This window comes from Streptomyces sp. SAI-127, assembly GCF_029894425.1.
Classification (GTDB): Bacteria; Actinomycetota; Actinomycetes; order Streptomycetales; family Streptomycetaceae; genus Streptomyces.
Window position 1 is genome coordinate 1 of record NZ_JARXYJ010000002.1, and the last position, 57,045, is coordinate 57,045.

Annotated in this window: 49 protein-coding genes and 5 pseudogenes (1 of these 54 only partly in view); 32 read left to right on the forward strand and 22 right to left on the reverse strand. The window is 70.5% G+C overall.

Annotation, left to right across the window (positions count from 1 at the left end):
- Nucleotides 1-521 precede the first annotated feature (521 nt).
- Nucleotides 522-788 (forward strand): hypothetical protein, encoded by a 267-nt coding sequence (locus tag M2157_RS45655; RefSeq protein WP_280855240.1) that lies wholly within the window; start codon nt 522-524, stop codon nt 786-788.
- A gap of 213 nt (nt 789-1,001) precedes the next feature.
- Here M2157_RS45655 and M2157_RS45660 read toward each other — a convergent pair whose 3' ends face one another.
- The 3 genes and pseudogenes from M2157_RS45660 to M2157_RS45670 form a co-directional block, all read right to left on the reverse strand.
- Nucleotides 1,002-1,853 (reverse strand): arylamine N-acetyltransferase, encoded by an 852-nt coding sequence (locus M2157_RS45660; RefSeq protein ID WP_280868387.1) that lies wholly within the window; start codon nt 1,851-1,853, stop codon nt 1,002-1,004.
- 147 nt (nt 1,854-2,000) lie between these two features.
- Nucleotides 2,001-2,183 (reverse strand): annotated as a pseudogene (locus tag M2157_RS45665) (SDR family oxidoreductase); the annotation flags it as partial.
- 19 nt (nt 2,184-2,202) lie between these two features.
- Nucleotides 2,203-2,622: a MarR family winged helix-turn-helix transcriptional regulator gene (locus tag M2157_RS45670; RefSeq protein WP_280855238.1), complete on the reverse strand. Its 420-nt coding sequence runs from the start codon at nt 2,620-2,622 to the stop codon at nt 2,203-2,205.
- 62 nt (nt 2,623-2,684) lie between these two features.
- Between M2157_RS45670 and M2157_RS45675 the strand changes: the two genes are divergently transcribed.
- From M2157_RS45675 to M2157_RS45685, 3 genes are all read left to right on the forward strand, one after another.
- Nucleotides 2,685-3,479, forward strand: coding sequence for an alpha/beta hydrolase (locus M2157_RS45675; RefSeq protein ID WP_280855237.1), 795 nt, complete (start codon nt 2,685-2,687; stop codon nt 3,477-3,479).
- 127 nt (nt 3,480-3,606) lie between these two features.
- Nucleotides 3,607-7,155, forward strand: a complete 3,549-nt coding sequence (locus M2157_RS45680; protein ID WP_280868388.1) for an AAA family ATPase — start codon at nt 3,607-3,609, stop codon at nt 7,153-7,155.
- Nucleotides 7,156-7,258: 103 nt separating this feature from the next.
- Nucleotides 7,259-8,089: a tetratricopeptide repeat protein gene (locus M2157_RS45685; protein ID WP_280868389.1), complete on the forward strand. Its 831-nt coding sequence runs from the start codon at nt 7,259-7,261 to the stop codon at nt 8,087-8,089.
- A gap of 6 nt (nt 8,090-8,095) precedes the next feature.
- Here the strand turns inward: M2157_RS45685 and M2157_RS45690 are convergent, their stop codons facing one another.
- Both M2157_RS45690 and M2157_RS45695 read right to left on the reverse strand, forming a co-directional pair.
- The gene (locus tag M2157_RS45690; protein ID WP_280859624.1) at nt 8,096-8,614 is read right to left on the reverse strand and encodes a GIY-YIG nuclease family protein; all 519 of its coding nucleotides are present in this window, start codon (nt 8,612-8,614) and stop codon (nt 8,096-8,098) included.
- 399 nt (nt 8,615-9,013) lie between these two features.
- Nucleotides 9,014-10,073 (reverse strand): annotated as a pseudogene (locus tag M2157_RS45695) (helix-turn-helix domain-containing protein).
- Nucleotides 10,074-10,316: 243 nt separating this feature from the next.
- On the opposite strand from M2157_RS45695, the gene M2157_RS45700 reads away from it, so the two are divergent.
- The 5 genes from M2157_RS45700 to M2157_RS45720 all read left to right on the forward strand — a co-directional run bounded on the left by M2157_RS45700 (nt 10,317) and on the right by M2157_RS45720 (nt 13,734).
- Nucleotides 10,317-10,748: a hypothetical protein gene (locus M2157_RS45700; RefSeq protein ID WP_280859622.1), complete on the forward strand. Its 432-nt coding sequence runs from the start codon at nt 10,317-10,319 to the stop codon at nt 10,746-10,748.
- A 95-nt stretch (nt 10,749-10,843) separates the two neighbouring features.
- A complete protein-coding gene (locus tag M2157_RS45705) occupies nt 10,844-11,140 on the forward strand; it encodes a hypothetical protein (RefSeq protein ID WP_280868390.1) in 297 nt (98 codons plus the stop codon).
- Between the two features lies 1 nt (nt 11,141).
- A complete protein-coding gene (locus M2157_RS45710) occupies nt 11,142-11,726 on the forward strand; it encodes a hypothetical protein (protein WP_280868391.1) in 585 nt (194 codons plus the stop codon).
- Nucleotides 11,727-12,274: 548 nt separating this feature from the next.
- Nucleotides 12,275-13,009, forward strand: a complete 735-nt coding sequence (locus M2157_RS45715; protein WP_280859619.1) for a flavodoxin family protein — start codon at nt 12,275-12,277, stop codon at nt 13,007-13,009.
- A 155-nt stretch (nt 13,010-13,164) separates the two neighbouring features.
- Complete coding sequence (locus tag M2157_RS45720; RefSeq protein WP_280868392.1) at nt 13,165-13,734, forward strand: DM13 domain-containing protein; 570 nt, start codon at nt 13,165-13,167, stop codon at nt 13,732-13,734.
- A 186-nt stretch (nt 13,735-13,920) separates the two neighbouring features.
- Here M2157_RS45720 and M2157_RS45725 read toward each other — a convergent pair.
- Nucleotides 13,921-14,271: pseudogene (locus M2157_RS45725) on the reverse strand (CBS domain-containing protein); the annotation flags it as partial.
- Nucleotides 14,272-14,312: 41 nt separating this feature from the next.
- Entirely contained in the window at nt 14,313-14,777 is a 465-nt protein-coding gene (locus M2157_RS45730; RefSeq protein ID WP_280859617.1) for a cyclic nucleotide-binding domain-containing protein, read from the reverse strand.
- Between the two features lie 261 nt (nt 14,778-15,038).
- Here M2157_RS45730 and M2157_RS45735 point away from each other — a divergent pair.
- The 4 genes and pseudogenes from M2157_RS45735 to M2157_RS45750 all read left to right on the forward strand — a co-directional run.
- Nucleotides 15,039-15,260 (forward strand): annotated as a pseudogene (locus M2157_RS45735) (hypothetical protein); the annotation flags it as partial.
- Between the two features lie 122 nt (nt 15,261-15,382).
- A complete protein-coding gene (locus tag M2157_RS45740) occupies nt 15,383-16,288 on the forward strand; it encodes a universal stress protein (RefSeq protein ID WP_280868393.1) in 906 nt (301 codons plus the stop codon).
- Nucleotides 16,289-16,313: 25 nt separating this feature from the next.
- Nucleotides 16,314-17,336 (forward strand): zinc-dependent alcohol dehydrogenase, encoded by a 1,023-nt coding sequence (locus M2157_RS45745; protein ID WP_280868394.1) that lies wholly within the window; start codon nt 16,314-16,316, stop codon nt 17,334-17,336.
- Nucleotides 17,337-17,341: 5 nt separating this feature from the next.
- Nucleotides 17,342-18,220 carry a universal stress protein gene (locus M2157_RS45750; RefSeq protein WP_280868395.1) on the forward strand — a complete coding sequence of 293 codons (879 nt, stop codon included), beginning with the start codon at nt 17,342-17,344 and terminating at the stop codon, nt 18,218-18,220.
- 41 nt (nt 18,221-18,261) lie between these two features.
- Here M2157_RS45750 and ppk2 read toward each other — a convergent pair whose 3' ends face one another.
- Nucleotides 18,262-19,065 (reverse strand): polyphosphate kinase 2, encoded by an 804-nt coding sequence (gene ppk2, locus M2157_RS45755; RefSeq protein ID WP_280859612.1) that lies wholly within the window; start codon nt 19,063-19,065, stop codon nt 18,262-18,264.
- 41 nt (nt 19,066-19,106) lie between these two features.
- Here ppk2 and M2157_RS45760 point away from each other — a divergent pair, with 41 nt between their 5' ends.
- Complete coding sequence (locus M2157_RS45760; protein ID WP_280868396.1) at nt 19,107-21,500, forward strand: phosphoketolase family protein; 2,394 nt, start codon at nt 19,107-19,109, stop codon at nt 21,498-21,500.
- Nucleotides 21,501-21,526: 26 nt separating this feature from the next.
- On the opposite strand, the gene eno is transcribed toward M2157_RS45760, so the two are convergent.
- Entirely contained in the window at nt 21,527-22,810 is a 1,284-nt protein-coding gene (gene eno / locus M2157_RS45765; protein WP_280868397.1) for a phosphopyruvate hydratase, read from the reverse strand.
- Between the two features lie 92 nt (nt 22,811-22,902).
- On the opposite strand from eno, the gene M2157_RS45770 reads away from it, so the two are divergent.
- Complete coding sequence (locus tag M2157_RS45770) at nt 22,903-23,763, forward strand: winged helix-turn-helix transcriptional regulator (RefSeq protein ID WP_280868398.1); 861 nt, start codon at nt 22,903-22,905, stop codon at nt 23,761-23,763.
- On the opposite strand, the gene M2157_RS45775 is transcribed toward M2157_RS45770, so the two are convergent.
- From M2157_RS45775 to M2157_RS45800, 6 genes are all read right to left on the reverse strand, one after another.
- Nucleotides 23,731-26,550 (reverse strand): LuxR family transcriptional regulator, encoded by a 2,820-nt coding sequence (locus tag M2157_RS45775; RefSeq protein WP_280868399.1) that lies wholly within the window; start codon nt 26,548-26,550, stop codon nt 23,731-23,733. The two genes, M2157_RS45770 and M2157_RS45775, sit on opposite strands and share 33 nt — an antisense overlap.
- An 87-nt stretch (nt 26,551-26,637) precedes the next feature.
- Nucleotides 26,638-29,352: a LuxR family transcriptional regulator gene (locus tag M2157_RS45780; RefSeq protein ID WP_280868400.1), complete on the reverse strand. Its 2,715-nt coding sequence runs from the start codon at nt 29,350-29,352 to the stop codon at nt 26,638-26,640.
- 191 nt (nt 29,353-29,543) lie between these two features.
- Nucleotides 29,544-30,365, reverse strand: a complete 822-nt coding sequence (locus M2157_RS45785) for an SDR family oxidoreductase (RefSeq protein WP_280868401.1) — start codon at nt 30,363-30,365, stop codon at nt 29,544-29,546.
- The gene (locus M2157_RS45790; RefSeq protein WP_280859604.1) at nt 30,362-31,171 is read right to left on the reverse strand and encodes an alpha/beta fold hydrolase; all 810 of its coding nucleotides are present in this window, start codon (nt 31,169-31,171) and stop codon (nt 30,362-30,364) included. The genes M2157_RS45785 and M2157_RS45790 overlap by 4 nt, the downstream gene beginning before the upstream one ends.
- A 634-nt stretch (nt 31,172-31,805) precedes the next feature.
- Complete coding sequence (locus M2157_RS45795; RefSeq protein ID WP_280868402.1) at nt 31,806-32,012, reverse strand: ANTAR domain-containing protein; 207 nt, start codon at nt 32,010-32,012, stop codon at nt 31,806-31,808.
- 182 nt (nt 32,013-32,194) lie between these two features.
- Nucleotides 32,195-32,647, reverse strand: a complete 453-nt coding sequence (locus M2157_RS45800; RefSeq protein ID WP_280859599.1) for a pyridoxamine 5'-phosphate oxidase family protein — start codon at nt 32,645-32,647, stop codon at nt 32,195-32,197.
- 760 nt (nt 32,648-33,407) lie between these two features.
- On the opposite strand from M2157_RS45800, the gene M2157_RS45805 reads away from it, so the two are divergent.
- From M2157_RS45805 to M2157_RS45815, 3 genes are all read left to right on the forward strand, one after another.
- Complete coding sequence (locus tag M2157_RS45805) at nt 33,408-35,135, forward strand: GAF domain-containing sensor histidine kinase (RefSeq protein ID WP_280868403.1); 1,728 nt, start codon at nt 33,408-33,410, stop codon at nt 35,133-35,135.
- Nucleotides 35,136-35,630: 495 nt separating this feature from the next.
- Nucleotides 35,631-36,119: a GNAT family N-acetyltransferase gene (locus M2157_RS45810; protein ID WP_280868404.1), complete on the forward strand. Its 489-nt coding sequence runs from the start codon at nt 35,631-35,633 to the stop codon at nt 36,117-36,119.
- Nucleotides 36,120-36,572: 453 nt separating this feature from the next.
- A complete protein-coding gene (locus M2157_RS45815) occupies nt 36,573-37,343 on the forward strand; it encodes a polysaccharide deacetylase family protein (protein WP_280859596.1) in 771 nt (256 codons plus the stop codon).
- Nucleotides 37,344-37,479: 136 nt separating this feature from the next.
- On the opposite strand, the gene M2157_RS45820 is transcribed toward M2157_RS45815, so the two are convergent.
- On the reverse strand, nt 37,480-38,058 hold the full coding sequence (locus M2157_RS45820) for a hypothetical protein (RefSeq protein ID WP_280859595.1): 579 nt from the start codon (nt 38,056-38,058) through the stop codon (nt 37,480-37,482).
- A 546-nt stretch (nt 38,059-38,604) separates the two neighbouring features.
- Here M2157_RS45820 and M2157_RS45825 point away from each other — a divergent pair.
- From M2157_RS45825 to M2157_RS45835, 3 genes are read left to right on the forward strand one after another with little or no spacing between them, the layout of a single operon-like run.
- A complete protein-coding gene (locus tag M2157_RS45825; protein WP_280859594.1) occupies nt 38,605-38,976 on the forward strand; it encodes a DUF4333 domain-containing protein in 372 nt (123 codons plus the stop codon).
- Nucleotides 38,977-38,995: 19 nt separating this feature from the next.
- Nucleotides 38,996-39,679, forward strand: coding sequence for an ABC transporter ATP-binding protein (locus M2157_RS45830; protein WP_280859593.1), 684 nt, complete (start codon nt 38,996-38,998; stop codon nt 39,677-39,679).
- A gap of 20 nt (nt 39,680-39,699) precedes the next feature.
- Entirely contained in the window at nt 39,700-41,715 is a 2,016-nt protein-coding gene (locus tag M2157_RS45835; RefSeq protein ID WP_280868405.1) for an ABC transporter permease, read from the forward strand.
- Here the strand turns inward: M2157_RS45835 and M2157_RS45840 are convergent.
- On the reverse strand, nt 41,684-42,241 hold the full coding sequence (locus M2157_RS45840) for a helix-turn-helix domain-containing protein (RefSeq protein ID WP_280868406.1): 558 nt from the start codon (nt 42,239-42,241) through the stop codon (nt 41,684-41,686). The two genes, M2157_RS45835 and M2157_RS45840, sit on opposite strands and share 32 nt — an antisense overlap.
- Nucleotides 42,242-42,412: 171 nt before the next feature.
- Between M2157_RS45840 and M2157_RS45845 the strand changes: the two genes are divergently transcribed.
- Nucleotides 42,413-43,045 (forward strand): isochorismatase family cysteine hydrolase, encoded by a 633-nt coding sequence (locus M2157_RS45845; RefSeq protein ID WP_280868407.1) that lies wholly within the window; start codon nt 42,413-42,415, stop codon nt 43,043-43,045.
- Nucleotides 43,046-43,375: 330 nt separating this feature from the next.
- Here M2157_RS45845 and M2157_RS45850 read toward each other — a convergent pair whose 3' ends face one another.
- Both M2157_RS45850 and M2157_RS45855 read right to left on the reverse strand, forming a co-directional pair.
- Nucleotides 43,376-44,275, reverse strand: coding sequence for a GNAT family N-acetyltransferase (locus M2157_RS45850; protein WP_280868408.1), 900 nt, complete (start codon nt 44,273-44,275; stop codon nt 43,376-43,378).
- Nucleotides 44,276-44,408: 133 nt separating this feature from the next.
- Nucleotides 44,409-45,351, reverse strand: a pseudogene (locus M2157_RS45855) (LysR family transcriptional regulator).
- A 71-nt stretch (nt 45,352-45,422) separates the two neighbouring features.
- On the opposite strand from M2157_RS45855, the gene M2157_RS45860 reads away from it, so the two are divergent.
- Together M2157_RS45860 and M2157_RS45865 are read left to right on the forward strand one after the other, a co-directional pair.
- Nucleotides 45,423-46,310 carry an SDR family NAD(P)-dependent oxidoreductase gene (locus M2157_RS45860; RefSeq protein ID WP_280859587.1) on the forward strand — a complete coding sequence of 296 codons (888 nt, stop codon included), beginning with the start codon at nt 45,423-45,425 and terminating at the stop codon, nt 46,308-46,310.
- Nucleotides 46,311-46,397: 87 nt separating this feature from the next.
- Nucleotides 46,398-46,994 carry a peptidoglycan-binding domain-containing protein gene (locus M2157_RS45865; protein ID WP_348541841.1) on the forward strand — a complete coding sequence of 199 codons (597 nt, stop codon included), beginning with the start codon at nt 46,398-46,400 and terminating at the stop codon, nt 46,992-46,994.
- A 225-nt stretch (nt 46,995-47,219) separates the two neighbouring features.
- Here M2157_RS45865 and M2157_RS45870 read toward each other — a convergent pair whose 3' ends face one another.
- A complete protein-coding gene (locus tag M2157_RS45870; protein ID WP_280859586.1) occupies nt 47,220-47,834 on the reverse strand; it encodes a hypothetical protein in 615 nt (204 codons plus the stop codon).
- 509 nt (nt 47,835-48,343) lie between these two features.
- Here M2157_RS45870 and M2157_RS45875 point away from each other — a divergent pair.
- From M2157_RS45875 to M2157_RS45905, 7 genes are all read left to right on the forward strand, one after another.
- On the forward strand, nt 48,344-49,147 hold the full coding sequence (locus M2157_RS45875) for a hypothetical protein (RefSeq protein ID WP_280859585.1): 804 nt from the start codon (nt 48,344-48,346) through the stop codon (nt 49,145-49,147).
- Nucleotides 49,148-49,383: 236 nt separating this feature from the next.
- On the forward strand, nt 49,384-50,331 hold the full coding sequence (locus M2157_RS45880; protein WP_280859584.1) for an RNA polymerase sigma-70 factor: 948 nt from the start codon (nt 49,384-49,386) through the stop codon (nt 50,329-50,331).
- A gap of 113 nt (nt 50,332-50,444) precedes the next feature.
- Nucleotides 50,445-51,641, forward strand: a complete 1,197-nt coding sequence (locus tag M2157_RS45885) for an FAD-dependent oxidoreductase (protein WP_280868409.1) — start codon at nt 50,445-50,447, stop codon at nt 51,639-51,641.
- 338 nt (nt 51,642-51,979) lie between these two features.
- Complete coding sequence (locus tag M2157_RS45890; protein ID WP_280868410.1) at nt 51,980-52,342, forward strand: metalloregulator ArsR/SmtB family transcription factor; 363 nt, start codon at nt 51,980-51,982, stop codon at nt 52,340-52,342.
- A complete protein-coding gene (locus M2157_RS45895; protein WP_280868411.1) occupies nt 52,326-52,862 on the forward strand; it encodes an SRPBCC family protein in 537 nt (178 codons plus the stop codon). Before M2157_RS45890 ends, M2157_RS45895 begins: the two co-directional genes overlap by 17 nt.
- Nucleotides 52,862-53,527 carry a dihydrofolate reductase family protein gene (locus tag M2157_RS45900; RefSeq protein WP_280868412.1) on the forward strand — a complete coding sequence of 222 codons (666 nt, stop codon included), beginning with the start codon at nt 52,862-52,864 and terminating at the stop codon, nt 53,525-53,527. The genes M2157_RS45895 and M2157_RS45900 overlap by 1 nt, the downstream gene beginning before the upstream one ends.
- A 154-nt stretch (nt 53,528-53,681) precedes the next feature.
- On the forward strand, nt 53,682-54,434 hold the full coding sequence (locus M2157_RS45905; RefSeq protein ID WP_348541842.1) for an alpha/beta hydrolase: 753 nt from the start codon (nt 53,682-53,684) through the stop codon (nt 54,432-54,434).
- Nucleotides 54,435-54,617: 183 nt separating this feature from the next.
- On the opposite strand, the gene M2157_RS45910 is transcribed toward M2157_RS45905, so the two are convergent.
- Nucleotides 54,618-55,445 carry a MarR family transcriptional regulator gene (locus M2157_RS45910; protein WP_280859580.1) on the reverse strand — a complete coding sequence of 276 codons (828 nt, stop codon included), beginning with the start codon at nt 55,443-55,445 and terminating at the stop codon, nt 54,618-54,620.
- 334 nt (nt 55,446-55,779) lie between these two features.
- On the reverse strand, nt 55,780-56,316 hold the full coding sequence (locus tag M2157_RS45915) for a TetR/AcrR family transcriptional regulator (RefSeq protein WP_280868413.1): 537 nt from the start codon (nt 56,314-56,316) through the stop codon (nt 55,780-55,782).
- Nucleotides 56,317-56,391: 75 nt separating this feature from the next.
- On the opposite strand from M2157_RS45915, the gene M2157_RS45920 reads away from it, so the two are divergent.
- Nucleotides 56,392-57,045 carry the 5' portion of an aldo/keto reductase gene (locus M2157_RS45920; protein WP_280859578.1) on the forward strand. It continues 396 nt past the right edge of the window, so 654 of the gene's 1,050 nt are visible here — the first part of the coding sequence; the start codon lies at nt 56,392-56,394; the stop codon falls past the right edge of the window.

The window sequence follows — 57,045 nt, forward strand, 5'->3', positions numbered from 1 at the left end:
GCCCGTACGGTCCTCCACCGCCTCCCCCCGGACGCACGCCGCCGGGCGAAGAAGCTGGCGCGCAGGGCGGATCCCTGGAGCGGCGGCTGAAAAAGGCGGACGGGCGGTAGAGAGGCAGGCTTCCGGGCTGACCTGCCGCCCGCTGACGATCATCGAGGTGCGGCGGTCGCCGGAGCCGCGTTGGTTTCTGCCGAACGTGTTCGGCCAGCGGTGGCGGTGGCAAACGTCCCCGGGGACGACTTGTGGCGCACCTGCCCGGGGCGGCGGTGGCGGACGGTTCAATGGCAATCATGATGCGTAGAGGAACGTCATCCACCGCCGCCGTTGTTGTCGCTTGCGTGTTCGCAGTTCTGACGTCGTGTTCCTCGGATTCTTCGGACGGGCCCTCCGCCGGGGGCCGGCCCAGCAGGTCCGGAACCGGGTCGGCGTCCGATCCCTCACAGACGGCCACGCCGTCGCCCTCGCCGACGGGACCGTGTGCTGACGGGACCTGTGAAATCAAGGTCGCTGTGGGAGACGCCGTGACGGTTCCGGACGCGTATGGCCTCGGGCCGATCAAAGTGACGGCGATCGCCGGCGGAAGGGTGGACATGGTCGCCCAGCTGACAGGGTCGGGTTACAGCGTCTCGGGCTGTTCCGGTGGTGGCGGCGTGTCGTCGGACGGCGGAGGCGGTGTCGGGTTCAGCTGCGGCGAGGGCCCTGCTGCGACCATCAACGACGCCATGAGCCTGAAGGTCGTCGACATCCGGGATGAGGTCGCCGTCCTCCGCATCCAACCCGCCGGTTGACGCACGGCCCGGCCCTTGTGGCAGGGCAGGAACCGGCAGTCATCCACCGCCGTGTGGGCCCTGCCTCGGGTAGACAGGCGGCGCACTCTTCGAGTCCGTCCCGTTCCGCGCGCCGCGCGGTGATCAGTTCCGGCAACTCGGGATCCGGCATGCGCCGGATCGTAGAAGTCCGCCCGGTCACAGCGGGCAGGAACTGATGAGCCGACCGTCCGATCAGGGCGTTGTTGCGCGCTGCCCCTCGGCATCCCACTCCTGGTGTGCGGTGTGGACGCGGTGCCACAGCGCCGCCCGTGCGGGGGCGTCGACGTCGGTCAGGTTCAGATGGAACACGTCGGCCAGTACGTCGTACCAGTCATCGGCCGAGTCGATGGTCCGCTCGTACGTGCCTTCGGCGTCGATCCGGCGCAGCACACGGCCGCGCAGCATGTCCACGCCCTTGGCGTCGCGGAGCTGGACTTGGAGGACCCGGACGAATCCGGACTCGGCGGAAGTGGACAGCCGTTGGTGCTCCGCGTCGAAGGAGGACAGCTCCACGGGCTCCGGCGCGAAGACCACCGCCGTGAAGGCGCCGCGGGGGTCATGGGCGAACCGCCAGCCGCCGGGCACCACCACCGACGGGGCCATCGCGTAGGTGAACGGCCCCTGGGTGTACGTACCTTCGCGCAGTGGCAGTGGCTCGTACATGCCGCCGGCGAGCCCGGTGTCGACCAGCCACCGCTCGCCGTCGAGCCCCACGGTGAGCGCGAGATGGTCGCCGTCCGGGCCCTCGGGGTCCTCGACCTCGTCCTGCACCCCGGCCCGGTGCAGCGTCACGTCGTAGCCGAGGGCCGTCAGCAGCGCGGCGAAGGCCCCGTTGAGGTGGAAGCAGTAGCCACCGCGCCCGCGCAGGATCCGGGCCACGGATTCCGTGGCGCCGATCCCCGTCGGCCGTCCCAGTTGGTTGTCGAGGGTCTCGTAGGGGACCCGTTCCACCTGCGCCCGGTGCAGTGCCCACAGCGCTTCGGCGGTCGGGGCCGCCGGCCGGGCCACCCCCAGCACGGCCAGATACCCGTCAACGTCGATCATGCTCCCCCTCACGTTCGAACGGATGATCAGTCTAGTGTTCCAGCTGTGGACCCCGGTCTTCATTCTTGAGCGGGTTGCCTGCGGTAGTGGCGAGTTCCCTCGGACGGGAGGTCACCGACGGGTGCTCCCGCCCAAGGCGGAAGGGGGTCACAGGCCGGAGCCGCCGGTCGCGTCGATCGTCCTGCCGGTGACCCAGCGCGCGTCGTCCGAGGCGAGGAAGGCCACGATGTCGGCCACGTCTTCCGGTCGGCCGACCCGGCCCAGTGCGGCCAGGGAGCTCGCGTGGGTTTCGGCCTCCGGGTTGCCGCGCAGCCGGCCCGCATTGACGTCTACCTGGCCGAGTAGCTGACTAGCTGTCTTGTGCTGTGGTGAGGCGCTGGAGCAGATCGAGGAGGGTTGCGCGGTCCGCGTTCGGCAGGGGGGAGAAGCAGTCGGCGAGCACTTCGTCGGCGATTTTGTGGCCTGCTGCCAGGATTTGCCGGCCGGTGGGTGTGAGGTGGTGTTCGATGCGCCGGCCGTGTCCTGGTCGGCGTTCTACGAGGTCCTGGGCGGTAAGACGGCCGGCGAGCGTTCCGAAGGCTTGTTCGGTCTGGAACGTGGCTGCGGCCAGTTCGCGGGCGGACGCTCCGGGGGAACGGCTGATCGCGCGCAGGGCGTCCCACTGGGCCAGTGTCGTGCCGATGGCCTGAAGGGCACTGTCGAGGGCCCGGTGCTGTCGGTACTGGGCCTGTTTGACCGCTCTGCCGAGTTCTTGCAGCTCATCGTGCATGCATCGAGTCTACGCCATGACCAAGCTAGCTTATATAAAGATATTTAGTTACGATGGTCGGCATGCCCACCAACGCATCAGCCATGTACGCCGACCTGTCCCTGACTCTGTCCGAGGCCGGAGCAGGCAGGCCGGTCCTCGTCCTGCACGGCGGCGGAGGCCCCGCCACCGTCGCCGGCCTCGCCCAGCACCTCTCCCGCACCGCCCACACGATCACGCCCGTGCACCCCGGCTGGGACGGCACCCACCGCCCCGACTGGCTCACCGGCATCGACGACCTGGCCCTCGCCTATCTGCACATGCTGCGCGACCGCCGACTGCGCGATGTTCTCGTCGTCGGCTCCTCCCTCGGGGGCTGGACAGCCGCCGAGATGGCCGTACATGACAGCGCGGGAAGCATCACCGGCCTCGTCCTGATCGATGCGGTAGGTGTGCAGGTCGAGACCGAACACATCACCGACTTCTTCGCCCTCGACGCCCGCGGGGTGGCGGAGCACTCCTGGCACGACCCGGACCGTTACCACCTCGACCCGAGCGGCATCCCGGCCGAAGAACTCACGCGCCGACAAGCCAACATGGCCACCATGCGCATCCTCGCCGGCGATCCCTACATGCACGACCCCACGCTGCTGCCCCGGCTCCGGCAGGTCCAGGTGCCCTCCCTTCTGCTCTGGGGCGAGAGCGACCGCATTGTCACGCCCGCCTACGGCGCCGCGTACGCCGACGCGTTCGGCGACGGCCGACTCGAAGTCGTTCCCAAGGCCGGCCATCTTCCGCAGATCGAACAGCCGGATGCCACTTTCGCTCTGATCGACGCGTACCTGCGCCAGTTCGGCAATCCGTCGGATCAGCGGTGAGGAGGTGTCGGCGATCAGTTGCCTCCCCGTCCCATGGGCCCCATTCGGTCGCGCATAGGGTTGGCCAGAGCGCCGTGGAGTGACAGCGGACTCTGATTCTGGTGGGGGATGCGTGGACCGTCGTCCGGTGAAACTTGTCTTGGACGTCCTGCTCATGCTGCTCGGGGCGCTGTTGGGCATTGCGGCCAACTACGCCACCAATCAGACGGATCATGTCCCGTGGCTACTGCGCCTGTTGCGGGACTGGTCGGTGCCTCTGGTCGCGGTCGTGGTACTGCTTCTCGTCGCGGGACAGGTCTGGATGCACTTCCTGGAGCGGCCTGTCGCGATCACGCGGACGTGGAACTCCTCGCAGCCGCCGTACCCCGGGCTGGAGGCATTCACCGAGGACGATGCCGGCGTGTTCTTCGGCCGTGACCGGGAGATAAGGGATCTCGTCGGCAGGCTCAATCCGTCCGCCCCGGCCGGGGCGCACCGGTTCGTCGCGGTGATCGGTCCCTCCGGGAGCGGCAAGTCCTCGCTGGTGCGGGCGGGGCTGCTGCCCGCCCTGGGACGGCGGCGCGGCCTCTGGGTGATCGCGCCACCGTTCGCACCGGGTGCCGCACCGCTGGTGAGCTTCGCGTCGAGTCTTGCCGCCGTGCTGCCGGACACGACCGTCGAGCAGGTTCAGACGGAACTGACCCAGGGGGCCGCGGGCGTACGGCGGTGCCTGGACCGGCTGCGTACGGCGCGGGGCGGACGTGCCGCGCCGGTGCTCCTGGTCGTCGACCAGCTTGAGGAACTCCTCACGTTGACCGGAGCCCGGGACCGGGGCGCGTTCCTCTCGCTGATCGATGAGTCGCTTGCGGCGGATCCGCATCTGTGGGTTGTGGCCACCTTGCGATCGGATTTCCTGACCGACTTCCTGGGAACCGGATACGCCGCGCTGACTCACCAGCCGACGCTGGTCGGCGTGCTCGGCCGCACAGAGCTGTTCGAGGTGATCGAAAAACCCGCGGAACAAGCGGGCTTGAGCTTCGCTCCCGGGGTTGTGGCACGGATGGTGGACGACGCCGGAGGCGGGGACGCACTGCCGTTGCTGGCGTACACCCTTCAGCAACTCTTCTTGCGGGTCGGTTCCGGTGGGACGGTGACGGAGGACGATTACCGTCGCCTGGGCGCAGTTGCCGGGGCACTGTCCGACCAGGCGGACCGCATCACCGCCGACTTGCGGGGGGTCGATGCGGACACGCCTGTGCTCTCCACACTGCTGAAATTCGTGACCCTGGAGCATGGCGAACCGACCCGCCGCCGCGTGCACCGCGAGGACCTCACGCCCGAAGAGCGGACCGTGACCGATGCGTTCGTCACCGGACGTCTGCTCACCAGCGACAATGCCGTGCTGGACGTCGCCCATGAGGCGCTCTTCCGGCAGTGGGCCCCACTGCGTCAAGCTGTCGCGGCCAGTACGGACAAGCTGCGCCGCCGTACGGAGCTGGAAAGGTGGGCACAGGACTGGGAACGCTCAGGCCGGCAGGACGCCTATCTGCTGAGCGGCGAACGGCTGGCCGTCGCACGCGCGTGGGCGGACGAGGCGTCCCAAGCCCTCACCGGCGTCCCGCTCGTCACCGCCTTTCTGGAACACTCCATCAGCCAGGACGAAGTCGCTTTGGAACGTGTCGCCGACGCCGTCGCCCACCGGGCTCTGGAAAGCGCCGAACGCGACCCGGAGCTGGCGATCCTTGCGGCGCTCGCCGCCATCGAGGAGTGTGCCCCCACTTCGGCGGCCCAACAGGCACTGCACACCGCACTGGGCGCCTCCCGGCGGCGTGCAGTCCTCCGGGGCCACGGACAGGACGTCAACGCTGTGGCCTGGTCTCCCGACGGGTCGCGACTGGCGACCGCGTCCGACGACGGCACGGTCCGGATCTGGGACGCCAACGGGGCCGCTGACCCCGTCGTCCTCACCCATGTCGACGGCGACAGGTGGCACACCGTGGCCTGGTCACCGGACGGGAAACGGCTGGCCGGTGGCTCGCGGGACCGTACGGTCACCGTCTGGGACGCCGAGACCTGGGCCGCGCTCGGCGTGCTCACCGGTCATGAGGACAGCGTCGGGGCTCTCGCCTGGTCACCGGACGGCGACCGGCTCGCCACGGGGAGCAGCGACCGCACCGTACGGATCTGGGACGCGGAGACGCATGCCGAAGTGACCGTGCTGACCGGGCACGAACTGCCGGTGTGGGCCCTGGCCTGGTCACCCGGCCGACGGCAGCTCGCCAGCGCCTCGGACGACGGCATGGTGCGCGTCTGGTCCCTGACACCCGGCGGGCGTACGACGGAACTGAGCGGCCACCGGGCCAGTGTCCCGTCCGTCGCCTGGTCCCCTGACGGCCGGCGTCTCGTGTCGGTGTCGGAGGACCGCACGGCCCTGGTCTGGAACATCGCCGATGCAGAGGAGGAGGGTGACGAGCCACAGTCCCGCAAGCTCACCTCGCTGACACCGCTGACCTGCGTGACGTATGCCCCCGACGGCCGCCACATCGCCGTTGGGGACGACGACTGCACCGTTCGCGTCTGGGACGCGGACACAGGTGAGGAATCACTGCTGATCGGCCACACCGACAGCGTCAACGGCATCGCCTGGCACGGCCACCGCATCGCCACCGTCTCCCGCGATCGGACGGTGGCCATATGGGACGCCACTCCGCGCGGCAGCCGGACCGGGACCCTGCTCGGCCACGACGACTCGGTCCAGAACGTCTCCTGGTCGCCCGACGGCACCCGCCTCGCCACCGCGTCCCAGGACGGTACGGCCGTGATCTGGGACATCGCAGAGAACTCCGCGGTGGCCACCCTGAGACACGAAGGTGCCGTGTCCGACCTGGCATGGTCCCCCGACGGCGAGCGGCTGGTCACCGCCTCCCGCGGCGCCGTTGCCCGGATCTGGGACGTACGCGGCCGGACGCAGCTCGCCGTGCTGCGCGGCCACGACGACGAACTCACGACGGTCTCCTGGTCCCCTGACGGCACCCGGATCGCTACCACTTCGCGCGACAGCACCACTCGTGTCTGGGATGCCTCGGACGGCACCGAACTCACGGTGCTCCGCGGGGACAAGTACTGGATAGGCGGGGCAGCTTGGTCTCCCGACAGCCGCTACCTGGCCACCTCATCGACCGACAAGGCGCTCCGTGTCTGGGACACCCGCCGGGGGACGGCCGTGACGACCTTGCACGGGCACGCGGACTACGCGTGGCGCGTCGCCTGGTCTCCTGATGGCCGTCGGCTCGCCAGCGGCTCCCGGGATCGCACCGTTCGCCTCTGGGACCCGTTCAGCGGTACCGAGCTCGTCACCATGACCGGGCACCAGGAACGCGTTCAGGGCGTCGCCTGGTCACCCGACGGGCGGCACTTGGCCACCGTGTCCTGGGACCGCACCGTACGGCTCTGGAACCCGGACGACGGCCGAGAGCTGACCGTCGTGGGGGTCCATGACGATCAGGTCAATGGTCTGGCGTGGCATCCGGACGGCTCACGGCTGGCCACCGTCTCCCGAGACCGCAGCGTAAGGATCTGGGAACCCACCACGGACATGGATACCTTGCTCAGGCACGCCCGATCCCGGGTCTTCCGCCGACTCACCGACAGCGAACGCCGCAGCTTCCTGCTGCCGACCACCCGAGCAGGAATCTGATGGGCCTCACGTCTTTCGGGGAGGGGTGTCGACCGATCTCCTGGTCGGCCGCCTGGAGCCTCCCTTCACCGAACGCGCGCACGAACATCCGTATGCTCCGGGCATGAAGCTCTTCTGGCCGCGCGGCCGAACCGAGGCCAGGCAGATGACGAGATCGCCCTTGGCCCACGCCACGGTCCTGTTCAAGGCCGGGAGTTATGCCGAGGCCGAGGCCGAGGCCCGCGCCGTGGCGGCGGCCCGGTCCCGGCCGCGCGACGACCCGTACGCACCGCTGGCGCTGAGCATGGCCGCGCTCGCCGCAGGTGCTCAGGGCCACCACGACGAGGCCCTCGCCACATACGACGCAGTACTGCCGATCTTCGGCAGGGTCTTCGGCGCCGAACATCCACAGACACTGAAACTGCGCTCTGATCGCGCTCAGACGCTGAGCGCGATCGCCCGGCACGCCGAATGCGAGGCGGAATGCGCGGCGGTGGCCCGCGCCGCGACCCGTGGCAGAGAGCCGGAGATGCCCCTCATCGCGGCGGCCGCCCGCAACGGACAGATTTACGCCCTCAACGCGCAGGCACGTCACCCGGAGGCCGAGGCGCTCGCCCGTGAGGCCCTCGACGCCCATCGCGTACCGGACCGGCTCGGCTTGGTCCTGCGGCTGGGCCTGGCACGCAGCCTCAACGGCCAGGTCCGCCACGAGGAGGCTCTCGCCGAGGCTGAGCGCGCCGACGAACTGCGTCGCAGCCTGCCCGAGGAGGAGCGCCGCACGGAGACCGGCACCGTCGAACTGGCCGTGGCCACCGCCCTCTTGGGACTCCACCGGGGTACCGAGGCCCGCGTCCGGGCCGTAACCGCCCATGACGCCTGCCTGGCCTCCTTCGGCCCGGGTCATCACCGCACCCTCGAGGCTCGGGCGCTGCTCGATCGCATCGACGGCGCTTGACCAAAACTACGGCTTGGCGCGTCTGGTCCGCCGTCCGGGTGAGGGTGGTGCGGCCTCGGCTTCCTCGACTGCGCTGGCGAGTTTCGCGATTTTCGTCTGCGCTGCGGTGATACCGCGGAGGATGAGACGCAGATGGGTGGTGGACTGGGGTACGGCCGCCTCGAGTTCTTCCAGTCGCCGCTGCTGCGCGGCGAGTTCGGACCTCAGTCGTGAGGCCCGGTCGGGTGGTGGGGGAGGGGCCGACCCGTTGAAGACGACGTTGTGCAGGGGCCGTTCGGCTTGTACCGCTTCGCGTTCGGCTGCGTGTGCGTCGTCGGGATAGTCGATCCGGATGGCGATGACGCGGCGGCCCCAGGGCTGTTGTTGCAGGTGGGTGCGGATGCGGGTGAGCGGGCACGTGGAGATGCCGACGTAGAGCAGGCCTTCGGGGCCGTGGAGCCGGTACAGGGCGGTGCGGCCGGCGGTGTGCAGGCTGCCTTCCTCGTCGAACAGGCTGCGCAGGAACTGTGTGTCGATGTCGGACATGACGCGGCCTTTCTCGGCTCGGGGCGCGCGGTGGCTGTCGCGGCCGGCTGGTACCTGGCCCGTAGCCGTGCGGGCGCCTCTGCCTGCCGGGCGGCACGGGCATGCCCCCGGAGCGGGCGTCGACCGCGCGCCGCTTGTCCATACCCTCACGGTCCCACGCGGGTCTGACAGCGCCTCTCGGACCAGTAGGTCAGGCGTCGGGACGGATCAGCGGCAGGGGCTGGTGGCCGCAACCGGTCCATGGCAGCTGCGCGGTGCAGATGCCTGCGTTCCTGCGGTACGGGCCCGGTCCCGGTGCTGCCCCTGGGACGGCAAGCGCCACCACGCGACTGCGTGCGCAAGTCCCCTGATGGAGCGTCACATCGGCCGCATGCCGGGCGGCCCCGTACCCGACCCGGGTCAGAGGTCCTTGGCGGGCCAGTCCAGCAGCCGGGCGCCGATCACCGCTGTCTGGAGCATGTAACGGTGGGCGGGATCGGCCGGGTTGGCGCCGGTGAGTTTGTGGATGCGTTCCAGGCGGTAGGTCAGGGCGCGCACGCTGAGGGTCAGGCGGCGTGCGGCCTCGGCGGCGACGCAGCCGGAGTCGAAGTACGCGCTGAGGGTGTCGAGGAGGGGCTGGGCACCGCCGCGGGCAGCGGTGAGGGGGCCCAGGGCGTCCACGACGAGGTCGGCCATGGCCTGCCGGTCGCGGGTGAGGACGGGATAGACCAGCAGGTCGGCGGCGCGCAACACGGGATCGTCGAGGTCGAGCCGTTCGGCGAGTTCGAGGACGCCCAGGGCTTCTTCGTAGGACTGGACGACGCCGCCGGGGCCGGACTGAGGGCGGCCGATGGCGACCCGGCCGCCGTCGGTGGCGGCGTGGGCCTGTTTGGCGAAGCAGGTGAGGACCTCGTCCTGGGGACCGGGGGCGATGCACAACAGGCGGCCGTCCTTGGTGGTGAGCAGGACGCTGCGGTCGCCGAAGCGGGAGATGAGCGCCCGTTCCACCTGCCGCGGCACCGGGTCACCCTCGTCGTAGGCGGTAGGCCCTTGGGCTACGGCGACCGCGTGCTCGTGGGACAGGCGCAGGCCGAAGCGCTCGGCGCGCTCGGCGAGACGGCCCAGGTCGCTGCGGCCGTAGAGGAGGTCGTCGATGAACTCGCGGCGGGCCGCCTCTTCCTGGCGCACGGCCAGGAGTTGGGCGCGTTCGTAGCCTTCGGTGAAGGCGTCGATGACTTGCTGGACGGTGGCCAGCGCGCAGTCGGTCGAACCTGGTGTCTGCGGCCAGGCTGCGCGGGCGGCGGTCAGGTGCGCGCTGATCAGGGTGCGCAGTCCGTGGCCGGCTTCCGCGGCCCGTTCCCCAAGGGCACGCCGGGAGGCGATCTCTTCCCGGGTAAGGCGCCGGCCGGGTGGCCGAGACATCCGCCAGGATGCGGTCGTAGCCGTCGAGATACTGCTCGGGCATGTCCCGGTCGGTCACGTCGTCCCCGATTCCTGACGCGCCGATGACGGCTTCTTAACGCCATCGGCAGGCAGACCCTAGTGAACACTGCCGGGAATCGGCAATGCGCTGCCGGGATCCGATCGTGCAGCATGCTCGTGGGGAGCACGGCGGATGGTTCCGGTGCCGGATACCGGCAGGTGCCCGGCACCGGAGTCCGAAGGGTTCGTGCACCGTCGGAATCGACTTCCGTGCGCCGCGGTTGGGGAGGGGGACTGGGTGATGCGGACGTTTCTTGCGGCCGCCACGGGGCCGCCCACGATCCTGCTGACCGCGGCCCTCGTCGTCCTCGCGTGCTGCTGGCTGCTGGTCGCAGGCGGTGTCGCCGAGGTCGACAGCTTCGACGCGGACGTGGACTTGCGGAGGTGGCGCCTGGATGGCGTTCCCGCGATGGTCGCCTTCTCGCTGCTGACGGTGCTCGCCTGGTCCTTGAGCGTCGGGGCGACGGTTGTGCTTGTTGTGTTCGCGACTCCGGGACCTGCCACCGGGCTGTTGCGCCTCGTCCTCCCGGTGGGAGCACTGCTCATTGCCTGGGGCGTGACGTGCCTGATCGTAGGGCCGTTGCACCGCCGCTTCCGGGACGCGGGCGGCCCGGATCCCTGCGGGGGCGCGTCTCCTTGCACCGCACTCAGGCCGGGCGACCGCGCCGCCTGAGCCGCGAGAGCGTCGGATCTCACCCGGCACTTGTCCTTCTCACGCTCAACTCCCTTACGCCTCAAGGACGTATGCCATGACTGCCATGATCGCGGGTGTCGGCGTGCTCGTCGCTGCCTGCCTGCCTGAAGCTGGCCGAACTGCGTGACACGCTGACCACCGAGCAGAGCGCGCGCTGGTCCGAGGTGAAGGCGGCGTACGTCCGCACGCAGACCCTGGGCGGCCCCGAGGGCGACCCGATCGCCCGCGCTGTTGCCGCCCTCGGGCTGCTCGCCGACCGCGTCGCGGCCGTTGAGTCGGCGATCGACCGCGCAGTCGACCCGCGCCGGCTCATTGCCAACACTGTGAACCGACACGCTGCCCGCTCGGGTCCGGCCCTCGAGGAACACTGAGGTGCCACGGGCCGGTCGGGAGTTGCAGGACGCGGGCACGACGGCCCGCCGTCGGGCGCGTGTGGGCCTGGGCCTGGTCGTGGCGATGCTCGTGCTGCCCTTCGCCGTCGGCGTCATGGTCCGGTCGGGGACGATGGTGGGGCTGGTGACCGGGCCACTCGCCTTCCTGTTGTTCGTCGAGCTGTGTACGGCACATGGGCCGACGCGTCGCTCGTCGGCGAGGATGACCGCGCGGACCCTGACCGGCATGCGGTCCGTCGATTTGAGTCGCATCGCGAGTGTCCGGCTGCAGACGACGTTCTCGTACGGGACCGTCCACCGGGTACTCCTCGTCCGCGACGCACACGGGGTGCGGCTCGGTGTCACCTCCACTGCCGGGCGGCGCGCGCTGCGGCGGGCGCTCGAACGGCAGTCAGAGGTCGTCATGGGGGCCCGTCCCCGGGTGAGCCGCGCGGCGCGTGCCTGTCTCGACGCCGGGCGGCCTGGGCATCTCGCCGTTCACACCGTGCTTGTGTTCCTCGCGCAGGTGGGGCTGGTGTGTGCGTATGTCGTGACGCTGTTGGAGGTTGGCGGGATCGGCTTCTGACACGGCGGCCTGAGATCGCTCTGTCATCGTGGGAGACACCCCGGAGGCGGGGCAGCACAACCCCTGGGAAGGATTAGCTGTCTGCTCTACGGGCACCAGGTGTCCCAGGAGCAGAGGGCAGCAACCGCAGGTCACGCACCCCGCTCCGAGAGGAGGCACGGGATGGCTGCACGTCGCGACGACTCAGAGGGCTTCCCAAACCACTCCCGCAGGCCCGGCGAAGCCCCCATCGGGAGCCTTCAGTCCGCTGCGGAACGCGTACACGTCAGGCAGGAAGTGGTCGAACCGCTGCTGCGCCGCGCCGACTTGCTGTCGCAACTCCTGCGGCTCGGGTACGCATGCGGCCCGCGGGGACAGGAGACGTAGAGTCCCGGGCACCCTTGGCTTCTCGTGGTGGGGGCATGCACGGCGGCGTTGGATGTCAGTGGAAAGCGCCGTGCACCGGTGGGTCGCAGCGGGACAACCCGCGCATTCCGCGAGACGCTTCCGCGGGACGGCGCAGGGACGCCGCCCCGCGCCCCCTATCCGCTCTCCTCCCGGAGGCCGCCATGGCAGCATCGCCCACCTCGACTGAGGACAATTACCGCTTCGACGACCTGCGTGCGCTCTTCATCAACTGCACACTCAAGCCCTCCCCTCAGCTCAGCCACACCCAAGGGCTCATCGACAAGAGCCGGGCGATCATGGACGCGCGCGGGGTGACCACGGACGAGATCCGTGCCGTCGACCACGACATCGCACCTGGCGTCTATCCGGACATGACCGAACACGGCTTCGCAACGGACGCCTGGCCCGCGCTGTACGAGCAGGTGATGACCGCGGACATCCTTGTGCTGGCCGGGCCGATCTGGCTGGGCGACAACAGCTCGGTCACCAAGCAGGTCGTCGAGCGGCTCTACAGCTGCTCCAGCCTCCTCAACTCCGAAGGCCAGTACGCCTATTACGGACGGGTCGGCGGGTGTCTGATCACCGGCAACGAGGACGGCGTGAAGCACTGCGCAATGAACGTCCTCTACAGCCTCCAGCACCTCGGCTACACCATCCCGCCTCAGGCCGACGCGGGCTGGATCGGTGCGGCGGGGCCCGGCCCTTCGTACCTGGACCCCGGCTCGGGCGGCCCGGAGAACGACTTCACCAACCGCAACACCAGCTTCATGACCTGGAACCTGATGCACCTGGCAGCCCTGCTCAAACGCGCCGGAGGGATCCCCGCCCACGGCAACCAGCGCACGGAGTGGGACGCCGGCTGCCGACCAGGGGCGGACAACCCCGAGCACCGCTGACCAGACCGGGAGGCAAACACGTCCCACACGCCGACCGCCGCGATGCGAACACAACTGCGTCGTAAGGATTCCGTCATCACCTGCGGGGTACGGGACGGCCGCCCGTGCCCGTTCAATGGGGACAGACAAGCAGACTCCCAGGACGAGAGGCAGGGGTGGGGCGCGTGCGGAAGGTACTGACCAGGCCGTTGGTCGTCGCGGTGCTGGTGGTGGCGGTCGGCGGGGTCGGCTTCGGGCTGTACTGGTTCCAGCCGTGGAAGCTGTGGCAGGACGAGACCGTCGAGGAGGCCCTGCCCGGGGCGGTGGCGACTTCTGCTCCTCCTGCTGCGGCGCCCTCGTCCGAGCCCTCCGAGCAGCCCTCGGCCACCGGTCCGCAGACGCTGGCGAGTGGTGAGCTGATCAGCCACGAGCATGCGACATCGGGCACGGTGCAGCTCGTACGGCTGGCCGACGGCTCCCACGTGATCCGGCTGGAGAACCTCGACACCAGCAACGGACCGGACCTGCGCGTCTGGCTGACCGACGCGTCTGTGAAGGAGGGGGAGGCGGGCTGGCACGTCTTCGACGACGGCAAGTACGTCAGCCTGGGCAAGCTCAAAGGCAACAAGGGAAGCCAGAACTACGTCCTGCCCAGGGGCGTGGATCCGTCGGGCTACAACAGCGTGAGCATTTGGTGCGACCGTTTCGACGTCTCATTCGGCGCAGCGGAACTCGCTCGCGTCTGACAGCGGTGCGGCCATTTCTCACCATGGACGACGCCCTCGCGGTCTTCTCGAAGGGGACGTCTCAGCTCCCGCTCTGCGGAAGGCGGCTGAACGTCAGGCAGCAGGACGAAGGAGTGAGGGGTGAGCACGGCCGCGTGCCGTTGGGCGCAGTGGTCCCGCGCGGTGCAGCCGGGCCCCTTCCGCGTGCCTGGCGCGCGCCATGGTGCGAGCGGCCTGGGCGAGGGTGGTGTTCGGGCGGGTGGTGAAGGCCGGGGAGGTCATCAGCTCTTCCGCGGTGAGCGCGCCGGCCTTCGCCAGGTCTGACAGGCGCCGCAGCTGGGTGTACCGGTCGGGGTCGCTGTCGCGGAACTCCTCCTTGGGCAGCAGGTCGGCTTCGGAGACGATGCCGACGACGCGGCCCTCGTCCTCCAGGACCGGCAGGGCGCTGACCTTCCGGTCCTGCGTCAGCCGCACGATCTCCTTGAAGGTGGTCCTGCAGCCGATGGCGGCGACCGTGTGGGTCATGACGTCGCTGACGATGTGCGGGGTGCCGTGCATCGTGGCTCCCTCTCGTTGTCGCTTCGGACCAACCGGCGCGCTCAGACGTTGCCGCCGGCGCCGTACGGCGCGTAAAGGTCCAGCAGCCGGGTCCGGGCGGAGCGCAGGCGGTGGGCGAGCACGTCGCCGACCCACTGGGCGATGGCGCTGCCCATGGCCGGGTCGTCCTGGCACATCAGACGTACGGCCGTGGCGTCGAACTCGTACGTCCGCACCGGGGTCGTCGCCGCCGCGCCCAGGTGCCAGACGTGGGGGGTGAACAGCCAGGACCAGCCGACGAGTTCGTTGTGGTGGAGCGTCTCGATGACGGCCGCCCGGCGGCCGGGGACGTGCATGTCGAGCTCGACCGTGCCCGTACGGATGATCCAGAACCGGTCGGCCAGGCTGCCCTCCTCGAACAGACGCGCCCCCTGCGGGAAGGAGACCTCGCGGCCGAGGCGCATGAGCCGGTGCCGGTGTTCGGCGGGAAGGGCTCGCAGCATGCTGGGCGTGGGGGTGGTGATCACGGCGTGCCTCCCGACGGGACGTGGATACGGCCATGGCCAGCGTGTGGCCCGCCCTCGGTGGCGGGCCATGGGCCACCCGGGCGATCGGACGGGCCACTCGGCCACGATCCGGAGACGACCGGCACCCTGCGGCCACGCTGACTCGCCCGCGAACGGGCCCAGGACACGGGAGGAGGCCGCCGACCACCGTCACAGGGGTGGATCGTGGAGACCGGCACCATCCACGATCTGCTCGCCGACGGTGCTCTGCCGGCGCGCCGGTTCATGCTCGGTCTGCTCGGGATCGGCGTCGCGCTGATCGCCGGTGTGGCACTGCGGTTCGCGGTCCTCGGGCGCGCCGTGATGATGGCGCTGATGTGGGTCGCCGAGTGGCCGCTCGCCCAGCACCTGTCCGACGGTTCGGCGAGCATGTCGACGAACCCCTTCGCGGACTACCACCTCATCTATGCCGTTGTCCTGATCGCCCTGGCCGCCGCCTCCGCCGCACCACATCCACATCGGCCAGGGCCGGTCGGCCCCCGGCAGGGACCTGTGGCCCCTGCCGGGGACCGCGGCTGAAGGCAAAGCTCTGATCGGGACCCCTCCCGATCCAGAAGGTGGAGATCATGACCCGTACCCTCACCGTCGGCCTCGACGGCTCGGCCGAGAGTCGCGCGGCGGCCGAGTGGGCCGCCCGCGAGGCGCAGCTGCTTGGCCTTCCGCTGAAGTTGGTCCAGGTCTGGGAGCCGGTGCCGGCGCCCATGGCCCAGGCGCCGCTGCTCGGCCCCGAGACCCACCAGCACTGGACCGAGCGGACAACCCGGGAGACAGCCGAAGGCATCCGACTGCGCCACCCCGGCCTCGACGTGATCACCGAGCAGTTGTCCGGCCGGCCCGCCGAAGAGCTGGCGGGCGCGGCGAAGGACGCCGAGCTGCTGGTGCTGGGCTCCCGCGGGCTGAGCGGGATCGGCGGGTTCATGGTCGGTTCGGTGGGCCTGTCCGTCGTGGCGCATGCCGAGCGGCCGGTCGTCCTGGTGAGGGCCGGCGAACAGGCCGCCGACGAGCACGAGATGGACCCGGTCGGCATCCCGTCCGCCGCAGCCCCCTTCCGGCCCGTCGTCCTCGGCCTCGACATCGAGAGCCCCGACGAGGAACTGATCGCCTTCGCGTTCGCGGCCGCCGTCCGCCGGAGCACATCCCTGCGGGTGGTCCACGGCTGGAACCCGCCGCCGTACTACGCCTACGGCCTGTCCGTCGACCTGGAACTCCACGGTGAACTGGCCCGGTCCGAAACCACCGCCCTGGCCGAGGCCCTGCTCCCGTGGCGCGCGAAGTTCCCGGACGTCGAGGTCACCGAGGAGTCCTCCTACGGCAGCCCCGGCAACCACCTCGTCGACGCCTCCCGCGAGGCCTCACTGGTCGTCGTGGGACGGCGCATCCGACGCAGCCCGTTCGGCGCCCACATCGGCTCGGTCACCCACACCGTCCTGCACCACTCCACCGCCCCAGTCGCCGTCGTCCCGCACAACTGACCTCGACCCCCAAGGAGCAGACATCATGAAGGCAGCGGTCGTACGAGCCTTCGGCGAGCCTCTGGTCATCGAGGAGCGCCCGGACCCCGAGCCCGGCCCCGGCCAGGTCCGCGTCCGGGTCGAGGCCTCCGGGCTGTGTCACACCGACATCCACGCCGCCCGGGGCGACTGGCCCGTCAAGCCGACTTTGCCGTTCGTCCCCGGTCATGAGGGCGTCGGCCTGGTCGAGGAGCTCGGCCAGGGGGTCACCCACCTGAGCGTGGGGCAGCGGGTCGCCGTGCCCTGGCTGGGCACAGCGTGCGGGCGGTGCGAACACTGCCTGTCCGGCTGGGAGACGCTGTGCGAGGGGCAGATCAACACCGGTTACGGCTGTGACGGCGGGTACGCCGAGAAGATGCTGGCCTGGGCCGACTTCGCGCAGCCGGTGCCGCACGGCGTCACGGCCTTCGACGCCGCCCCGCTGACCTGCGCGGGTGTGACGACGTACAAGGCGCTCAAGGTTGCCGGTGTGCGGCCCGCGCAGCTGGTGGCGATCTCCGGCGTCGGCGGCCTCGGTCACCTGGCCGTGCAGTACGCGAAGATCGCCGGGGCGCAGGTCGCGGCGATCGACGTCACCGACGAGAAGCTGGAACTCGCCGCCGAGCTCGGCGCGGACCTGGTCATCGACGCCCGCAAGGACGATGTGGGCGAGGTGCTCAAGCGGTACGGCGGCGCGCACGCGGCGATCGCGCTCGCGGTGAACGAGGCCGCTTTCGCGGCGGTCAATTCCGGGCTGCGGCGCGGCGGCAAGCTCGTCATGGTCGCCCTGCCCGCGCACGGCACGATCCAGGTCCCGATCTTCGACACCGTCCTGAACGGCACGAGCGTGATCGGTTCCATCGTCGGCACCCGGCAGGACCTCGCCGAGGTGTTCCAGCTGCACGCGGCCGGCCGCACCCGGGTCATCCACGAGACCCGCCCGCTCGCCTCCGTGAACGAGTCCATCGACGACGTCCTGAGCGGCCAGGTCAAGGCCCGGATCGTCTTCGACCTCGGTGCGGGGCGGTGAGCGCGATGTCGATGGATCTCCCGGTGGTCGTCGGTGTCGACGGCTCCGAGCCCAGCCTGCGGGCCGTCGACTGGGCCGCCGACGAGGCCGCCCTGCGCGGACTGCCGCTGCGGCTGGTGTACGCCTCGCTGTGGGAGCGGTACGAGGGCGAGGCGCTCGCCGAGGATCTGGACAAGCCGTCCGAACAGGTGCGGGCCGAGGACATCGTGGCGGCCGCCGCCCGGCGAGCCTCCCTGCGTCGGGCCGACGTGAGGATCTCCACCGAGGTGCTGCCCGAGGAACCCGAGTACGTGCTGGTGAGGGAGAGTCGGAACGCCGCCCTGCTGGTGACGGGCACCCGGGGCCGCGGCGGCCTCGCCGATGCCTTGCTGGGTTCCGTGAGCCTGACCGTGGCCGGGCACGCGCACTGCCCGATGGTCGTGGTGCGCGGCGATCAGGACGACCGCGCCCGCCCCGGAGGGCACGGCCGCGTCGTCGTCGGCGTCGGCGACACGCCGGCCGCCCCGGAGACGATGCGCTTCGCCTTCGAGGAGGCGCGGCGACGGGGCGCCGTACTCGAGGTTGTACGGGCCTGGCGGTGCCCCGCGCACGAGACCACGGACCACCCGCTGCTCGCCGGTGAACCCGCCCGGCTGCACGAGCAGCAAGCGGTGGACGCCCTGGAAGCGGCGCTCAAGGAGGCGCCCGACGACGTCGTGGTGCGTCGGCGCACCGTGGAGGGCCACGCCCGGACCGTTCTGGTGGGGGCCTCGCGCGATGCCGATCTACTGATCCTCGGGGCCAGGCGCCGCCCGCGGCACTTCGGGCTCCAGCTGGGCCGCGTGGCCCATGGGGTACTGCACCACTCCGACTGCCCGGTCGCCGTCGTGCCCGAACCGGTGTGACGATGGTGATCGTGGCGACGGAGACCGTGGTGACCGGCTGCTCAAAGACTCGCCGCGTGGTCGGGGACGAAGGTCTGCAGATCGCGCGGCGGGCGCTCGTAGCCGGTCGACTCCGGGCGCACCGGCAGCTCCAGCACCGGCGGCGGCACATCGTGGTAGGGCAGCGAACCCAGCAGGTGGGCGATCATGTTCAGCCGTGCCCGCCGCTTGTCGTCGCTCTCCACGACGTACCACGGTGCCTCGGAGATGTCGGTGTGCACCATCATCGCGTCCTTGGCCCGCGAGTACGCCTCCCAGTGGGTGATCGACTCCAGGTCCATCGGCGAGAGCTTCCAGCGCCGCAGCGGATCCTCCAGCCGCTTGCGGAACCGCTCCTGCTGCTCGGTGTCGCTCACCGAGAACCAGTACTTGCGCAGCACGATCCCCGCTTCGACCAGCATCCGTTCGAATATCGGGCATTGCCTCAGGAAGAGCTGGTACTCCTCCTTCGTGCAGAAGCCCATCACATGCTCGACCCCGGCCCGGTTGTACCAGGACCGGTCGAACAGCACGATCTCTCCGGCGGCCGGCAGATGCTCGACGTACCGCTGGAAGTACCACTGGCTGCGCTCGCGCTCGGTCGGCTTGGGGAGCGCCGCGATCCGGGCGACGCGGGGGTTGAGATGCTCGGCGACCCGCTTGATGGTGCCGCCCTTGCCCGCCGCGTCCCGCCCCTCGAAGACGACGACCACCCGGGCGCCCTCGGCCCGCACCCACTCCTGGAGCCTCACCAACTCCGTCTGAAGACGCAGCAGTTCCTTCTCGTACGACTTGCGCGGCACCCTCGCCGCGGCCTTGCCGGCCATGCCGCCTCCACCGCCCGATGACCTACTCACGGAGCCATCCCATGTCCGAGGCACAACGCGTCGAACACCAGGACGCCACCGTACTTTCCGACGACGAGCTGCGCACCCTGGACGCCCACTGGCGGGCCGCCAACTACCTGGCCGTCGGGCAGATCTACCTGCTGGCCAACCCGCTGCTGACCGAGCCCCTGAAACCGGAACACATCAAGCCCCGGCTGCTCGGCCACTGGGGCACCTCGCCCGGACTGAACCTCGTCCACACCCACCTCAACCGTGTGATCAAGGCGCGCGGGCTGGACGCGCTGTGCGTGTGGGGGCCGGGGCACGGCGGGCCGTCGGTCCTCGCCAACTCCTGGCTGGAGGGCAGCTACAGCGAGACCTACCCGGACGTGCCGCGCGACGGGCAGGGGATGGAGCGGCTGTTCCGGCAGTTCTCCTTCCCCGGCGGGGTACCGAGCCATGTGGCGCCGGAGACTCCGGGGTCGATCCATGAGGGCGGTGAGCTCGGCTACTCCCTCTCGCACGCCTACGGTGCGGCCTTCGACAACCCGGACCTGCTGGTCGCCTGTGTGATCGGCGACGGGGAGGCGGAGACCGGGCCGCTCGCCGCCGCCTGGCACTCCAACAAGTTCCTCGACCCGGTACACGACGGCGCGGTCCTGCCGATCCTCCACCTCAACGGCTACAAGATCGCGAATCCGACGGTGCTGGCCCGCCTCCCGGAGGCCGAACTCGACGCGCTGCTGCGCGGCTACGGCCACGACCCGATCCACGTCACCGGCGACGACCCGATGGCCGTCCACCGTGCCATGGCCCACGCCTTCGACCAGGCCCTGGACCGGATCGAGATGATGCAGCGGACGGCCCGCGAGGACGGCGTGAGCGAGCGGGTGCACTGGCCCGTCATCGTGCTGCGCACGCCCAAGGGCTGGACCGGCCCGGCCGAGGTGGACGGTGTCCCCGTCGAGGGCACCTGGCGCGCCCACCAGGTTCCGCTGGCGGGCGTACGCGAAAACCCCGAGCACCTGCGGCAGTTGGAGGCCTGGCTGCGGTCGTACCACCCGCAGCAGCTCTTCGACACCGACGGCCGCCCCGTGGCGGACGTCCTCGCCTGCGTGCCGGAGGGCAAAAAGCGCCTCGGCTCCAGTCCGCACGCCAACGGCGGCCTGCTCGTACGCGACCTGCCCGTCCCGGATCTCGACCGCTTCGCCGTACCCGTCGACAAGCCGGGCACCACCCTGCACGAGCCGACCCGGGTCCTCGGCGACCTCCTCGAACAGGTCATGCACGACACCTCGTCCCGCCGGGACTTCCGGGTCGTCGGCCCCGACGAGACCGCCTCCAACCGCCTCCAGGCCGTCTTCAACGCCAGCGGCAAGGCCTGGCAGGCCGAGCTGCTCCCGGTCGACGAACACCTCGAACGGCACGGCCGGGTGATGGAGATCCTCTCCGAACACACCTGCCAGGGCTGGCTGGAGGGCTATCTGCTGACCGGTCGGCACGGGCTGTTCTCCTGCTACGAGGCGTTCGTGCACATCGTCGACTCGATGGTCAACCAGCACATCAAGTGGCTGAAGACATCACGGGAGTTGGCCTGGCGCGCTCCGATCGCCTCCCTCAACTACCTGCTGACCTCGCACGTCTGGCGCCAGGACCACAACGGCTTCTCCCACCAGGACCCCGGTTTCGTCGACCACGTCCTCAACAAGAGCCCCGAGGTCGTCCGCGTCTATCTGCCGCCGGACGCCAACACCCTGCTCTCCGTCGCGGATCACGTGCTGCGCAGCCGCGACTACGTCAATGTCGTCGTCGCCGGCAAGCAGCCCTGCTTCGACTGGCTGTCCATGGACCAGGCCCGCGCCCACTGCGCCCGCGGGGCCGGGATCTGGGACTGGGCGGGCACCGAGGACGGCTCCCGCGAACCCGACGCCGTCCTGGCTTGCGCCGGTGACGTACCCACCCTGGAGGTGCTGGCCGCCGCGCAGCTGCTGCGCCGTCATCTGCCGGACCTCGCCGTCCGCGTGGTCAACGTCGTCGACATGACCCGGCTGCTGCCCCGCGAGGAACACCCGCACGGGATGAGCGACTTCGAGTACGACGGCCTGTTCACCACCGACAAGCCGGTGATCTTCGCCTACCACGGCTACCCCTGGCTCATCCACCGCCTCAGCTACCGCCGCATCGGCCACAAGAACCTGCATGTGCGCGGCTACAAGGAGTCCGGCACGACGACCACCCCCTTCGACATGGTGGTCCGCAACGACCTCGACCGCTACCGCCTGGTCATGGACGTCATCGACCGCGTCCCCGGCCTCGCCGTCCGCGCCGCCGCCGTACGGCAGGAGATGGCCGACGCCCGCACCCGCCACCACGCCTGGATCCGCGAGTACGGCACCGACCTGCCTGAGGTCGCCGACTGGACCTGGAACGCTTGAACACCCTCACTCGCCCCCCACTCCGCTCAGCGGCGCAGTCCCAGGTCGGCCCTGCCGGCGTAACGGGCCTGGCTGCCCAACTCCTCTTCGATGCGGACGAGTTGGTTGTACTTCGCGGTGCGGTCGGCGCGGGAGAGGGAGCCGGTCTTGATCTGGCCGCAGCCGGTCGCGACGGCGAGGTCGGAGATGGTGGTGTCCTCGGTCTCGCCGGAGCGGTGGGACATGACGACGGTGTAGCCGGCGCGGTGGGCGGTGGCGACGGTGGCCAGGGTCTCGGTGAGGGTGCCGATCTGGTTGACCTTCACCAGGATCGAGTTGGCGATGCCGTCGCGGATGCCGGCGCGCAGTAGCGTGTCGTTGGTGCAGAAGACGTCGTCGCCGGTGAGCTGGCAGCGGTCGCCGAGTTGGGCGGTCAGGTCGCGCCAGCCGTCGTGGTCGTCCTCGGCCATGGGGTCCTCGATGGAGGCGACGGGGTAGCGGTCTACCAACTCCGCCAGATACGCGGCGTGTTCGGCGGGGGAGCGGCGGACGCCCTCGCCCGTGTAGTCGTAGACACCGTCGCGGAAGAACTCCGACGTGGCCGGGTCCATGACGATCGTGATGTCGGAACCGGGCTTGTAGCCGGTCCGCTCGATGGCGCTGACGACGAAGTCCAGGGTCTCCTCGGCGGTGCGCAGATCGGGGGCGAAGCCGCCCTCGTCGCCGACGTTCACGCTGTGGCCGGCGTCGATCAGGGAGCGGCGCAGCGTGTGGAAGACCTCCGAGCCCATGCGGACGGCCTCGGCGAAGGTCGCCGCGCCGATGGGGGCGATCATGAACTCCTGGAAGTCGAGCGGATTGTCGGCGTGGGCGCCGCCGTTGACGATGTTCATCATCGGCACCGGCAGCAGGCGGGCGTCGACTCCGCCGACGTAGCGGTACAGCGGCAGACGGTGGGCGGCCGCGGCGGCCTTGGCGGTGGCCAGGGAGACGCCGAGCAGGGCGTTGGCGCCGAGGCGCGACTTGGTGTCCGTGCCGTCCAGTTCGATCATCGTCAGGTCGACGGCCGCCTGGTTCTCCGCGTCGAGGCCGATCACGGCGTCCGCGATGCTCTCGTTCACGGCGTCCACGGCCCGCCGGACTCCCTTGCCGTGGAAGCGGGTCGGGTCGCCGTCGCGCAGTTCGACCGCCTCGCGTGCGCCGGTGGAGGCACCGGAGGGGACGGCGGCGCGGCCGAGCGAGCCGTCCTTGAGTTCCACGTCGACCTCGACGGTCGGATTGCCCCGACTGTCGATGATCTCTCGTGCGACGACCCGGCTGATGACGGTCACGGTGCACTCCTCGCGCTGGGCCCGCGCACCGGCGGGCGTTAAGTTCCGTCCAGAAACAAAGTGAGTTCCGAAAAGGAACCTACTATGGGTGCATGAGGATGCACAACGCCGATGAGAACTGCGGCATCGCCCAGGCCGCCACGGTCCTGGGGGACTGGTGGAACGTCCTGGTGCTGCGGGAGGTCGCCCGTGGTCATGTCCGCTTCGACGCACTGGCCGCCGAACTCGGCCTGTCCCGCAAGGTGCTCACCGAGCGCCTCGGCCGACTGGTCGCCCAGGGGGTGCTGCAGCGCAGCCTCTATCAGCGGCGTCCGGTGCGTTACGAGTACCTGCTCACCGACGCCGGCGCCGCGCTGTTGCCTCTCCTCGTCGCCATGCAGGACTGGGGCGACCGCTGGCTGCTCGGCGACGGCCGCCTCACCGCGACCGCGGCGGCGGACGGCGCGGAGCACGCCCGTGTGCACGCCCTCACCGGCACCCGCCTGCCCGAAGGGCTCGAACTCCCCTGCACACAGGGCGAGAACCTGCCCGTCGTCTCACCGGACGCCCACGCCACCGTGCTGTTCACCTACCCCGGCACCGGAGTCGAATGGGGGCCTGTCCCCGGCGCCGCCGGCTGCGCACTGGAGAACCGCCTCTTCCGGGATGCCTGGCCCGGCTTCCGGCGGACGGACGTGGACGTACGCGGAGTCAGCACTCAATTCACGGACGAACAGCAGGAGTTCGCGCACGCCGAGGTCATCCCGTTCCCCCTTCTCTCCGATGCCGGCCACCAACTGACCGCGGCCCTGCGCTTGCCGACCTTCCGCGCCGCGGGCCGGCTGCGGCACAAGCGGCTGATCCTCGTCATCGACGCCGAACGGACCGTACGGCATGCTCTGTTCCCGGTCGTCGACATCCCGCACGCGGTCGACGAGAGCCTACGGCTGGCCGCGGCCTGCGTCCGGCCGTAGGCCCGGGTCGGCCCCCGGTGTGCCGATCGCGCGAGGTATCTGTTTGCGAGAGGTGACGCCGAGCTTGCGGAACACCTTGTTCATATGGAACTCCACGGTGGACGTGGTCACGAACAACCGCGTCGCGATCTCCACGTTCGTCAGCCCCGAAGCGGCCATGGAGGCCACCTGCCGTTCCCGGGGCGTCAGATCGAACCTGGTCTCCTCCGTCCGCCTGCGGGCCGTCTCGCCGGTGGCCAGCAACTCGATCCGGGCCCGCTCGGCGTACGGCACCGCGCCGAAGGCGTCGAAGCTCTCGTACGCGGCACGCAGCTGTGCCCTGGCATCGGCACGCCGCTTGCCCCGGCGCAGCCACTCACCGAACAGCAGCCGGGACCGAGCCTGCTCAAGGGCTACCGGAACCTGGCCCAGCAGTTCGACCGACTCCTCGTAGAACTTCTCGGCTTCGTCGCCGTCGGCGGTCAGCGCCCGGCCGAGGGCCAGGGTGCCCAGGGCCCAGGGCGTACCGGCGAGTGGGGCGCGTTCCTCCAGCCGGGCCATGGCCTCACCGGCCCCGGCTCGGTCGCCGGTGCGCACACAGGCCTCCACGAGCAGCGGGAGGACAAGACTGCCGCAGGCCAAGGGGTCCTCCTCGAAAACCGCCCGCGCGTGCCCCATCGCCTGCCGGTAGCGGCCCTGCCCCAGCTCGAACAGGGTCAGTGCGTGCTGCGCCAGGAGCTGGAGCAGGCCGTGGCCGATGCTCCTCATCTCCGCCGTCCGGCGCACCGCTGACCGCAATTCCGCCTCCCTGCCGGTCAGGGCGAAGAGATGGAGCCGGTTGATGTCTCCGCCGCCGCGGAAGCCGGTGTCGGCCGCTATGTCCTCGAACTCGGCGTAACGGACCTCCGCCTCCGCGAACCGTCCGTCCCAGAGTTCGCAGCGCGCCTCCACGAGCAGCGTCATGCCCAGCGCGTACAGCGCGCCGGCATCGCGGTCCGCCGCCGCCAGACGGCCGGAGATGTCGCGCTCGGCCCGGACGTCCCACCGATCGTCGCAGGCCATGGACAGCATCACCGCGAACGGACTGTTCGCGTCCCCGATCTCGCCGGCGTTCCGCAGCCGGTCCAGAGCGGTGCGCAGCGCGGGCGCGCCGTGTTCGTAGCCCCCGGCCACGCGCCGGGCCAGACCCTCCATCAGCAGGTCACGGCCGTACGCGACGGTGTCCGGACGGTGCCGGGCGGCGGCAACGGCCGCCGCGACCTCGGTCAACGACGTGCCCTGCGTACGGCCGTGGGCGACCAGCGCGGCGTGCAGCGCCTCACAGAGCAGCTCCCAGGTCAGCCGTGGGTCCTGCGGACCGAGCCCGGTCACGGCGTCCATCAGCATCGCGGGGACATCGGCGACGACGACTCCGAACATCTGCGCGGTCGCCCGTATTCGCAGCTCGCGCGTGCGCATCACCGGGCCACGGATGTCGGCGCCGGCCAGGTCCAGCGCGGTCCGTGCCGCCGACGCGTCGCCCGAGATCAGATGGGCCTGCGCTGCGTCGAGCAGCCGCTCGGCCCGCTTGCCCGGGTCACCGGTGAAGTCGGCGGCACGCGAGAGGAACAGCGCCTGCTGGGCGTGACCGCCGCGGGAGCGGGCTCGCTCGGAGGCGGCCTCCAGATCGTCGGCGACCTGGTCGTCCACGCCCTCGCAGGTGGCTTCGGCCCGGTGCCAGGCACGGCGGTCGGCGTCCCGTACGGCGTCGCAGGCGGCGGCCAGTGCCGCATGGGTGCGGCGGCGCTCTGCGGGTTCGGCGCCGGCGTACACCGCGGAGCGGATCAGAGGATGCCGGAAGGCCGTCGGCATGCCCCGGCCGAGAACACCCGCGACGACCGCCGGCTCGACGGCGCGGGCCGACAGGCCGAGCCTCCCGGCCGCCCGCCACATCATGCCCATGTCTCCCGAGGGAGCCGCCGCGAGCAGCAGCAACAGGGCTTCGGTCTCCGGCGGCAGGGCTCGGACGAGGCGCTGGAAGTGGTCCTTCAGCAGGTGGCCCACCGGCAGCGGTTCGGGCAACGGGGCGACACCGGACAGTTGCTCGGCAGCGAGGGCGTCGGCCAGTTCCAGCAGCGCGAGCGGATTGCCGCCGGTGCCGGCGACGATCCGGTCGGCCACGGCCGGGTCGACCCGCCGGGTGCCGTAGGAGAGCAGGATCTTGGCCTCGGACTCGGGCAGGCCGGTCACGGCGTGCGCGTCCAGCGCCTCGAACAGGCCCGCGCCGCCGAGGGCGTCGCGGACGGCGATGATCAGGCCCAGGGAGTCGGCATGCAGTCGGCGAGCGGCGAACGCGAGGGCCTCGGCCGACTCCCGGTCCAGCCACTGCGCGTCGTCCACCAGGAAGAGCAGTGGCTGATCGGCGGCGACCTCGGACAGCAGGGTGAGCGTCGCGAGCCCGACCAGGTAGCGGTCCGCGGGCGACCCCTTCGCCAGGCCCAGAGCCGCGTTCAGTGCGGCCCCCTGCGGCTCGGGCAGCCGGGCCGCCCGGTTCAGGAACGGCCGCAGCAGCCGGTGCAGGGCGCCGAAGCCGAGACCGGTCTCCTGCTCGACCGCGGTCAGGCGGACCACGCGCAGATCCGTGGCCCGGGCCGCGGCGTGGTCCAGCAGCCGGGTCTTGCCGATTCCGGGTTCGCCGGTCAGGACCAGGGCTCCGCTCAGGCCGTCGCGTACGGCGTCGAGGAGCCGTCCTATGACCTCCCGTTCCGCGTGACGGCCGACCATGGCCGGGGACCGTCCGGATGCCTGCTGGACGCCGTTCCACACCATGGGACCGCTCCCCCCGACTCGTCGAGACCCTGCAGGGGGAACGCTAGGAGCGCCGCACGGCCGGCAGCGAGCGTCATGTGACGGTGGTCAGGACAGTGCGCTGACCACTGTGCGCAGCTCGGCGCGCGAGACCACGCCCAGCTTGGGGAAGATCCGGTGGAGATGCGAGCTGACGGTCCGGTGCGACAGGTAGAGCCGCTGGCCTATCTCGCGGTTGGTCAACCCGTCGGCGGCGAGCTGGACGATCTGCAGCTCGTGGGCGGTCAGCTGGTCACGGGCGTCCGGGGCCCGGCGGCGGCTGGCCTCACCCGCGGCCCGCAGTTCCCGGCGGGCCTTCTCCCCCCACGGGATCGCGCCGAGCGCGTCGAACATGTCGCGGGCCGCCCGGAGGTGGTCGCGGGACTCGACACTGCGCCGACGGCGCCGGAGCCACTCGCCATAGGCCAGGTGGGTCCGGGCCCTGATCAGTGGCCACGCGCTGAGATCGGCGCCCAACGCGGCCGTGAAGAGCGGGTCGGCGTCCTCATCGGAGGCCAGCAGGGCCCGGGCCAGCCGCAGGTCGGCGTGCAGTACCGGCGCGGGGGTCACCACGGCGACCTCTTCCAGCTCGGTCACGATCGGGAGCACGGCCTCCAGGCGCCCGCAGTGCGTCGCCGCGTCCACGAGGTCGCCTACGGTGGTCAGCCGCAGGGCGACCTGGAAGGCGGGGTCCGCCGGATCGTGAAGCCGGCGGAAGTGACCGAAGGCCTCCTCGAACCGCCCGGCGCCCAACGCGGCCAGCCCGCGCGCCATCGTCGCGGTGGCCAGCACCGGACGCGCCCCGGCCGGAAGCCCGATCTCCTCCGCCTCCTCGGCCAGTTGCAGGGCGGAATCCACCTCGCCCCGCACCGCGGCCAGCTTGGCCGCGGTGGCGGTCATCAACGCGTACATCATCGTCTGGCTGGTCTCGCGCGCCAGCCTTCGTGATTCCTCGGTCGCGGCGATCGCCGCACCGAGGTCGCCCACCACCAGGGCGCTCCACGCGTCCGCACCGACCGTACGGGCCAACAGCCCCAGCCGTCCCTGGACACGCAGCGGCGCACCGCCGGCCGCCGAGAACACCCGGGCCAGGTCGTAGCCGCCGACGAGCAGCGAGGCGGTGCTGAGCATGCGGTAGGCGCGGCCGTCGTCACCTTCTTTCAACGCGACGTGCCGGGCACGGTCCAGGACGAAGGCGCCGCGATCGACCGGCGCGGCGTAGGCGCAGATGGCCAGCCGCCACGGATCGAGTTCGTCCAGCTCCATCCGCTCCACGGCCTGAAGGACCCCGCGGCGTCCCTCCGCCCCCGGTTCGGACCAGAAGCACAGTTGGGCGGCGCTCCACAGGATCCGCAGCGCCAGCGCGCGGTCCTCCGCTGCCATCTCCTCGGCGAGTGCCGTCAGCGAGACGGCGCCGGACGAGTGGCCGTGCAGTCCCTCGTCGAAGCCCCCGCGCAGCCAGACGACCGTGGCGTGCTGCCGCCGTGACAGCGGCCCGGTGAGGGCCTGGTCCAGCAACCGGGTCACGGTCTCGGGCCGGCCGAGCTCGACGGCGAAGTCGGCCGCCCGCAACAGCCGTTCCGCTCGGTGGCCGACGTCCTCGCTGAGTGCGGCGGCCTGCTCGAGGGCCGTGACAGCCGCCGCGATGCCGCCGCGGCGCGCGGCCCGGTGAGCGGCGTCCTCCAACGCGGCGGCGACCGCCTCCGCCGGGCCGTCGGCCGCGGCCGCCCGATGACGTAGTTGTCGGTCCGGCTCCTGATCGAGTACGGCCGAGAGGGCGGCGTGCGCGGCGCGGCGGACACCGCCGGGCATGGTCTGCTGGATCGCCGACCGCATCAGCGGATGCCCGAAGCGCAGCTCGGTGCCGACGACGTGCACGAGCCGGGTACGCACGGCAGGGTCGAGTTCCGCGGCCGAGGCCGTCGCGCCGGTCAGCTGCCGGGTCGCGGTGTAGATCTCGGGAAGCGACGGACTGTCGTTGAGAGCAGCGATCCGCAGCAGAGCCCGGGTGATGTCCGGCAGGGTCTCCAGGCGGTCGGTGAAGGCCCGCTCCAGCCGCTCGGTGAGGGGCAGTTGGGAGACGTGCGGATCCGCCGAGGCGCCGAGGGTGCGTGACAGCTCCGTCAGCGCCAAGGGGTTCCCGGCCGCCTCGGCCAGCAGTCGGCGATGTGCCGTGGGACGCAGGTCCGGAGCGTGGTCCGCCAGGAGTTCCGCGGCCTGGCCGTCCGTGAGCGGGGCCAGGGTCACGGAGGTGACTTCGTCGGGGCTCAGACGCGACCGGTAGCCGTCGCGCGCGGCGCCCACCATGACCACCGGCTCCGTGCCGACCCTGCGCGCCACGAAGGCCAGGACGCCGGCGGTGGCGTCGTCGAGCCACTGGACGTCGTCGGCCAGGACCAGCACCGGAGCGACCGCGGCAGCGTCGGCCAGGAGGTTGAGAACCGCCAGACCGACCAGGAAGACGTCCGGGACAGCGGCCTCGGCGTGCCCGAGAGCGGTGTCCAGTGCTTGCCGGTGCGGCGCGGCGAGTTCGGCGGCCCCCGCGGACAACGGGCGGAGAACCAGTTGCAGACCGGCGTAGGGGATGTCGCTCTCGGCTTCGACACCGCTGGTGCGCAGAATCCGGTAGCCGAGCCTTTCGGCGAGCGTGGCGGTCTCGGCGAGCAACGCCGTCTTCCCGATTCCGGGCGCCCCACGGACCAGCAGCGCGCTCCCGTGGCTCCGCGGATCGGCAAGCAATCGGCGCAACAGATCCAGCTGATCGTCCCGACCGATGAGCTCCACGTTCCCCCCATCAGCCGGGTCCCCGGACTCGGTCTGTCTGGAAGGTCAGAGTACTGCCCCGAAAAAGGCGGTGTCCGTGCGGCGCTTCGGATCCGCCCCGGGCGCGGTCGGCCACAAGCCCGAAGTCGGTGGCGGGCCCGGCCTCCGCACGGTCCGTGGGAGACCTGGCCCGGTGTCAGGGGAGGAGTCCGTCAGAGAGCGTCGATCATGCCTCCGTCGATCAGGAAGTCCGCACCGGTGATGTTCCCCGAGCGCCGGCTCGCCAGGTAGAGCACGAGGTCGGCGACCTCGGCCGGAGTGCTGAACCGCCCGGTGGCCGCCGCCCCGGCGGCGTTGCGTGCGACCTCGCCCGGATCGACGCCCAGCGACTGCCCGACGGTGTCGGCGACACCGCCCGCGCCCTTCCACAGCGCGGTCTCGACGGGCCCGGGACTCACCGTGTTGACGCGGACGCCCTCCCGCCCGACCTGCTTGGACAGGGCCTTGCAGAAGTTCGTCAGCGCGGCTTTGGCGGCGCTGTAGTCGATGACCAGGGGATCGGGCAGGCGGGCGTTGACCGAGGAGACGGTGACGATCCGTCCGTCGCCACTCGCGATCAGGTGAGGCAGTGCGGCACGGGTGGCCCGTACGGCGGCCATGAAGTTGATCGTGAAGGCCCAGTCCCAGTCGGCGTCGGACACGGCCTGGAAACCGTCCACGCGCGGACGCACCGCGCCGACGTTGTTCACCAGCACGTCGACGCCGCCGTACCCGGCGACCGCCTCCGCCACCAGCGCGGGCGGGGCGCCGGGCTCGGTCAGATCCAGCTCCACGACGGTGAGTTCGGCGCCGCCCTTGACCAGGGCGTCGAGGGCATCGGTACGCCCTCTCGAACCCGCCACGACGCGGGCGCCGGCGCCGAGGAGTGCCTCGACGACCGCCAGTCCGATCCCGCGCCCGGCCCCGGTGACCACGGCACTCCGCCCGGCCAGACCGAGGTCGAAGGCTGCGGGCCCGAAGGTGCTCGACGTCATCGCGCGCCCCCCAGGTTCTGCCGGCCCAGCCAGGCCAGGACCGTCTCGGCGACCTCGCGCCAGCCGCTGTCGATGGTCAGGGAGTGCCCGCGATCAGGGAAGCCGATGATGTCGGTGACGGCGTCGGAGTGCCGGTACTGCTTGAGGGTCGCGCGGGTGACGGTCTCGGGAACGGTGTGGTCCTTGCCGCCCGAGATGAGCAGCAGCGGGCCCCGTCCGTTGTTCCCGGTGGCGACCTTCGCCGCGGAGTGCGGGTTGAAGTTGGCGGAGGCCGCTTCGTAGAGCGGCTTGCCGGGGGCGGGGATGGTCCAGCGTTCGTACAGCGCCGCGGACTCCTCCTCGGAGACCGCGTTGCCGAAGGCGAACCGGAACTGCTCAGCCGTCAGGGACACCGCGCGGCGCTTGTTGGCGGGGTTCCTGAACACCGGCAGTGTGGCCCTGAGCGCCGACAGCGGCAGCGGCAGGACGCCCTTGATCTGCGCGGCATCGATCGCGACGGCCGCGGCGGCGCGGTCCTGGCCGAGCAGCTTCTGCGCGATCATGCCGCCGAAGGAGTGCCCGATCAGGACGGGCGGTACGGGCAGCTCGGCGATCAGTGCCGCGTAGTGCTCCACGACGTCGTCGATGCCGTGGTCGGCGATGCTCTCCGGGTTCGCCCGGGCCTCGGCGACGGTGTCGGGGTCGCCCGGCCAGCCCGGAGCGGACGGGTCGTAGCCCTCCTTGCGGAACAGATCGATCCACGGCTCCCATGAGGCGCTGTGCAGCCACAGCCCGTGGATGAAGTAGACGGGGATCGGCATGGTCATGGCTCAGTCCTCCCGCGAGACGACGTGCCGTTCCGGCAGTCGCTCACACACAACCCGACTTCCGGCGCGCTCGAACCGGGGTGACACCCCAGTCCCTCACGGCCGGACGCCGAGCGGGCTGTACCGGCGGGGGACGGACGGGACGGCGGCCGCCGCGCGCGAACCGCTCCTTCCGCCACCCGCCGGACTCCGCTCGCGGCGCTGGCACCTGCTCGTTCACGAACTGCAGCCCGGGGCGGGCGAGTTCGGCCCGCATGGCCGGGCGTCGGCAAGCCCGCGAACAGGAGGAAGCCGAAGTGCAACAACGTATAACCCAGCGGCCGGTCACCGGCGTCGGCGACGCCATCGGCGAGACCGCCAGGAGACCTGCCGCGCCACGCCCGCTGTCCGCCGCCGACGGGCTCCTCGCGTTCGGCGCAGTACCCGCTCGACACCTGGCAGGGTCCGCAACGGGGCCCCATCCATCGCTCAGTCAGGACGGCGGGTAGCCATCAAGCCGGGGCCGTCAGGGGCTGTAGGCGACGGGTCGGTCCTCGTCGCCGGTCTCCGACATCAGCGCGTCCATCCGCTCGAGAACGCGCTGCGCCGGCGCACGCCGTTGCGCCTCAACCGCACCGGTCGACACACGAGCGCGTCACGCCCGGGGCTTTGCCTCGACGATGGCGGCCGGGTTCATGTCGCGGGTGACCAGGGCTTGGACGGTCTCGGTGAGACGGAGCCTTCGCTGCTTCGCATAGGCGGTGAGCAGTTGTGAGGCTTCGCCGATGGTGGTGTCCGCGTACTGGGCGATCATGCCCTTGGCGATCTCCAGGGTGGCCCTGGAGGCGATGACGCTCTGCACGCGGGTGATGACGTCGTCGGCCCGGGCAGGCTCGGTGGACCAGTGAAAGCTCGCGCACGCAGGCGTAGCAGCGCTTCCTCGGCGCTCACGCCCAGCTGCGTCATGATCATCCCGGTGGCCTGATGCTGTGCGCCCGGGACCGGTTACCCGTACCCTCCTGCACCGCTCACACTGCCCCGCGCTCATCGTTCCGATCGCGTGAGCAGGATGCCCGTGACCAGCTCGGGCCGGATGCGGATCGCGTGGTCCATGGGCTGTTCCGCCCACGGCTCCAGCATCGCCTGGTAGCGGTCCAGTGCACCGGGGTCGGTCACCGGCCGGGCGTAACCCGTCACCACCACGCTCCAACCGAGATGCGTCGTCGCGTCGATGTCGTCCGCCTCGTAGGCGACGACGACACCGGGGCCGTCGGCCTGCTGAGTGTATGAGGTCAGAGCGGTGCCCTCGTGGGTGCGGATCACGATGTCCCCGCCGTCCAGGACGTGGTTGACCGGGCGGACGGTCGGCAGCGCGTGCAGAGTGAAGACGACCCTCCCCAAGGACACGCTGCCCAGCAGCCGCAGTGCCTCGGCGCTGTCGAGCTCGATGCGGCGGCGCGGGCCTGCGAGGGCCGGCCGCCTGGCGTTGTGGGCCATGACGGACTTTCCGTTGGGGGTTTCGTGGCTTGCTGCCCGGTCGGAATCCATACGGAGCGACACCGCGGGGGATCGGTGCCGCTCCTGCCTCAAGCTTCTCCCTGGCCGAGGGCCGCGCCAAGGGCCGATGGTCCCCGATGAGGGCCGGACGGCCCTCACTCATCAGGAGCGGAACTCCCGCGGCCTCCGCCGCCGCGCCACGGAGGCGGCCCGGCCGACCGGCGGGCCGTGTCCGCGCGGTGCACGGCCCTCTCCACCTGGGCACGCAGCCGGTGCTCGGGATACGGCATACCCTCACCGGCTGTAGCTGCCCTCGGTGCCGGACAGCGCCGCCCGGCCCCGCCTCCAGACGTGCCACCGGGACCCGGAACGGCGGGCCGGCAGCCCAGCCGGGTCATCTCGGCCAGGTTCGCGCCCTTGCCGCCCAACAGGTCTGCCATGTCCCGGCGCCCCTCGCGAAAGTCGTGCACGTACGGACCATGACGCTGTGCTCCTCGGCTCGGCGGACCCGGTTCGGCTCCTCGGTCACGACGTGGCCTCAGCGTCGAACATCGCCCGCTCCGCCCGGCAGATGCTGTCCGTCCCCGCCCAGGGCCGAACGGCCCCAGCCCTGAGCCGGCGCTCCGCTCTCCGCAAGGACGGCCACCGGACCCGCTGCCGCCGGATCCGAACCTGTACCGTCACCCGCCGTCGGCCGGTAGCGTGGTCCACGACCGGAGCGGCCGGTGTCAGCCCGTCCGAAGGACCCGAGGAGACACAGGTGGCAAGCCCCCAGCAGCCGCAGGAGGCCCGTGTACGGCTGCCGCAACTGAGGCTGGACGAGCTGTTGGAGGAGCTTCAGGCGCGGCTGGACGCGGCCCGTGGCACCCGGGACCGGGTGCACAGCCTGCTGGAGGCGGTGCTCTCGGTCGGCCGCGAGCTGGATCTGGAGCAGGCGCTGCACAGCATCGTCGAGGCCGCCGGGGTGCTGGTCGACGCGGAGTACGCGGCTCTCGGTGTGATCGGTCCGGACGGCAGGCGTCTCTCCGCCTTCCACACGGTCGGGGTCACCGAAGAGCAGATCGCCCGGATCGGCCCCTTCCCGGAGGGCCACGGCATCCTCGGTGAGCTGATCCGCCATCCCGAGCCGCTGCGCCTGACGAAGATCTCCGAGCATCCCTCGTCATACGGGTTCCCGGACCACCATCCGCCGATGAACAGCTTCCTCGGCGTGCCCATCCGCGTGCGCGACCAGGTCTTCGGGAACCTGTACCTCACCGAGAAGCGGGGCGGCGCGCAGTTCGACGAGGACGACGAGTCGGTTCTCTCGACCCTGGCGGTGGCGGCCGGCGTCGCCATCGACAACGCCCGCCTCTATGAGGATTCCCGGCTGCGGGAGCGCTGGCTGCGGGCGAACGCGGAGGTCACCCACAGCCTCATGTCCGGCGGGGGGCGCACCGACGTGCTGGGACTCATCGCCGAGCGGGCCGGCGAGATCACCGGATCGGCGCTGGCCGCGGTCGCGTCCCCTATGGAGGACACCGGGTCGCTCGCCGTGGAGATCGCCGTCGGGCTGGGTTCCGACGCGCACAAGGGGCTCGTGCTGCCGATGGACGCGACATTGATGGGGCTGGCCTTCTCCACCGTCGCCCCCGCCGTCAGTACGGACGTCTCCCACGACGAACGCATTACCCCGGAACCGCCCCGGTTCCAGGGACTCGGTCCCGCCGTGGCCGTGCCCATCGGGACGGGCGAGGACGGAGTCCGAGGCGTGCTCCTGCTGGCACGCGAGGCCGGTCGGCCGGAGTTCACGACGACGGAGACCGAGACCCTGCAAGGCTTCGCCGCGCAGGCCGCCGTAGCAATGGAGCTGGCGGATCGACGTGAGGACGCCGAGCAGATCGCGGTGCTCAAGGACCGCGACCGGATCGCTCGTGACCTGCACGACCTGGCGATCCAGCGGTTGTTCGCCACGGGCATGACCCTGCAGAGCGCGGGCCGGTTCATCGACCATCCCGAGGCGGCCGGGCGGGTCGTGCGGGCGGTGGACGACCTGGACGAGACCATCAAGATCATCAGGTCGACGATCTTCGGGCTGCGGGCGCGTGACGGCGGGGCCGGGACGGGACTGCGCGCCCGGGTCTTACGGGCCGTCGGTGAGGCGGCCCCGCTGATGGGCTTCGCGCCCAGCGTGCGCATGGAGGGACTGCTCGACACCGACGTGCCGCGCGAGATCGCCGACCACGCGCTGGCCGTGCTCTCCGAGGCCCTCACCAACATCGCCCGGCACGCCCACGCCGACCGCGCCGACCTTGCGCTGGAGTGCGACGGCCGCCAACTGCGGCTGACGGTCGCCGACAACGGTGTGGGCATTCCGGCCGACGGCCGCCGCAGCGGACTGCTCAACATGGCCGAGCGTGCCGAACAGCTGGGCGGCGAAATGGAGTTGAGCAGCCCGCCCGACGGCGGCACCACGCTGGTGTGGCGGGTGCCGGTGGGGGAGCGGTAGCGGACACGTCTCCCGCGCCATCCGTGACAGCGTAGGGATTGTGCCGCCCACCACAGACCGGCCGCGAGTCGTTCGGCGATGCCGAGTGGGGTGCGACCGGGAGTCGTGCAGGACGTTGATGGAGACGCCGTAGAAGTCGGTGACCTCTCGACGGTGGACCGGGGCTTCCCTTCCGGGCCGCCCGGGGCGAACGTCACACCTGGCCGACGGCACGACGAAGGTTGATGTGGGCGCGCAATAACACCAGTCCCGTCCGACCGGCCCACGTCGAGCTGCGACGCACCCTCGTCCGGGTGAGCGGAGGCGCCCTCAAGCGGGTCCGCGCGCCGAGTAGCGCCGCCGAGCTCAGGGCGCCAGGGGCGCTCCCGCACACGCCGCGTGGGTGACCTCGCCGTACCACCCTGGGCAAGCGATTCACGGGTGCGGTGCAGGAACGCCTGCCCGAGTAGTCGACCCGCCGCACGGAGGCACTCCCCGATGCGAAATACTCTCCCGATGAGTTCACGCACACCCCCGATCAGCCAGCCGATCACGATACGGCGGGCCGTCGCGCGAGATGCCAAACGGCTCACGCGGCTCGTGCGTGGCTCAGGCGCCTACGAAGGTAAGTACGCAGCCGCAGTCGCGGGCTACCGGGTCGGTCCGGATTACATCGAGGCCCACCGCTCCTTTGTGGCCGTCGGCGCCGACGAGCAGGAAGGCCGGGTCCTCGGGTTCTACTCGCTCGTCCTCGCTCCACCGGAGCTCGACCTGCTGTTCGTCGCCGACGAAGCGCAAGGACGGGGCATCGGACGGCTGCTCATCGCGCACATGGAGTCCGAGGCCCGTGCGGCCGGGCTCGACCGCCTCAAGGTCGTGTCGCATCTTCCCGCCGAGGGCTTCTACCACCGCGTCGGTGCGGTGCGGACCGGGACCGCGTTCGCGAACCCGCCCGCCGTGCCGTGGGACCGTCCCGAATTCGAGTTTCGCATTCCTTCGGAATGACGCGATGTGCCGGTTCGCGGGGCATCGGCTTCGCCGGCAACCCATCAGGCTGCTGGGACTCTTCCTTCCAGGATGCCCAGCACCAGCTGCCGACAGCGTCGCCGTCGTTAGCGACACCTGGGCGCCGTCCTGGCCGCCATGGTTTTTGTGGGCGCCCTGCACGGCGCCCACCGTGCAGGCGCGGGCCTCGCCGAGCAGGCCCACCCGGCCGACCACTGCCGCGGCCACGCCACCGGGCAATTGCTGCGCATCGACATCCACTCGGGGCGGTCCCTCGCCCGTCCGGGCCAACCGGCCTGCATAGGGCCGCCGTCGGCCGGGTTGTCCGCGAACTCCCCCGGAATTGTCCTTGATCGGTAACGGACGCATCCTGTGGCCGCCGTCGCTCGTCCTGCCAGGTGGTCGCGAGGTGACCAGAGAAATGGCGACGAACTGCGTGAAGGCGGGACGGACATGGCACGGCACGGCGGGCGGGGCTGGAACGGCAAGGTTCTCGGGGCGGCGCTCGGGGTGACATTGCTCGCTGCCGGTGCCTCGGTGTGGACCGCGCAGGCCGGAGCGTTGGGCAGCCCGTCGTCCGACGCGACCACGTCCGCCAGGCCGGGAAGTGCCGTCAAGCCGGTCGCGGCCGACATCGCGCACGCCTCGGACCAGGGGGCGCGCGGCGTCAACATCACCATCGACGACGGCCCCGACCCCGTGTGGACCCCCCAAGTACTCGATGTGCTGCGCCAGTACGGGGTCAAGGCCACGTTCTGCATGGTGGGCACGCAGGCGCAGGCCCACCCGGACCTGGTCAAGCAGGTGGTGGCGGCCGGGCACCGGCTGTGCGACCACTCGGTGTCCCACGACACCACCATGGACAAGAAGCCCCAGGCCTACCAGGCGCAGCAGATACTGGACGCCGAACGCATGATCACCCAGGCGTCCGGGGGCGTCCGGCCGATGTACTACCGGGCCCCCGGCGGCGCCTTCACCCCCTACAGCCGCCACCTCGCCGCCTCCCGGGGCATGCGCCCGCTCGGCTGGAACGTGGACTCCAAGGACTTCGAACGGCCGGGCACGGCCGCCATTGTCGCCACCGTGGAACGGGAGCTGCCGGGCGGCCCGACGATCCTCTTCCACGACGCGGGCGGCGACCGCTCCCAGACCGTCGAGGCCCTGCGCCAGATCCTGCCGCGGCTCAAGGAACAGGGTTACTCCTACGGCTTCCCCGTGCGCTGACCCCCGCAGCCCCCGCAGCCCCGGCAGCTCGGCGCGCGCGGCAGCCCGGCAACCCCCGCATCCTGGCGGCCGGCAGCCGGCCGGTCCATGCGACCGATGCCCCGGCTCAGGCCTCCACAGAAGGGAACTCGGCCCTCTACTCGACGAAGTCCGGCTGCCAGGGCAACACCCGAAAGTCACCGGTGCCGCTCTTCACTCGCTCGAACGGCGCTGAACTCACGCACTTGGGCAGACCCTTGGTCTCCACCGGGTTTCCCACGGAGGCCCAGCTGTAGCCCAACCGGTCGTGCCGACCCACGTCGTGCACGGTGAAGCCCACCCGCTTGCCCTTCGCTCCCGGCAGGTCGCTACCGGTGATGACACCGGTGGCGACGGCGACCTTCCCACCGGTCACCAGACAGTCGATCCGCCCTTTGGCCCAGGCGCCCTCGCCGTCGAGGTAGTGGCTGAAGCGGAAGGTCCCGGTGGCCTTCGCCGGATCCATCCGGTGTCGGGCGGCGAGGTGCGCGTCGAAGGTGAAGGTGATGTCGTCCCCGAGCGTCCGGGAGAGCTTGGCGGACCCGGTGAGGGCAGCGGCTTCCCGCGACCCGCCGGGGGAGTCGGACCCGGGCGAACGACCAGAGGCCGCGGCGGAGGCGGTGCAGGCGACGGCGATCAGGGCGGCGGCACCTGCGGCGACACGGATACGGGCGGAGGCTGACGCACTGCGGCTCATGACCGGTCCTTCCTCGTGGATGACGCCCGTTTCCTGCGGGCGCCATTCCAGCGTCCCGCGACTGACGGGGCCTCACATCGCTCCCCGAGCTGACGTATTGCTCACCCAGCCGACGCACACGGGTGATCGTCATGCGCCCGCAGAGTTACGCCTGCATGCCTCCTGGGTCTCACCGCAGCAGCGGTACCAGGCACGCTCTCGGCAATCGCCTGCCCGGTCATCGAGACAGTCCCTCTTCCCGAAGAGCACCACGTCCAGGGTCTGTCAGACAGAACTTGCCATCGGCAGGACACTCGTCCCGTCGCAGCCCGCGCAGAGCACAACGTCGGCGGCGGACCCGGCGAACAGGAGACCCATGGCGAGGCCGTGGACGCAGCCCGGGCGACAACGCACTTCATGCCGATCACCGTAGGCCAGAGCCCCGGCAGCGGGATCGGCCGAACGGCCGAGGGCCGCCCGCGATCCCGGCCGTTCGGCCGAGGCGCGCGCCCGTGCCCGCGGGCGAGGGTGGATCCGCATCCTCACCACGGACATCAGGAGTACGCGATGCAGCGCAGCAAGTTTCTCGTCGGCGTCGTCGGAGGCGCGACCGCGCTGGTTGCGCTGGGCGGCCTCGGTACGCATGTGCTGGCCGGCACAGAGTCGACCAGTCGCCTGGACGAGTACAGCACGGCGTCCGTGGACGGCCACAAGGCGCTTGCGGCGAACGTCGTCGCCGGGCGCACCGAGAGCAAGTTCCACCCGCTGCCCTGGGTCGGCGACAAGGTCTCTGCTGTCACCTGCCCGACGGGGCTCAAGGCCGTGGCCGGGGCCACCATCACCTGCGCCGGCGAGAAGAGCGGCGGCGGGAGCGTCGAGATCCCCGTCCGGGTGATCAAGGCCGACGCCAAGAGCGTCACCTGGAAGTTCGAGCGCTGAGAAGGAGCGACGAGACACCGTGAGCATCGTTCTGACCGGGTACGGCCTGGTCAAGAAGTACGGTTCCACCACCGCTCTGGCCGGGGTGGATGTGGAGGTCCACGAGCGCGACTCGCTGGCGATCATGGGCCCGTCCGGGTCCGGCAAGTCCACATTGCTGCACACTCTCGCCGGGATCGTCCGACCCGACGACGGTCAGGTGCTGCTGCGCGGCGAGCGCATCGACAACCTGGGCGAGAACAAGCTCAGCGCCCTGCGCCGCAAGCGGTTCGGGTTCGTGTTCCAGTTCGGCCAGCTGCTGCCGGAGCTGCCCGCCGAGGAGAACGTCGCGCTGCCGCTGATGCTGGAGGGCATGCCGCGCGGCGAGGCCGTCGCCCGCGCCCGCCGCTGGTTCGCGCCGCTGGGCCTGGACGGGTTGGAGCTTCGTCGTCCCGGGCAGCTCTCCGGCGGCCAGGCACAGCGCGTGGCCATCGCCCGCGCGCTGGCCGCCGAGCCGGACGTGGTGTTCGCCGACGAGCCCACCGGCGCCCTGGACCAGCGCACCAGCACGGAGGTGGTCCAACTGCTGACCTCCGCCACCCGGGAGACGGGCGCCGCCCTGGTAATGGTCACCCACGACGCCGACGTGGCCGCGCACTGCGACCGGATCCTCCAGGTCCGCGACGGCCGCATCAGCGGCCACTCCCAGTACACCGTCGCCTGATCTCCCCTGAGGAAGCTGCCATGCGTTCCCCCGTCCTGCCCCTGACCTGGCACCTCGCCAGGTCCTCCGGCCGCCGCGGCCTGCAGTCCCAGCTGCTCGCGGCCGGTGCCGCCGCCGTCGGCTCGTTTCTCCTGCTGCTGATGATTGCCGCCGCCCTGGGCGCGGGCGCTCGCGCCGGCCACACCACATGGCGCATCCCCGACGCCGTACCGGCCGGAGACGCTACGGCGGTCCAGGCCACGACCACGACACACGTACGCCAGGAACCCGTGACCGTCGTGAACCTGGCCGGACTGGCCGGCCGTGGACTGACCCCCGCGCCACCCGGCCTGAGCCACTTCCCGAAACAGGGTCAGGTGTACGTCTCTCCCGCCCTGGCCGAGCTGCTGCACAAGCTCCCCGCCGGCCAACTCGCCGACCGCTTCCCGAAGGTGAGCTCCTACGGCACGATCGGCGCCGCCGGTCTCGCCTCGCCCGACGAGCTGGTCGCGGTGATCGGACGGGCGCCCGGCGACGCGGCCGTCTCCCCGGCAGCCGGGGAGCAGAACTATTACGACGACGGGCTGACCGAGCGCGCACTGGTGTCCGAGTTCTCCGGCACCAAGGCCAGCGTGTTCACCGGCATCGACCAGGGGACCGTGCTGCTGGGCGTTGTGCTGCTCGTCATGCCGGTCGTCGTGCTGGCCTCGGCGGCCGGACGGCTCGGCGCGGCCCGGCGTGAACAGCGTCTGGCCGCGCTGCGGCTGGCCGGGGCGACGCCGCGGCAGATCCTCGCCATGACCGCCGTCGAGGCCGCGGGAGTAGGCGCAGCCGGGGCAATGGCCGGCGCGCTCGCCTACACGGCACTGCTGCCCGCACTCGCCGAAATCCCGTACGGCGTCGGCGCCTGGTACACCGGCCAGTTGTGGGTGGGGCTGCCCTGGCTCGCGGCAGTAGTGCTGACCGTCACCGCGCTGATCACCGTCAGCGCGGTGACCATGCTGCGCCAGGTTGCCACCTCGCCCCTGGGCGTCGCTCAGCAGGCCAACCCGCGCCGCACCCGCGCGATACGTCTGCTGCTGTTCGTCGCGGTCCTCGGCTACATCTGGGCGACCACGGGCGACAGCGGACAGCTCAAGCCCCGGCAGCTGATCGCCCTGCTGGCGCTCTTCTACGGCGCGTTCTGGCTGTTCGGCCCCTGGGTCGTGGACCGGTTGGGCCGGATCGTGGGCCGCCGCGCCAGGCGCCCGGCCACGCTGCTGGCCGCGCGGCGGCTCAGCGACGACCCGCGTGCGGTCTGGCGCACCGTCAGCGGCTTGGTCCTCGCCGGGTTCGTGGCCGGGTTCTTCTCCGTCAGTACGCTGGGCGCCGAGGGCCCCCACCACCAGGGCCAGGTCGGGGTGATCACCGCGAACGCCGCCGCCGCCCGGCACACCGCCGCCCAGGCCCGTACGCTGCTGCGGCAGGCCGGTGTCACCGCGACCGTCACCGTCACGAACGAGGACGACTACGACAGCCTGCTCGGTGGTGTCGACGGTGTCATCGCCCGCGTCTCGGGCGGCCAGGACCGCATCGACACCGGCGTCACCGCGCTCACGCGCCTGGGATCGGGTCGCTACCCGTTCACACAGGAGTACGTGTCCGCGTCGGACGACATGGTCCTCGCCCGGGTCGCCACCGTCAGCACCGCCACCCTGGTGCTGAGCTTCCTCGTCGCAGCCGCCTCCGCCGGCCTCACGGCCGCCGCGAACGTCCTCGACCGACGCCGGATGTACGGCCTGCTGCGGCTGGCCGGCACCCCGCTGAAGGTGCTGGATGGAGCCCGGATCCGCGAGACCGTCATCCCGCTTGCCGTCCTGGCGGGCGGCACCACCGCCATGGGTGCCTTCGGCGCCATGCAGCTCAACAAGGCGGCCGGCACCACGATCAACACCTCGGGTGTCGTGCAACTGGTGATCTGCCTGGCCGTCGGCACGCTGGCCATGTTCGCCGCGGTCACCGGCAGCAGGCCGCTGCTGCGGAAGGTCACCGAGGGTCCGGCACAGACGGCGGATTGACACCTGACCAGGTTCGGCTGGCCTCGGCGTCCTGCCTGGCGGCTGTGCTTCTGGCCTCGCGTTCCTGGGCGAAGGCCGCGCTGAGTTCACCCGTCACTTCGTCCATGGTGAAGGGCTCGCCGCACCCTTCGCACACGGTGCCGCTCAGGCCCACCTCGCGCCCGCATGTCTTGTGGAGGTGATGGACGGCAATGCCTTCCCCGGGCTCCTTGCACCATGTCTCGCCCCATGCCCGCAGGGCGAGCAGCACCGAGGCGAAGGCTTCGCCCTTGGCGGTCAGGTGGTACTCGTAGCGGCGGGGTTTTGTGCTGTAGGCACGGCGCTCGAGCATGCCGTCGGCCTCCAGCCGCTTGAGGCGGTTGGTCAGCATCTGCGGCGAAGCCAGGGTCTGGACCTGCAGCGAGTCGAAGCGGCGGTTGCCCATGGTCAGCTCCCGCATGATCACGAGCGTCCAGCGGTCCCCGATGACCGCGCTCGACCGCGCGATGGGGCACTCCGTGCTCGTGATCTCCGACCAGCCAGCCATACCGACATCCTCCTCGTGAACCGCGTTCCTTCTCCATCATCGCAGAGATCGAGAGGATGCTATGAAAAATAGAGTTTGTAACTATGATTTCTTGAGTTACGGTGTGGATGAGCCGAGCGGGCGTCCGCGACACAAGATGCGGACCCCTTGGCACCTCTGGAGGGACGACTCATGACCGACACCCAGTACGAGCCGGCGCACACAGGACTGCTCCTGATGGACCCCTACAACGACTTCCTCTCCGAAGGGGGGAAGCTGTGGCCCCTGGTCGAAGAGGTCGCCACCGAGGTCGGCCTGCTCGACAACCTGCGCGCGGTGACAGCCGCCGCGCGTGCGGCCGGCATCCAGGTCTTCGTCGTCCCGCACCGCCGCTGGCGCGAGGGCAACTACGCGAACTGGAACTTCCTCACCGCGGACCAGGCCGGCGGCAACGAGAACCGGGTCTTCGAAGACGGAGCCTGGGGCGGCGACTGGCACCAGGACTTCGCTCCCCAGGAGAACGACGTCGTCGTCCATGAGCACTGGGGACAGAGCGGGTTCGCCAACACCGATCTCGACCTCCAGCTCAAAAAGCACGGCATCACCCACGTGGTGACCGTCGGCATGCTGGCCAACACCTGCATCGAGTCGACCAGCCGCTACGCCATGGAGCTGGGCTACCACGTCACCCTGGTACGCGGAGCGACGGCCGCATGGACCCGGGAAATGCTCCACGCGGCCCACGACCTCAACGGCCCGTCCTACGCCCACGCCATCCTGAACGCCGACGAGATCGTCACCGCGTTCAAGGGGACACAGGTCTGACGCTCACCACAGAACCGCTCATGCCGGCAACCCCGATGGCCTGCGCGCGGACGACGGTTCCTCGAAGATGAGCAGCTCCCATGGTGGTCGATCCAGGCTGTCCGCCGGGGGAGCGGCGGGGCCGGTGAGCCGCTGGTCCAGCCGGTCCCATGCCCGCGCGGGCGCCTTCCCGTAGAGCCTCGCATTCGGGCAGTTGGACGTCCGCCCGGCCTGCACCGCATGGGTCGGCCGGTCGCATCCGCCGCCTGCGCCGTGACCTGCATGCAGACGAGCGGAGCACGCCCACGACGCAGCGGCGGCCTCAGGGCGTGACTCTCCCGCCGACTTCGGCTACCCGGTGGTGAGGGCTTTGGCGTAGACCGTGGAACTGCGCTGGACGGTCATGCCGATCCGCTCGTACAGCGACAGTGCGCCGGTGTCCGAGTGCGTCCACAGGGTGCAGGTCTGCTTCCCCTGGCGGTAGAAGGTGCGGAACGCTTCTCGCAGCAGCATGCGGGCGATCCCTCGATTGCGGTGGTCGCGTCGTACCGCGACCCGCTCGACGTACCCTTCGTCGTTGCCCGGGACGTCCAACGACAGCACCGCGCCGACCATCTGGTCGTCGGCGAAGGCCACCGGTGAGGCCGCAGGTTCGAACGTTGCTCGTTCGACCGTGTGCCGGGCCCACTCCGCGTAGGCCTTCCGCCGCTGCTGCCACTCGTCGAACGCGTCCTCGGTGAGCTGGTGCGCCGCTTGTTCGTCGCCAGGCCGAAACGGCCGGACGGTGATACCTGCCGACGGCTCGGGCACCTCCGGTTCAACGGGCATCGCGATCTCCAGGAGCCATTCGGTGACGAGCCGGGAGTAGCCACTTGACCGCAGGAGTGCGATCGCCGCGTGATCGCTGTCGGAGACCGTCTGAGCAATGCGGTCGCTTCCCAGCTGCCGGGCCCGAGCCTCGGCCCAGACCAGAAGCGAACTGCCAAGACCCTGCCCCTGGTGATCGGGATGCACATGGACCGTGGCCCGCCGTCTCTTCACCCAGCCCCAGCCCGCCAGCTCTCCCCTGGAGTCGCGAACGAGCACCGTGTCGGACTTCGGTTCCAGTCCTGGCAGGCTGAGGTCAGCGGCGACGCGATCGGAGCCGGTCGTAGCACGGCCATGCAGCTTGTTCTCGCATGCGGTGACCAAACGGTGAACTGCCTGGACGTCGGCGGTTGTTGCCGATCGGCTCTGGTAGCCGACGGGCAACAACTTCGGGGAAAGATCAGACATGAGGTGAACACTGCGCCATGCGTACTTTCATGTCGACCTGATTAGGTTGTGAAGATGGCGGTTCCCCGCGCTGGTGCGGGCGGTCGTACGAGCTCTCCTCAGTCGGTCGTCACGAGGGGGGCGAGGACGGAGCGGGCGTGTCGGCGTCGAGGGCCGCAGTGCGGAGGGCGGCGGCCACTCGGATGCTCGGGTCGGTCGGCGGGGTGGGGGAGGCGGGCCAGGAGCAGGCGCCGCTGTTCCTGGGGGCCGCCGCGGACGGGCAGGACGCGGACGCCCGGTGGTGCGGCGGAGGCGAGTAGGGCGGGCACGGTGGTCAGTCCGCAGCCCGCGGCTACCAGTTGGAGCTTGGCGAGCCAGTCGCGGGCGGTGTGGGCGATGTCGGGCCGCTCGTCCAGGCCCGGCCACACTCCCATCAGCCGGTCCTCGCCCGAGGAGGTGCCCGCGATCCAGCGCTGCCCACGCAGGTCCGCCACGTCGACGAAGTCGCCGCGGGCCAGCGGGTGGGTGGCGGGTACCGCCAGGCAGAGGGCGCGTTCGGTGAGGGTCTGCAGTGCGAGTGGGGGTGACTCGGCGTCCGGCGGCCTGAACGGGGGCGCTGAGGCGAGCAGGGCGAGGTCCAGGCTGCCGGCCCGCAGCGCCCGTACGAGCGCCGGGGTGCTGCCCTCCCGGCCGACGATCTGAAGGCCGGGATCCGTGCGGCGCAGCCCGGCCAGGGCGCGGGGCACCAGCACGGCGCCGGCGCTGGGGAACCAACCCAGGCGGACCGTGCCGGACTGCTCGGGCAGGCCGGACAGCTCACGCGCGGTCGCGTCGATCTCGTCGATCACGACCGTCGCGCGGCGCATGACGACACGGCCGGCAGCGGTGAGCCGTACTCCTTCGCGTCGCCGTTCCAGCAGTTCCGCGCCAGCGGCCCGTTCGATCGCCGCGATCTGCCGGGAGACCGCGGACTGGGTGTATCCCAGCGACGCGGCGGCCGCGGTGAAGGTTCCCTGTTCGGCGACGGCGCGGAAGACGCGCAGTGCGGTGAGTGACACATCCGAGAAGTCCATGACGTTTGCGCATACTAGCCGTGCCGAACTCTCGTTGGACTCATGAGTGCGAGCTTCCTAGCGTGGCATGCATGAACGCTTCGCATATCGCCCTTGTCACGGGCGCCAATCAGGGACTCGGCCGTGCCCTCGTCGAAGGACTGGCCGCCCGCATGGACCAGGACGACCTGGTCCTGCTCACCGGCCGCAGCCACCAGCGCGTGGCCGATGCCGCCCGCGAGGTCGCGCTGTTGCCCGGCACACGTGCCCGCGTGGAGGGCCGCGTCCTGGACGTCACGGACACCGATGCCATCGCCCGCCTCGCCGAGGACCTCCGCGCGCGGCACGGGGGAGTCGACGTCGTCATCTCCAACGCCGTGGCCCGCGTGTTGCCCGAGGAGTCACAGGCCGCGCGGGCGGACGAGTTCATCGACGTCTCCAATACCGCCACGCACGCGATCCTGCGGTCCTTCGGCTCTGTTCTTCGCCCGGGCGGCCGTCTGCTCGTCGTGGCCAGCAGCCTGGGCACCCTGGGTCATCTCGACCCGCGGCTGCACCACTTGTTCGACGGGGCGAGCCTGGAGCAGGTCGAGTGCGCCGTCGAGTCGTGGCGCAGCGCCATCCACCACAAGAGTGCGCAGGAGGCGGGCTGGCCTCTCTGGCTGAATGTGCCGTCCAAGGTGGCTCAGGTCGCCGCCGTCCGCGCCCTCGCCGCCGAACGCCGCGAACGTGACCTGGCCACCGGCACCCTGATCGCGTCTGTGTGTCCCGGCATGGTCGACACCGCCACGTCACGCCCCTGGTTCAGCGACTACAGCCGTGCGCAGTCACCGGCCCAGGCTGCCGCGGCCGTACTGGATCTGGTCTTCGCCGATCACGTTGATCCCATCTTGTACGGCGAGTTGGTCCGCTTCGGAAAGGCTCTGCCCTGGCACGACGGCACACCTCCACTGGAGCAGGACCGGATGCTCACGCCCTGAACGCGCGGGGTTGTGGCCCGCTGCACGAGAATCGGCTGGAATCCACGGACCCTCTGGCTGAATTACCGCGCAGAGGGTTACTGAAATTTGGCGTGGATTGAGTCATACGAAAAAGTGCATCGCATTTCCGGGAGATTTGAGTGCACGATCCTGGCACGCTTTGCGACGACGCAGACACCCGGTGCGGGCGGTCGCGTCATCGCTTTCGTTGTCGATCGGGAAGAGGAAGCAATGCGACCTTCTTTGGCCAGGGCACTTGTAGCCACGAGCGCGATCGTCGGTATTGCCGCTGGCGGCCTTGCGGGTGCGAGTGCGAGCGTGGCGGCCTCCCAGCCCGTCACCAAGCCCGCGGTCAGCAGCCAGCGTGTCGCCCCCCTGGCAGTGAACAACCTCGGCCTGAACACGGCCCGGGCCAAGAACTGGCAGAGCTGCCTGAACGCCTGGGGCTTCAACGCCGGCACCGAGGACGGACAGCTGGGCACCAACAGCTGGAAAGCGGCGCAGCGAATGCTCAACGCCTGGGGCTACAACGCCGGTGCCGAGGACGGGATCGTCGGAACCAACACGATCAGGGCGCTGCAGAAGTTCCTGAACGCCGTCGGTGAAAACGCCGGAACCGCTGACGGGATCGCCGGGCCGCAGACCAGGGCCGCGTTCTGGAATTACAACGCCACGGGCTGCTGAGCCAACGCTTCGTGTCGCGTCGGGCTGGTCGAGCGGGAATTGGCTGCTCGACCAGCCCGGAACACCGTCGTAGTTGAATTCCGTTTCATCCACACGTATGTTCCCGACAACGGCAGATCGAGCACCTCCCAGTCGATGCATGGGCGGCTGTCTCCACCGGGAGGGGGCCGGGCTTCGGCCCCCATCCGTTGGTGCATGCCCTTGGCTACTGCGCGGTGTGGGCCTTCAGCTGCCTTCGGGCTGCGCGTCGGGCGCCGGCGTGGTCTCCGCTTCCGGTGCGGTGTAGAAGACGGAGGAACCCTGCTTGGCGCGCTGGGCCTGGCTCCTGGCGACAAGCCCCTCGAGGGTGACGCGTACGACCTTGGTCTTGATGTCGCGCTCGGGATGGGCCTGGCCGAGCGCGGTGGAGATCTCCGCAGCGGAGCGGGGTTCGCCCTGCTCGGTGAGGTGCTGGCGGATGAGTTCCACCAAAGTGGGCTGGGCCGTCTTCGTCTCGGACTTGGCGGTGGACTTCTTGGCCGTCGTACGTTCCTGTGCAGTGGTGGTCTTGCGTGCGGCTTGCTTGCTGCGAGGTGCGGTCTTGGTCTTCTGCCGGGGAGATGGCACCGCGGCGGTTTCGGTCGACGGCGTGGGCTCCTTGGTCGTCTGCGTGACGCCGAGAGCCTGTTGGATGTTCACCAGCACGCTGTGATCATGCTGCAGGGCGGCCAACTGCTGCTGCAGGGCAGCGACGTCCCCGCTGATGCGTTCCTGCTCCTTGAGGTTGGTCTCGAGATCGGCGGCTACTTGGGCGCTGTACTGGTGTGTCAGTCCCGTGGTGTCGGTCGTGCTCTCGGACATGATGCTGGCCTTTCCTCGGTGTGCGGCTGTGACGCAGAGGCGGAGCGCGACGCTGAACCAGGCAGCGTGGGCTGCACTGGCAGCGCGGATGCCTTAACTGCCGCAGAATGCCTTGGTGTAGAGATACTACGGACAAGTGGAGCCAACTGTTCCTTGCGAACAGCTTCTTCTGTCCGGTGCCGAGGTCATGGCTGCCATGTCATGTGCGGTCGGGACCGTGTTGCAAGGTGACAAGGCAGGGCCGTGTGCAGGAAGTGGCGTAGCCGCGCGTGCTTTCGAACGCGCAGGTGTCTGCTCGGGGCTTGACCCTGGCGTCGCTCATCGTCGTCGCCGTGTACGTGAAGACAGCCATGGGCCGTCGGCATGAGGCGGCTGGCTGCCTCGTCGGCCTCGGCGTTCAGGCTGTGTTCACATCCGGGCGAGTCTTGGGCAACGCGAGCACCAGAAGCACCAAAAAGCTGGCAAAGGGGTCTGGGGCAAGGGTCGAGTGCCATGTCATCGTGCCTGCCATGTCGACTGATCACCTCACTCACAACCGGCCCGCGGGCCACCTGCGTCACGCGGCGAGCAAGGTGCCGGAGGTGACCGTCTACTTCTGGATCATCAAGGTGCTGACCACCGGGATGGGAGAGACAGCGTCCGACTTCCTGGCCCACTGGCTCGGCCCGATCCCCGCCGTCGCGCTTGGCGGCATCGCCCTGGTGGCCGCCCTGGCGGTGCAGTTCACGGCCCGCCGGTACGTGGCCTGGATCTACTGGACGGCGATCGTCATGGTCAGCGTGTTCGGCACGATGGCCGCCGACACCCTGCATGTCGGCCTCGGCGTGCCGTACACGATCTCGACCCCGTTGTTCATGGCCGCGCTGGCCGCCGTCTTCGCCCTCTGGCACCGCAGCGAACGCACCCTGTCCATCCACAGCATCCACACCCGCCGCCGCGAGACCTTCTACTGGGCCGCCGTGCTGGCCACCTTTGCGCTGGGCACCGCCGCGGGCGACCTCACGGCGACGATCGGACTCGGCTACCTGGGCTCCGCCGTCCTGTACGCCGCCGCGATAGCTGTCCCGGCCGTCGCCCACCGCTGGGGCGGCCTGAACGCCGTGACGGCCTTCTGGTCCGCGTACGTCATCACCCGACCCCTGGGCGCCTCGATCGCCGACTGGATGGCCGTCGGCCACAGCCGGGGTGGACTGAACCTCGGTCTCGGACCGGTCACGCTGTCCTGGACCGTGGCCATCTTCGGCTTCGTCGGCTACCTGGCCGCCTCCCGGACGGACGCTCGCAGCACGCCCAAGCCCCTGATCCCGCAGTGATGCTGAGGGGTGCTGCGAGACCTGTCAGAGTCACCGGGCCGTAGCCGTGGTGCGCAGCGTTCGATTGCCCAGTACACAGAGCTCCGGGCCCGCGAGGCACAAAGCCGCGAGGCGCGCGAGGTGCAGCGGCGGGTGGCCGGTCACCCGCCGCTGCCGCGCAGTCCTGTTGATCTGCCCGTCCCGCACGGCCGTACGATCGCAGTGAAACCGCGCACTGCGCCCGTTAGGATCCTGGCATGGCCCTGACCTTCAGTGACGTGGATCGGTTCGAGGCGGCCAGGCCGCGGCTCGAGGCCATCGCCTATCGCATGCTCGGCTCGGTGAGCGAGGCCGAGGACGCCGTACAGGAGACGTATCTGCGGTGGCAGGCCGCCGAAGTCGGGCGCATCGAGGTGCCCGAGGCATGGCTGACCAAGGTGCTCACCAACCTCTGCCTCAACCAGCTCACGTCGGCCCGTGCGCGTCGGGAGACTTACGTCGGCCAGTGGCTGCCCGAACCGTTGCTCGAAGGGGACCCGATGCTGGGCCCGGCGGAGACGGTCGAGCAGCGCGAGTCGGTGTCGTACGCCGTGATGGTTCTTTTGGAGCGGCTCTCGCCCAACGAGCGGGCGGTGTACGTGCTGCGCGAGGCATTCGCGTACTCGCACCGTGAGATTGCCGAGATCCTGGACCTGAGCGAGGCGGCCAGCCAGCAGATCTTTCATCGCGCGAAGAAGCATGTGGCGCAGGGCAGGGCGCGGGTCGAGATCGACGAGGCGGCCGTGCGCAGGATCGTCGAGGAGTTTCTCGCTGCGGCGACCAGCGGTCAGACCCAGCCGTTGATCGAGCTGCTCACCTCGGATGCCGTCGCGGTGGGCGACGGCGGCGGAAAGGTGCCTGCCCGGGCCAGTGCCTTCGAGGGCGCACGCGCGGTGGCGAAGTTCCTGCGCGGGCTGTTCAAGCCGGCCCCGGCCAAGCGGGACCTGGCCGGCGGTTCCCCCGACCTCTACGCCGCCACGGTCAACGGCGGCCCTGCGGTCGTCGCGGTGGTCGACGGCCGTGTCTTCGGCATCATGTGCCTGGAGCGGACGCAGGACGGCATCGTCGCGGTCCGCAGCCAGGTCAATCCGGACAAGCTGGAGCGGGCGACGCAGCGTTGGGCGGCGGGCGATTTCGGTCCTCCGGTCGTGACCGAAGCCCTCTGACTCCGCGTGTGACGCAGGTCACTCCTGTCTCCTGTCAGGAATCGGCGGGCTGCCCGGTTCAAGGGGCGTGACCGGGCCAGAAGGCACCGGACCCGCGCAGACAGGAGCAGGAAATGCAGCACCGGATCATCGTCCTCGGCGCCGGCTACTCCGGAGCGATCGCGGCAGGCCGACTCGCCAAGCGGCTGCGTCGTGAGGACGTCGCCATCACCCTCGTCAACGCAGAGCCCGACTTCGTCGAGCGGGTCCGGATGCACCAGTTGGCCGTGGGCCAGGACCTGAAGCCGCGCCCGCTGCGCGAGATGTTCGCGGGCACGGGAGTCGAGCTCAAGCTCGCGAAGGTCACATCGATCGACGTGGACCGCAAGACGGTCGCGGTGGAGAGCGCCGAGGGGACGGCGGAACTGCCGTACGACACCCTCGTCTACGCCCTCGGCAGCAGCGGCAACGACAACGGCGTCCCCGGCGTCGCCAAGCACGCCCACCAGATCGCGAGCCGCCCCGGCGCGCTCCGGCTGCGCGAGCGCCTGACCCAGCTCGCCGAGGGCGAGACGGTCCTCGTCGTGGGCGGCGGCCTGACCGGCCTGGAGTTCGCGACGGAGGTGGCCGAGGTCCGCCCGGACCTCGACATCGCGCTCGCCGCGCGTGCCGGGCTGGGCGACTGGCTCTCCCCGAAGGGCCGCGCGCACCTGCGCAACGTCACCGACAAGCTGGGCATCACGGTGTACGAGAACGCCGCGGTGACCGCGGTCGAGGCGGACCAGGTCATGACCGCGGACGGCCGGACCCTCCCGGCTGCCGTCACGGTCTGGACCACGGGCTTCGCGGTGCACCCGCTGGCCGCGGCCACCAGCCTCGAGCTCGCGGACACCGGCCGCATCGTGGTCGACGCGACGATGCGCTCGGTCTCGCACCCGGACGTGTACGCGATCGGCGACGCCGGCCACGCACTGGGCGCCGGCGACAAGCCACTGCGCATGTCCTGCGCCTCCGGCACCCCCATGGCCTGGCAGGCCGCCGACTCCATCGCCGCCCGCCTGACGGGAGGCAAGCTGCCGAACGCCCCCCTGCGCTACTTCAACCAGTGCATCTCTCTCGGCCGCAAGGAGGGCCTGATCCAGTTCGTCACCGCCGACGACCGCGCTGTGGACCACGCCCTGACCGGTCGCTTCGCGGCCCGCTACAAGGAGCTGATCTGCAAGGGTGCGGCCTGGAGCGTCGCCAACCCGACGATGGGCATCCCGGTACGGCGGCGACGGGTGGTGGCCGACCGGGTCGCGTCCGAAGAGGCGGCACGAGTGTCGGCGTGAGGTACGGCCTGGTGTACGACGCGGAGGCCTCGGGCTGCTGTGGGGTCGTCCGCGGCGTACGAGCCCAACGGGCGGCGGCCTGCATGCGGGGCGCTGACCTCCGAGCTCGTGGTGGGCGGGCGTGGCTCCGGGGAGCGACCTCGTCGGCGAGGCCCTGATCAGTGCGGAGCCCGCTGATTGGCCGGCCGGCATGACTGGGCTGGGGCCACGCTCCCGGCCCGGGATGGGCGAGACCTTGCCATCAGTTCCAGCCCGTCAGTCGTCACACGCAGTCCTGCCTGTTATGCGCCCGAGCTACGGAGCGTTGACGCATGCCGATATAGGCATATAATGATGCCATGGCACGAGCGGCGACGACCTCGGACGCGTTCAACGCGATCGCCGAACCGCAGCGGCGGGAGATCCTGCTGCTTCTGCGGGGCGGCGAGCGGCCGGTGACCGACCTGGCGCGGGACCTGGGGATGACCCAGCCACAGGCGTCCAAGCACCTGCGGGTCCTGCGGGAGGTCGGGCTCGTGCGGGTTCGCGGGGCGGGCAAGCAGCGGCTGTACGGCCTGGACGCCCGCGGGCTGCGGCCGGTCCACGAGTGGGTGGGCGGCTTCGAGCGGTTCTGGAGCGAGAGCTTCGACCGGCTGGACGAGTACGTCCGAGACCTGAATCAGGCAAGGCAGGAGGAACCAACCGATGACGACGACCAGTAGCGGCGCTGAGCCTGACCGCACGACCACGGACCGCGAGGTCGTGATCTCCCGGGCCATCGGTGCCCCACGGGAGCTGGTGTTCGAGGCGTTCACGCAGGTCCGGCACCTGTCACGATGGTGGGGACCGGAAGGGTTCACCACCACGACGCGGTCCTTCGAGTTCCGCGTCGGCGGGGCCTGGGACTTCGTGATGCACGGGCCTGACGGGACCGACTACCAGGAGTGGATCACCTGGCGGGAGATCGTCCCGCCGGAGCGGATCGCGCTGCTGCACGGCGAGTCCCGCGACGACCCCAACGCCTTCGAGTCGTTCCTGGCCTTCGAGCCGGCCGGCGACGAGACCCGGATCGTGATGCGCACGGTGTTCCCCACCAAGGAACTCCGCGACGAGGCCGTGGAGAAGTACCACGCGATCGAGGGCGGCGAGCAGACCCTGAGCAACCTGGCGGCCTACGTCGCCGAACTCACGCGGGACGACACCGGCCGCCACGGGACCACCCCGAAGGAGGGGGAGAGCTGATGGCCGGGAAGGTGTTCTTCAGCGTGACGATGTCGCTCGACGGCTTCATGGCACCTGAGCCCGTACCCCCCGAGGATGCCTTCTCGCCCGAGAAGCAGGACGAGCCGGGCGTCAGGCGCTGGATGTCGAAGTGGGCGGAACTGCAGGCGTGGGCGTTCCCGCTGCGGTGGTTCCGGGAGAACCTCAAGCTCGGTGAGGGCGGCGAGGAAGGACTCGACAACGACATCGCACGGGCGACGCACGAGCGCACCGGCGCGAGCGTCATGGGCAAGCGCATGTTCGACGCCGGCGAGCCGGCGTGGCCGGAGGAGGCGCCGTTCCACACCCCGGTGTTCGTCGTCACCCACACCAGGCGCGACCCGTGGGAGCGGCCGGGCGGCACGACCTTCCACTTCGTCAACGACGGTATCGAGAGCTCCCTCGACCAGGCTCGCGAGGCAGCCGGCGACCGCGACGTGCGCATCGCCGGCGGCGCCGAGACGATCCAGGAGTACCTGGACAGCGGCCTGATCGACGAGTTCTCGATCACGCTCGCGCCCGTGCTGTTCGGCACCGGCATCCGCCTGTTCGACCGCGTGGACCCCGACCGCCTCACCCTCGAACAGACCCGGACCGACGCATCGTCCCGGGTGACCCACCTGACCTACACCGTCGGCAAGCGCTAGTCGGCGTTCCCGGAGCTTGCGGTGCAGGCATGTCGCCGCGGGACGAGGTGACGGTGGGTCAGGTCGGCAGGTCCGACCACGGCTCGACCGGACTGCGGCGGATCCCACCGCTGAGGACCCGGGGTGCTGACTGGGGACGGTGGTTCGGCCGCTGGTGAACGCCGATCCTCCGGCAGGCCGGTCCGCCTATTCTCCGGACATGGTTGATCAACGATCGGTCGACGTGGGCGGGGTCCGGCTGACGTGTCAGGTATCGGGTCCGCCGGATGCTCCGCCGCTCGTCCTGTTGCACGCGTTGGGCGAAGATGCCACCGACTGGGAGGCCGTTGTGCCCGCCCTCGCCCGGAGTCGGCGGGTGTATGCCCTCGATCTTCGCGGTCACGGCCGAAGCGACTGGCCGGGGGAGTACTCGCTCGAACTCATGCAGGCTGATGTGCTCCAGTTCCTGGACGCACTGGGACTTGGCCCAGTGGATCTGATCGGGCACTCCATGGGCGGGATCGTGGCCTACCTGCTCGCGGAGGACCATCCACAGCGGGTGAGCCGGCTCGTTCTGGAGGACGTTCCAATCCCGCGTCCTCGGGAGCAGACCACCCTGACCAGGCCGGAAGGCGCCCTGACTTTCGACTGGGAGTTGGTACCGGCCGTCAGGCGGCAGATCGACATGCCTGACCCCAGGTGGCTGGAGCGGCTCAGCCAGATCACCGCCAAGACCCTGGTGCTCGCCGGCGGCACAAACAGCCATGTTCCCCAGGACGGCGTCGCCGAGCTCACCCGCCGCATCCCCGGCGCGCGAATGGTCACCATCCCGGTTGGACACCTGATCCACCACGCAGCGCCCGAGCCGTTCATCGAGGCGGTTTCGGCGTTCCTGCACGAGAACTTCCGCCCTACCCGCCAACCCTGAGTCGCGGTCACAGGCCGTGACGTGGGCAGGCCCGGCGGCAAACGGCATTGCGTCAGCGGCGGAGAGGGAAGCCTCCCCGTGCAGGGGGAGGGTGTCGCCCGCCCGAGCACCTCGGCCGCGAACATCGGGCCCAGAACTTGCCGTACCGGACGACGGACTCCTCGTCCCGTCAGTCGCTGCTCGTCACTGTGACCCGGCGGCCACCAGCGTCGCGGTGATGGGTTCGAGCTCGGCGACCAACTCGTCGAGTTCGGCGGGAGACAGAGCGTCGTACGGCGGGGCGGCGAGCTCGTCCGTAAGGGCTTCGATGCGTTGATTGGTCTCGCGGCCGGCGTCGGTGAACCGGCCCTCGATGTCGACGAGCCCGCGCTCGCGCAAGCCGTCCATGACCGCGGCCAGCCGCTCCTTCGGCAGGTGATGGATGCGCCCGAACGACTCCGGCGGGTGGATGCCCTGTGCCAGAGCGGAGAGCACGTGGGCCTCCGTACCGCCGATGCGCGCGCCGACGAGAGCAGCGATGTGCCCGTCACCGCGGTGCTCGCGCAGCATGGTCGCGGAATGCCACAGCCGGGCGACCGGGTCGCCCGGCACCGGAAGGGTGCGCATCCCGGCGTACATCACCCGACCTTCCATGGGCGCGTTCGTCGCGGCTTTGGTGGTGAGGTCGGCGGCCCGCAGCAGGCCGGGGGAGTCGGCCGGCTCTTCGCCGAGGATGCGCCGTAGGGAGGCCGCGCTGCCCCGCTCCCGTGCGGCGACGGAGGCCTCGGGCGGGATCGTCTCCCACGCGCTGGGAATGTGCCGCGCGGCCTCCCCGTCGGCGAAGTTGTAGAAGGCCGCGTGCACGACCTGCGCCGGTACTCGCCCCAGCGGCGCGGCGCGGCTGGCGAAGTAGCCGTCCCAGTAGGTGCGGTGGCCGAGCGCGGCGAGCTCCTCGTTGCACTCGTCGGCGAAGAAGGTGACCAGGCAGATCGGCTCCAGGAGCTCGAACATGCGGCGGGCGGTGTGAGTCATGCCCTACATCATTCCTGCGGTGACGCCCCATGGAGCAGTACTTCTCGGAGTCATGAGACCGGGCCTGAGAGGCCACTGCTCGACGAAGCGCTGCCGTAGCCGATGTCGGCCCAGACCATGCGAAGGCCGGGGGTGCCGGTGGCGAATGCGCGGGACGTCGCACGACCCCAACAGTGAGGCCCCCAGGGCCATGCACGCGTCCCATGGCCTCACGATCACGACATTCGTGCTGATCTTTCGAATGTCAAACCCACGGTCGGCTCGACGATGAGGCCACCGTCACCGCTTGGCCGAATGGCGCGCGCCGGCCACCAGCACGAAGGGTGCGCGGTGTCTATCGCTGCGTACGGAGTCCGTCCAGGATGAGCGCGAGCATGCGGGGGGCCCGGTCTTCGGGGCCGGCCGCAGCGCGCCAGAGTGCGGCGGTGAGCTGGAGGAAGTCGCCGGGGTCGGCGTCCGCGCGGATGCTTCCGTCCTTCTTGCCCGCGTCGAGGATGTCGGTGATCGCTGCGATGACCGGGCCGTAACTCTGCTCGCTGATCGCCTGGTGCGCGCCAGGGCTGAGGGCGTCGCCGAGACCGTGCTTTCTGCGCATGGCATCGACCAGATCGGTCGTCCAGTGGCGGAGCGCTTCCAGCGGCGACATCCCGGCCAGCAGGTCGGGCACGGTGCCGATGATGCGGGCGACCTCGTCCTGGTAGACGGCCAGGACCAGCGCCTCGCGGGTGGGGAAGTTGCGGTAAAGGGTGCCGGCGCCGACTCCTGCCCGCTGGGCGATCTGGTTCATCGACGTGTTGCCGTCGGCTGTGAGCGCTTCGCGGGCGGCAGCGAGGATGCGCGCCCTGTTCTCAAGGGCGTCTGAACGGACCACGGGACCTCACCTTGCTAAGTGGAGAGTTCTCCACTACGTTATGCGGAGAGCTCTCCACATACTCTAAGGAGCGTCATGCAATACATCAAGCTCGGCATGACCGGCCTCGACGTGTCCCCGATCGCGATCGGCGCGATGACCTACGGCGAGCCCGACCGCGGCCACCCCGTCTGGTCGAAGGGCGAGGAGGACGCACGCCCGCTCATCAGGCACGCGCTGGAGACGGGTATCAACTTCTTCGACACCGCCAACATGTACTCGAACGGTTCCAGCGAGGAGATCCTCGGCCGCGCGCTCAAGGACTTCGCCGACCGCGACGCCGTGGTGATCGCCACGAAGCTGCGCCACCCGATGCGGCTGGGACCCAACGGCCGCGGCCTGTCGCGTAAGGCGATCATGACCGAGGTCGACCATTCGCTGCGCCGCCTGGGCACGGACTACATCGACCTCTACCAGATCCACCGCAACGACCACGCGACCCCCTGGGAGGAGACCCTCGAGGCGCTCAGCGACCTCGTGAAGGCCGGCAAGGTCCGCTACCTCGGCGCCTCCTCCATGCATGCATGGGAGTTCGCGAAGGCGCTGAACCTCCAGAAGCAGCACGGCTGGGCGCGCTTCGTGTCCATGCAGAACCACTACAACCTGCTCGCCCGTGAGGAAGAGCGAGAGATGGTCCCGCTGTGCCTGGACGAGGGCGTCGGCACGATCATCTGGTCGCCGCTGGCCCGC

What these genes read in the sequence shown, in the direction of transcription:
- M2157_RS45660 (WP_280868387.1), bottom strand. Translation starts at nt 1,853, where the DNA reads ATGATCGACGTTGACGGGTATCTGGCCGTGCTGGGGGTGGCCCGGCCG.
- M2157_RS45670 (WP_280855238.1), bottom strand. Translation starts at nt 2,622, where the DNA reads ATGCACGATGAGCTGCAAGAACTCGGCAGAGCGGTCAAACAGGCCCAG.
- M2157_RS45675 (WP_280855237.1), top strand. Translation starts at nt 2,685, where the DNA reads ATGCCCACCAACGCATCAGCCATGTACGCCGACCTGTCCCTGACTCTG.
- M2157_RS45685 (WP_280868389.1), top strand. Translation starts at nt 7,259, where the DNA reads ATGAAGCTCTTCTGGCCGCGCGGCCGAACCGAGGCCAGGCAGATGACG.
- M2157_RS45690 (WP_280859624.1), bottom strand. Translation starts at nt 8,614, where the DNA reads ATGTCCGACATCGACACACAGTTCCTGCGCAGCCTGTTCGACGAGGAA.
- M2157_RS45700 (WP_280859622.1), top strand. Translation starts at nt 10,317, where the DNA reads ATGCGGACGTTTCTTGCGGCCGCCACGGGGCCGCCCACGATCCTGCTG.
- M2157_RS45715 (WP_280859619.1), top strand. Translation starts at nt 12,275, where the DNA reads ATGGCAGCATCGCCCACCTCGACTGAGGACAATTACCGCTTCGACGAC.
- M2157_RS45740 (WP_280868393.1), top strand. Translation starts at nt 15,383, where the DNA reads ATGACCCGTACCCTCACCGTCGGCCTCGACGGCTCGGCCGAGAGTCGC.
- M2157_RS45745 (WP_280868394.1), top strand. Translation starts at nt 16,314, where the DNA reads ATGAAGGCAGCGGTCGTACGAGCCTTCGGCGAGCCTCTGGTCATCGAG.
- M2157_RS45750 (WP_280868395.1), top strand. Translation starts at nt 17,342, where the DNA reads ATGTCGATGGATCTCCCGGTGGTCGTCGGTGTCGACGGCTCCGAGCCC.
- ppk2 (WP_280859612.1), bottom strand. Translation starts at nt 19,065, where the DNA reads ATGGCCGGCAAGGCCGCGGCGAGGGTGCCGCGCAAGTCGTACGAGAAG.
- M2157_RS45760 (WP_280868396.1), top strand. Translation starts at nt 19,107, where the DNA reads ATGTCCGAGGCACAACGCGTCGAACACCAGGACGCCACCGTACTTTCC.
- M2157_RS45770 (WP_280868398.1), top strand. Translation starts at nt 22,903, where the DNA reads ATGAGGATGCACAACGCCGATGAGAACTGCGGCATCGCCCAGGCCGCC.
- M2157_RS45775 (WP_280868399.1), bottom strand. Translation starts at nt 26,550, where the DNA reads ATGGTGTGGAACGGCGTCCAGCAGGCATCCGGACGGTCCCCGGCCATG.
- M2157_RS45785 (WP_280868401.1), bottom strand. Translation starts at nt 30,365, where the DNA reads ATGACGTCGAGCACCTTCGGGCCCGCAGCCTTCGACCTCGGTCTGGCC.
- M2157_RS45790 (WP_280859604.1), bottom strand. Translation starts at nt 31,171, where the DNA reads ATGACCATGCCGATCCCCGTCTACTTCATCCACGGGCTGTGGCTGCAC.
- M2157_RS45800 (WP_280859599.1), bottom strand. Translation starts at nt 32,647, where the DNA reads ATGGCCCACAACGCCAGGCGGCCGGCCCTCGCAGGCCCGCGCCGCCGC.
- M2157_RS45810 (WP_280868404.1), top strand. Translation starts at nt 35,631, where the DNA reads ATGAGTTCACGCACACCCCCGATCAGCCAGCCGATCACGATACGGCGG.
- M2157_RS45815 (WP_280859596.1), top strand. Translation starts at nt 36,573, where the DNA reads ATGGCACGGCACGGCGGGCGGGGCTGGAACGGCAAGGTTCTCGGGGCG.
- M2157_RS45820 (WP_280859595.1), bottom strand. Translation starts at nt 38,058, where the DNA reads ATGAGCCGCAGTGCGTCAGCCTCCGCCCGTATCCGTGTCGCCGCAGGT.
- M2157_RS45825 (WP_280859594.1), top strand. Translation starts at nt 38,605, where the DNA reads ATGCAGCGCAGCAAGTTTCTCGTCGGCGTCGTCGGAGGCGCGACCGCG.
- M2157_RS45835 (WP_280868405.1), top strand. Translation starts at nt 39,700, where the DNA reads ATGCGTTCCCCCGTCCTGCCCCTGACCTGGCACCTCGCCAGGTCCTCC.
- M2157_RS45840 (WP_280868406.1), bottom strand. Translation starts at nt 42,241, where the DNA reads ATGGCTGGCTGGTCGGAGATCACGAGCACGGAGTGCCCCATCGCGCGG.
- M2157_RS45845 (WP_280868407.1), top strand. Translation starts at nt 42,413, where the DNA reads ATGACCGACACCCAGTACGAGCCGGCGCACACAGGACTGCTCCTGATG.
- M2157_RS45860 (WP_280859587.1), top strand. Translation starts at nt 45,423, where the DNA reads ATGAACGCTTCGCATATCGCCCTTGTCACGGGCGCCAATCAGGGACTC.
- M2157_RS45870 (WP_280859586.1), bottom strand. Translation starts at nt 47,834, where the DNA reads ATGTCCGAGAGCACGACCGACACCACGGGACTGACACACCAGTACAGC.
- M2157_RS45875 (WP_280859585.1), top strand. Translation starts at nt 48,344, where the DNA reads ATGTCGACTGATCACCTCACTCACAACCGGCCCGCGGGCCACCTGCGT.
- M2157_RS45880 (WP_280859584.1), top strand. Translation starts at nt 49,384, where the DNA reads ATGGCCCTGACCTTCAGTGACGTGGATCGGTTCGAGGCGGCCAGGCCG.
- M2157_RS45885 (WP_280868409.1), top strand. Translation starts at nt 50,445, where the DNA reads ATGCAGCACCGGATCATCGTCCTCGGCGCCGGCTACTCCGGAGCGATC.
- M2157_RS45890 (WP_280868410.1), top strand. Translation starts at nt 51,980, where the DNA reads ATGGCACGAGCGGCGACGACCTCGGACGCGTTCAACGCGATCGCCGAA.
- M2157_RS45895 (WP_280868411.1), top strand. Translation starts at nt 52,326, where the DNA reads ATGACGACGACCAGTAGCGGCGCTGAGCCTGACCGCACGACCACGGAC.
- M2157_RS45900 (WP_280868412.1), top strand. Translation starts at nt 52,862, where the DNA reads ATGGCCGGGAAGGTGTTCTTCAGCGTGACGATGTCGCTCGACGGCTTC.
- M2157_RS45910 (WP_280859580.1), bottom strand. Translation starts at nt 55,445, where the DNA reads ATGACTCACACCGCCCGCCGCATGTTCGAGCTCCTGGAGCCGATCTGC.